The sequence below is a fragment of the Kribbella sp. NPDC059898 genome, from assembly GCF_042730855.1.
In the GTDB taxonomy this organism is placed as follows: domain Bacteria; phylum Actinomycetota; class Actinomycetes; order Propionibacteriales; family Kribbellaceae; genus Kribbella.
Genome location: NZ_JBHWKR010000029.1, coordinates 1 through 49,517, shown reverse-complemented (window position 1 = coordinate 49,517; position 49,517 = coordinate 1). Strand labels below are relative to the sequence as shown.

The following is a 49,517-nucleotide window of genomic DNA, read 5'->3' as shown; positions in this document are numbered from 1 at the left end:
TCATCGGTCACCACCAGCACAGCCTTCGGCCGACCCGTCCTCGCCATCCAGCAACCCTACAACTTAAAACACGAATTCCTGACTCAGGACACTAGTGTCGCGTAACGATGATCATCCAGGCGACACGACTTGTCATTGGCTCAGGCCTCGGGCTCGGCCGACGCAGCCGGCTCGTCTGGGGACGTCTCCATGGCGTTCGACTTGGTACGGCGGGGCACCCGGGCGCTGACGGCGCGTCCGATCCGACCGCCGCCGGCGCGGATGATCGCGGAACCTTCCCGCGACGCAACTCCACCCAACGCGCGGGCCACTTGAGCAGCCTCGACCGTCCGGGTCAGCGCCGCATCTCGTGCGTCTGCGAGGGTTGGGTCACCGATCGCTGTCAGTTCTTTCGGCGGTGTCGACCTGGTGGCTGACGCGAATTCGCGTATCAATCCGTGGAAAATGGTTACCTGCTTGTCAAGGCCGTTCTTGCTGAGGACCCGATGGATTTCCAGCGGGTCGATTCCACGACCCCGCTCGACCGCGGCCACCAGTGCCTCAACCAGTTCCTCATCGAGAACATGCTGAGCAACCAAAGACGCGCGCGCGTCGGCGAGCGCTGAGCTGATGTGCTCGGGTTCCCGTTGCCGAACCTGCTGCAAGCGTAGGTACTCGTAGAGATGCACTGACTGTTCCGCGACCAGGATCAACTCGAGCAGGTCGCGAACGTTCCCCGTCTCATCGTTGAACTGCCGGAATCTCGCCCCGCGGTCCGGGACGTTCAGCTCGCGGGTAACCTCCCCCACCTTCGTCCTGACGAACGCGCGCAACGTGTCGAGGTCTCGAGCAGTCAAGGCGCGCGTCCCCGAGACACTGTCCCAATCGGCGTCCAGCAAGTGACCCCTGTCCCTTGTTGCAGCCACGACGGCTGCGAGATGTCGGTAGGTCCCGATGATGTCGCCACGCAGCCGGCTATCCAGGTGACGGTTGATCTTGTCGACCTTGCCTTCAACGCGCTCAACGGCCTTCTGCACGTTCGCGATCGCGGAGCGCAGAGCCAGGGACAGAGCTGCAGTTTGCAGAGCCAAAGCCTGCTCAGCCACCAAGGACACCGGTTCGAAGGTAAGTTGGCCGGCGAACTTCCCACCGTCGAGCACATATCCGCGCAGCGCACCCGACCCGTCGAATTGCGCGCCGAGCGTCTTGACCTTCGTCAGGCTGTCCGCTGTGAGCCGGAGGTACTCGCCGGAGGTGGCAGCCAGCGCGGCGCCAGTGGCGCCTACCGCCGCCAGATCGGACAAGGACAGACGCATTCGCGATGCCGGCGCGACGTCGGCCTCGCCCAGCAACCGGTCTATCGCGAGCTCCACCACGTCCTGCTGTCCCTGGACGAAGATCCCGAATTCGTCGATGTTCACGAAGATGGCGTCATCCTCTTCGGGCTGCGCTCCAGGCGACAACTCGGTCATGCGGTTCTGCCTCTCTGAACTCCACCAGGTCGTGCGCGCTGCTGTCGTAGCGCACCAGTCGTGTCTATTGCGGCCCTCGGCGGTCAGTCAATGACCTCGACTATGTCCGCCTCCTGGGTGCCTGATGCCGTGTCGTAACGAATGCTGTCGCCGAGTTGGGCATGCTCGAGCGCCTTGCTGAGTTCTGTCATCGGACTCAGAGGTGTTGCGCCGACGGGGATCCAGGCGCCGTGCCGAAGCGCAGAGACGATCAACCGCTCGATGTCCGACTCACCGCGGTAGCGAAGTCCAATGATGCAGCCCGGCGTCACCCACCGACTGCCTTGGTTCAGCTGCTCCACAACCGACTGCGCCAGCACCCAGCCGAGATAGTCCAGACGGTCTTCCAGTTCTTCACGGTGCTGCTCCTGCCTTGCCAGTTCGACGGCATGAGACCGCGAGTCGACTGCGTGGACCGATGGTGGATCGACCAGCCATTGACTGACCGCCTCGGCCTCCTGCCGTATTCGGTCCCGCGCAGTAGCGGACAACAGCATCTTCCCGTTGCGGAATCGCTGCTCCCCGGGCATCACCGGTTCTTCGACAACCAATCCTGCCGACGCAGACGTCTCGGGCACAGCTGCGGTCGGCGCATCGGAACGCGGGGAGTCGAGGTCCAGATCGAGTGGAACTGCCAGCGCTGCGACTTCCGTGACTGAGTCGGTCTCGGCAGCCGGGTCGTACACCAAGGGCCGGATGTCGAGCGCTTCGAGTAGTTGCCACAGCGGCTCGAGTGCCTGCTCCGGATCACGGAAGAAGGTACTGCCGCGAACGCGCCAGAACGTCCAGCCGACCCGTTCGAGGTCTCGCTGCCGAGCAGCGTCGCTGTCCGCGGTTTCGACATCGTGGAACGCATCGCCGTCGCACTCCACCGCAAGGCGCTTCGTCCCACCCTCGACGACCAGGTCGATCCGGTAGCCACCGACCTTGACCTGCGGCCGGACACGAAACCCACGTTCGCGCAGAGCAATGAACACTCGCTGTTCGAAGAGACTGTCGAACGCCGCGTGACGGCGGTCCGGCCCGACCTCGCCGAGGTCGAGGGCATCCTGCTCGAGCGGTGGTTTGAGGAGATATTGCAGGTAGCGCTGCCGCAGGTCCTTTCCGGACAGATCGCCGGGCTGCACACTGTGGAAGAGCCAGACCTGGTCCCGCGCCCGCGACGCTGCCACGTTGAGCCGCTGCTGATCCGACTCCTTGCTGAGGGCACCGATCCGGACAGGCCCAGCAGTGGACTGCAGACTCGACACCATCGACATGAAGATGACATCTCGCTCGTCGCCCTGGAAAGCTTCCGCGTTGCCGGCACGCAGCTTGCGTTCCTCGACTACTCGGACGCCGAGCACATCCACGAGCCGCTGGATGATCAGCCGGTCCTGGCTATGCCCCAGTAGGGTGATGACGCCCATCGTCTTACCGTCGTACGCCGGATCTGCACAGCACTTCTCGATCTGGCTGACAATCTCGTCAGCCTCACGCTCGTTGACATAGTCACGCGACCCCGACACCACTGCACCGTTGACGTATGTCGTCCGCAGCGGAGCCAACCGCTCGGCGCCGTACTGCCGCAACGGCACGAGCTCCCCGCGATAGCACAGCTCATTCGAGAAGCCGATAATTTCCGGCATACAGCGGAAGTGTTCCCGCAGCATGATCCGTGAGCCGGACATGCCGACCGCCTGATCGAAGAAGCTGCTTCGCGGCCCGAACAGCGATCGATGCTCCAGCGGACCGAGGTAGTTGTCCAGCAGCGTGAACACGGCTTCGAGGTCCAGGCCGACGTTCGACGGGCTGACCTGCTTGTCGTCGCCGACAACCACCATGCGGGGAGCGAGCCAGGACAACAGGAGCCCCTCAGGGCCGGACTGGCTGGCTTCGTCGACGATGACGACGTCGAAAATGTTCGGCCGGTCGACCGGGACCGTATCGAAGACCCGATGCATCGGCATGATCCAGGCAGGAACCGCGCTCTGACACTCCTGAAGGTGTTTGCGAGCATCCTCACGATACCTGTTCGTGTATTTGCCGGTGGCCTTCCCGATCTTGCGCACCGCCTGGGAGTACATCTTCAGGTGAGTCGACTCCCGTGAGGTCATCCTTTGCAGCGCATATACCCAGCCGCGGTTGGTCGCGAGCCGCTTGAGTGCGACCTGTATGTCGTCCGTCGCCACGTCGAGGCGGTCCCGCCACCTCTTCTCCGCCTCGGGGTCGTTCTTGTCACGCAGCCGCTTGTCCCAGACCGACCACGCCCACGCCTCCATCAGCTTGGGGAGCCGCTCGTCCCAGATCGGGGCGGATGCTGTTTCCTCGATCTTCACCGCGAGGATCGGGGCAGCGTGCGCTACCCGGAGACGCGCCCGATCGAGCTGCTCGAGAACCGCATTCGCCGCGTGCGCGGTCTCGAACGCGTGGAATGCGGCACGGTAGTCAGCCGCGTCCCAACACCTGAGCGCCTCGGCTCCTTGACTCGCCGCCGATACGGCACCGGCCGATGTCTCGAGGTCGGCCAGCAATTCCTTGGTGCGCTCCGTCCTGGCCTGCACATCGTCCTGCAAGGACTGCAGTTCCACCGCGTCCAGTGCTCTCTGCAAACGAACTAGCCCGTCTCCGCGCAGGTCGATCGGCGGCATCGTCGCGACCGATTTCAGTCGTTGGTCGAGTGCCGATGCCGCGTCTGCAAACGTCAACACCTGCCCCAGGACGACGTTCTCATCGATCAGGACGGCAATCCGCTGTTCCTGCGGCCCGAACGGCGTGTGGCGGTATCCCCAGAGATCCTCCAACCGGGAGAGCTCGACCTCGGCCATCACGCGACCCCGCGCCGGTTGCAGCTGATCTAGATCCTCAATCGACCGACCGTTGACTCGGACGCACTCGAGGAGCAGCGCTGCGGCCTTTGCGGCCTTGGAGCGCCCGAGCAGACCCTTGATCTTTCCGCCGCCGGCGAGGTGTTGTTCCAGCGCGGTGACCTGCCCGACCGCATCAGCGAGCTCAAGACGGTCAAGTCCGGTGACGAGCGATCCACCGACAGCCTGCAACCAAGACTGTGCGCCAGCGATACCAGCCGTGGTCGCCTCCGACCGCTGCCGCCATGAGCGCTCGCGTCCGCCTGTCACATCTCGAACGGCGTCTGCTAACCAAGGCTCAGGCCGACGGCCGAGATCCTGGCGCCGGCGGGCCAAGTCCGCGACACCGAAGCGGATCTGGGCACGTTCTGCTGCATTACATCTCATCAGGGCGGCGAACTCGTCAGTACGGCGTGCGTCCGCCAGCTCCTGCGCCCGTGCGCTCAACTCGGCACGACGCTCTACTAGGTGCTGGAAGTCGGCAGGCTGAACGATCTCGCTCAGGTCAGGTACGCGTCCACAGAGCGCACGCAGCTCCGGCGTTGCCCGACGGAGAAGTTGCAAGTAGCCCACAACGTCCGCAACGGTCAGGGAAAGCATCTCGTCGGGGTCCTTGTCGAACCATCCCAGAGTGTCCTGTTCGCCAGCAAGCCGCTCCGCGATCTGCTGCAGCGTTCCCGAGTAGTCGCCGATCTCCGGGGCGTACACGTACGTCTCCCGCTCGCGGATGCTGCGGAGCTCGGTCATTGCCTCCTGCTCGCGCGCCCGAGCGTCGGCGAGCTGCCCGCGGAGCCGTGATTCCTCACGTTCCGATGCCTTAGGGTTCGCTCGGTCGGCCTCGGCGAGGATGGTGGTAACAGACCGCTCGAGATCGGCTTGCCCTTTGCCCGCGTCGTCGGTCACGCTGACGCAGAGGTCTCGAATCTCGTCCGGTTGTTGCTCCTTCAGCACGGTGAGCGCCCGAGTCGTCGTGCTGGTGACCAGTACACGTTGCCCATGGGCCAGTAGGTCGCTGATCAGATTGGCGATCGTGTGCGTCTTTCCGGTTCCCGGAGGACCCTGGACCACGACTGTCTGATGGTCAGCCAGACGCTGCCGGATCTGCCGTTGCTCGTCGTTCGCCGGCTTCGGGAAGTACACCTCGGTATCGGCGTACGCCGACTCCCACGGAACCTGATCCACCTCCGAGACACGGCCGTCGGTGATTTGCGCGAACTGCTTGACGCCGGACGGCACCTCTGCACCCGCTCGCAGCTGCGCGATGATCTGCTCGCACGCGGCGACCAACGATCTCTTCGTGCGTTCCCGAAGGATCAGGGCTGGCGCGAAAGTGACCGCCGGCTGCCCGTCGGCGCCATGCTTGCCTCCGGACGGTGGCTGCATTCCGGGATCGAACGCAGCGTCCGGGCCGGCCCCGTTGACCCAGGTCCGCAGCACGCCTGCGATTCCATCCGGCTCGGCTGCCCAGGGGTCGTCCAGGCTGTTGAGACCGGCGCGGATCGCCTGGCGCACCTCGTCCGAGGCCGTGTCGGCGGGGGCAAGCATGTCTTCCTCCAGCACCGGTGCCCGTCCGTCCGGGGACGAAAGTACCGTCAATCTCCCCGAATCGAGATCGAGCTCGATCGAGGCAGGCATGGTGACCAGATGACGCTTCACGTCCTGACCGCCCGACCTCGACACCAGACATCCGAATCCGACAACGACCTCGTACGTCTCTGCGAGCGCTTTCGCGTCCTGGTAGACCTCGTAGAGGTGGTGATATGCCTCCCCTACGGCGGCACGCGGACGGTCGTCCGCTGCCCATGCCTGCCATTCCGGAGCCCACTCGTGCAGCGCAGACTCGATTCCGGGATGATCCTCGAGCAGCAGCTCCTCGGCCCGTGTCTCGTGGTCGTCCTCCGGCGTGACAACCTGGATCGCCTGCACCGCCCGGCTGCTCAACGTCGGCACCGTCTGGGACGAGTCACGAAGCGATCGCTCGGTGAGCCATGGCCTGAGTACATCCGGCGGGACCGGCGGCGCCATCCGCTCGACCCGGTCGATCGCGAGCCAGCTACCAGGCTCCTCGGTTTCAGCGCCGGATCGGAGCGCGTCGGTCGTCGGCAGCTCGCCCAGCCACATGACCGCGCGGTAGGCATCCACCGAACGCACGACACGCGTCCGGAGCTGCTGCAATCTGACCAGAAACTCGAAGATCCGAGCTGCACGATCGTTCAACGACCCGTCAGCTACGGCCGCCAGCGACGCGCCGATATCCAATGACCCCATAGTTTCCCCCAGGAGAACAGCTCTGCTCCCCGCATCGTCACCGCTGTAAGAAGCCCCGCCGACACTGTCGGCGCGACCGCCCCCACCGACCACCTAACCCGGCACCCCCTTGTTGATCGCGATCGGGTCCAGACCGTTACATCAGCCCAGACATCGTCGGCGAGTCTGGAGGACAGAACCGTCGGGCAACAAGCGTCCGCGGCAGCCAAGGGTCGCCTCCTTGAGACGAGTTGCACGGGCATGCTCTGCCGGACGGGCAACTACCCGACGATGTTCCATCAGGAGTTGAGCAGGACTGGCGTATTCCGCAGGAGACCGGCTCCGTCCCTCCCCGAAGCCGGCCTCCTCGCCATGCACGTCAGTTCGACAACTTGCCCTCGAAGTGGTTGCCCTCGTAATCCCAACCAGGCGCGACTTCGAGCTGGAGCGTCGAACTCACGTGAGCCTTCGGAATCGCGAAGCCGTACCGGGCGGTCTTCTTCTTGCCCGGCAGGATCGAGCCCTCGAACCCGCCACCCAAGTTCTGTTCGGAGTCGAAGACCGAATCGGCCTGATCGCCGTTGGGTCCACTGGCGAGCTTGACGTCGACGAGACCGGTGTCGAAGGTGTCCGACGACCCGTTCTGGAGCGTGACCGTGACAATGACTCCCACGTCGCCCGGCTTGCCGCCGGCGGCGTACTGGCCGATCCGGAACCGCTTGAGGCTGGTGATCTGGACCTTCATTCCGTCGCTGTAGTCGAACCACTGCGTGGCACCAACCTTCGCGACACGGTCTTCCTCGGTCGGCGTCGCGGTCGGTTCGGCGCTGGCCGGCGGCTCGCTCGCCGGTTCGGTCGGTCGGGTCGCCGACGACGTGACGACCGGTGCTCCAACCTTGGTGGCCGTGCTGTCCTTCGCGGCGTCGTTCACTCCGTTCGCCAGGACGGCGACGCAGCCGCCTGCGAGGACGACAAAGCCGACGGACAGCGCGATCATCGTGTTGCGCAGGACGTGGCGCCTCTTAACCGGCTGCGGCGGCAGACCGGGCTGATACTGCGGATTCTGCTGATGCTGCGACATTTCGTGATTCCCCCACCGGGTTTAGCTGAATGGACTGGTTGTGAGTTGTCAGGCGGCGCCGGACGCGACGCCGGTCAACGGAGCGGGCGCGGCAGAAGATCCGGCGAGAGCGATCAGAGCCTCGTCCAGCAGCCGGCGGATGGACGCGTTCAGGCCGGTGCACTCGCTGTCGATGGTTCCGGCGTTCTTCTGGATCCCGTTCGCGAGCTTCTTGACCTTCGCGATCCTGTCCAGCTGCGCGAGTGCTTCGCCGATCTTCTCCTCGGCCGTCGCGACTTCGCTGGTGCCGGTCCGCGAGGTCGCCGCGAGTGCGACCGTGCGGATCAGCAGTACGACGGTGCGCAGCAGCTCGGGGTCATCGCCGTTCGGGTCGAACGCCAGGACGATGCGCCGCGGCCCGAGGACGCGGATCGACTGCCCGTCGTTCTGCTCGGGCGAACGGACGATGCCGATGGCCGCGACTGCGCCACGGTTCCGCTCAGCCTCGTCGAAGTACTCTCCCCAGCCGGTCCGCGGCGAGTCGGTCATCTCGAGGACGACATGAGCGCTGCCGGCCGCTGTGAGGACACCATCGCCCTTCTTGCTCCGCGGTACGTGACCAACCTTTGCGGTTGTGTCGACGTACTCGTCGCCGAGTGCCGCCGCCATGCCGCGGAGCAGGTCGTGGATCTGCGCCTCGAACGAATCGCCCTTGATCGGGGTGACGTTGACGAGCTTCGTCTTCGCCTGCTGGACCTTGAGCATGGTCGTCAGCTCGTCCACCTTTGCCGCAAGCTCTCCGTGGTTCTTCTCGAGCTGCTGAGTTACCTTCTCCTGCTGAGCCGTCAGGCTGGCGGCGTGCTTGGCCATCGGCGAGGACGGGTCGGTCGGGTCAAACTGCTTCGCGGCCCGTTCGAGGAGCTCGCGTGTGCTCGTCCGGACCTGTGTCTCGAGGCCTGAGCCGAACTTGTCCAGTACTGGCTGGAGGCGTTCGAGGAGCTCAGGGTTGTCGCCACCGACGAGTCGCCTGATCTCGACGCTCAAATCGTTCTTGGCACCCTGAACGGCTGCGGTGAACTCCTTGCGACTCTGCTGATCGGCTTCGGTGATGGCCTTCTTCGCGTCGTTGGCGACCTTCACCACGGCCGTCGAGGCGTCCTTGACGGCAAGTTCGGTCAATGCGGCCGCTTTCGAGCTCGCGGCTTCCGTCTTCTCGCCGACCTCCTTGAGCATCTGCTCCAGCAGGCGCGCCTCAGAGGTCTGCGCCGTGGCAGCCAGCGCCCGCGCGCCGAGGAGGACCGCCTCGGTGGCGAAGGCCGACAGGTCGGCGCCGGCCAACTGCTTCGGGTCCTCGACGACCGGGCCCCGGCGGCCGGTGGTCCAGTGCTGTGCTTCGCGTACGACATCGGGTCCGGCGATGGTCATCGACTCGATGACGATCCCTGTCAGAGCGGCGTCGAAGTGCGCCGCGTTCTCACCTCTGGTCATGGGAAGGCTGTGCTCCTCAGTTCGGCGCCGTCCCGACGACGGCGATGAGAGCAGCATGGAAGCAACCCGCGTGTGCAGCAATGCGGACAGCTGATAAGCGGGCTTATCAGCTGTTTGTCCCGATTTGTGAAACGCCTGCCGTAATATCGGGCCATCAACGACCGAGGGAGGTGCGGGATGGAGCAACGGCCGACGCTGACGCTGACCAATGTGGCGCTTCTCGCCCGCGTCAGCCGGCCCGTGGTCTCGATGTGGCGCCGCCGCCCGCGGGCCCGGGGACAGTTCGTCCCGTTCCCCTCGGCGGTTGCTACCGTCGGCGGTATCGACCGATTCGATCGCGACGAGGTGGTCGGCTGGCTCGAGCAGACGGGCCGTGGCAACAACCCCGAGGCACGGGAGGACGCGCCCGCTCTGTCGATTCCTGAATCCGCGGACGCGGATGACGTCGTAACGCTGCTCTGTCTGCACGCCATGAGCGGGACAGAGCTGGCCGAGCTCGACACGGCCGAACTTCACGCACTCGCGGAGCAGATCGACCCTGCCGATGAAATCCTGCAGCGGGAGGTTTACCAGCTTCGCGCCGACACCGACCTGTTCGGGTACGTGGACGACTTGGTCGGGGCGTCGTACGGCGTGTCCGACGCCCTGGCGCGATTCGAATCTGGACGTCTGCAGAGGCAGGCGGGCGAGCGGGGGCTTGCCGAGGGGGTGGTGGAGTTGCTGTGCAAGGCCGGCGATGCCGCGCGGGCGCACCTCGGCGGCGAATCGATCGCCCTTGTGCCGCCGTCCGACCACCGACTCGCGAGCCGACTGGCCGAGCGGTTCCCCGCGATTCTGGCCGGTCCCTCCGCGTCGGGGCGCGAGCTGCGGCGCCTCGCCGTGATCGGCGGCTTCGAGGTGATCGGGGAGGCGCGCGGCACGGTGCGAGTCGTATCTGTGGTGGGAGAGTCCGAAGCGGTCGCGCTCGACGCCCTGGACGACCTGGTCGTCTCGCTGAGGCCGACCGACATCGGCATCGCCCTGGGTTCGGCCGCCGTACTCTGCGACGAACTGACCGGCAGCGGTGAGCAACGGCGAGCACAGACTCTCCGTGCGGGGAACCTCGCGATGGCGATCCGGCTGCCTCGTGGGCTCTGGAAGACCGCGCATCGGCAGAGCCTCGCGGTGTGGATCGTTCAGGGAGGGCGGCGTACCCGGTCACTCCGGATGGCCGACCTGACCTCGGAGAGTTTTGACCTGACGGACCTCGCGTCCGACATTTCGGCCGCCCTCAAGCTCACCGAAGCACGCGCCTACCGATATGCACGCGCCGGCGAGCTGGCTCCGGTACTGGCAGGCGGGCCGGTGGTGCCTCGCGGCATTCGGGCGGTCCGGCTCGGAACCGCAAGTTCCACCAGCCACCTCGACGAGATCCACACCGCGACCCTGACGACGAATGAACCGGTTCCCGGGTACGACGTCACAGCTGCACCCGCGCCCGGGCAGGTCCTGCTGAAGCAGCGGTCCCTCGGAGAGCTCGTCGCAGCGGGCCACCTTGCGATGAAGCGCGGCAGCCGTATTGATGTCACAGGGCAGGACCGCGAAGGGACCGTCCGGCTGCTGACTGCCGACGCGAGCGTCGAGGACGCCCGGCTTGACCCGTTGGACGCCGTACAGCTGTATCCCCGGGCGACGCGAACCGAGCCGGGCGACGTCATCTTCCGGCCGCGGCCGCGGCCGCTGGCCCGCGTCGACCTCGAGGGCGGTGCCTTGGTCGCGTCACCCAGCCGGATCCTCCGGCTCCGACCCGGCGCGACCATCGGTCCGCAGGCACTGGCGGCGATCATCAACCTGCTGGCCCCGCCCGGAACCGACTGGCAGACCTGGAGCGTTCCCGACCTCCACGCGCGTGAAGCCGAGGCGCTCGACGCCACGCTGGCGGGCGCCGCCCAGTACCTGGCGAATCTCCGGCGACACATACAAGCCACCCACGACCTCACCACCAGCCTCATTCGCGGCGTCGCGAGTGGTGCGGTCTCCATCGATCCCATCAACATCGAGAGAGCAGGCTGACGTGCCACCACGTAAGAAACAACCAGAGGCTCCTTCCACCATGAAGGAACTGAAAGACACGCTCTGGAAGGCGGCCGACAAACTCCGCGGCTCGCTCTCGGCCAGTCAGTACAAAGACGTCATCCTCGGCCTGGTCTTCCTCAAGTACGTCTCGGATGCGTACGACGAACGTCGCGAGGCGATCCGCGCCGACCTGGCCCGCGAGGGGTACGACGAGGAGCAGATCGCCGACCTCATCGACGACCCGGAGGAGTACCAGGGATACGGCGTGTTCGTCGTACCACCCGAAGCTCGGTGGTCCTACCTCGCCGAGAACGCCAAAGGGAAGCTGGCGGTGGGTGATCAACCGGAGCGGACGATCGGGTACCTCATCGACCGCGCGATGGAAGCGATCATGAAGGAGAACGAGAGCCTTAACGGAACGCTGCCGCGTCTCTATAACCGTGACAACATCGACCAGCGTCGACTCGGTGAATTGATCGACCTCTTCAACAGCGCCCGATTCAGTCGGCAAGGCGAGCATCGGGCGCGGGACCTGATGGGCGAGGTCTACGAGTACTTCCTCGGCAGCTTCGCCCGTGCGGAGGGCAAGCGGGGTGGCGAGTTCTTCACGCCGCCCAGCGTGGTGAAGGTGATCGTCGAGGTCCTGGAGCCGCACAGTGGTCGCGTCTACGACCCGTGCTGTGGGTCGGGCGGCATGTTCGTCCAGACTGAGAAGTTCATTTACGAACACGACGGCGATCCGAAGGACGTGTCGATCTTCGGCCAGGAAGCGAACGAAGAGACCTGGCGGATGGCGAAGATGAACCTCGCCATCCACGGCATCGACAACAAGGGCCTGGGCGCGCGCTGGGGCGACACGTTCGCCCGCGACCAGCACGCGGATCACCAGATGGACTTCGTGATGGCGAACCCGCCGTTCAACATCAAGGACTGGGCCCGCAACGTCGAGGACCCGCGCTGGAAGTACGGCGTACCACCTGCCAACAACGCCAACTACGCCTGGATCCAGCACATCCTCTCGAAGCTCGCTCCTGGCGGCCGAGCCGGCGTCGTCATGGCCAACGGCTCCATGTCCTCGAACTCCAACGGAGAAGGCGACATCCGAGCCCAGCTCGTCGAAGCCGACCTGGTCTCCTGCATGATCGCCCTCCCCACCCAACTCTTCCGCAGCACCGGCATCCCCGTCTGCCTCTGGTTCTTCGCCAAAGACAAGACCGCCGGCAGACAAGGCTCCACCGACCGCACCGGCCAGGTACTCTTCATCGACGCCCGAAACCTCGGCTACATGATCGACCGAGCCGAACGCGACCTAACCACCGAAGAGATCGTCCGGATCGGCGACACCTACCACGCCTGGCGCGGCTCACTGTCCGCGGCGACCAAGAGCCTCACATACAAAGACATCCCAGGCTTCTGCAAGTCAGCCACGCTTGTAGAAATCAAGGAAGCGAACTATGCACTAACCCCGGGCCGATACGTCGGATCTCCGGAGGCCGAGGACGATGGCGAACCACTTGACGCGAAAATCAAGCGACTGACAGACGATCTAGTCAAGGCATTCGAGGAGTCCACGCGCCTAGAGAAGGTCGTGCGTCGAGCACTGGGGGGTCTTGATGGCTGACGAAGTTCCATTTGAGACGCTTTTTTCCGAGCCTCTGCGAAACGGAGTGAGCTACCCGTCCAAGCAGCGTGGATTCGGATTTCCGATGATTAACATGCGAGAGATCTTCGCCTACGATAAGATTGGAGATCAAGAATGCGAGCTTGTTCCACTCACGAATACTGAGAGCGCGCAATTCATTCTCGAGGACGGCGACCTTCTGTTCGCTCGCCAATCATTGACATATGAGGGTGCCGGCAAGTGTTCACTAGTCTTGCCGAGCGTCGCGAGGCGAACCTGGGATAGTCACATAATGCGGGCTCGCCTTGATCACGAAAAGGCTGTGCCAGCCTACTATTACTACTACTTCAGATCACCGGAAGGTCGTCGCAACATCGAAACGATCGTCCAGCAGGTGGCCGCCGCTGGAATCCGAGGCTCTGACCTGAGGCGACTACTCGTTCCAGTACCGTCCACGGCTGAACAGTCGGCGATTGCGCAGGTGCTAAGTGCGCTCGACGACAAGATCGCCGCCAACCACACGCTCTGTCGGCTTGTCGATCAGCTTCTCATGGCGAAGTTTGGACGGCTGGCGGCTGAGCGTGACCAGGCGATGTTCGGCGAGATCGGAGCGGTTAACAGTACATCTGTCAAACCTCGGCCCGGGGGCGTGCTGCGCTACATCGACATCGCCTCGGTTGCTCAGGGTGAGTACGAATTTCCGAGCGAATCGTCGTGGGACGACGCACCTGGGCGCGCCCGCCGGGGGGTGAAGCGCGGAGATACGGTCTGGTCGACCGTTCGCCCTAATCGCCGGTCGCATGCTCTCGTACTCGACGATGATCCGCTTCTGGTTGCCTCGACCGGTTTAGCTGTATTGACGCCGCGAGAGGGACGCACGGCCGGTCTCTATGAGGCGACTCGAACTGATCAATTCGTGGGCTACTTGGAGAGCGTGGCTGAGGGCAGCGCATATCCCGCAGTACGCGCCGACAAGTTCGGTACGGCGCCGATTCCCGCGCTGTCTGCTGAGGAATGGGATCACTTCGAGGAGATCGCACTTCCTCACCGCCAACGAGCGCACGCAGCCAGCGTGGAGAACAGGGCTCTCGCCGCATTGAGGGATGCATTGCTACCCCTGCTGATGTTGGGGAAGGTGCGGGTTCGGGAAGCGGAGAAGTTTGTGAAGGGGGTTGTGTGATGGTCAGTGAGGCGGAGTGGGAGAGGGTTGCGCTGGATCAGCTCTTCGAGCACGGGTGGGAGCCGCTGCATGGGGTGGAGGTTGCGCCTGGAACTGAAGGTGGGCGGGTCTCGTGGGATGACATCGTGTTGCGGGGGCGGTTGCTGGAGGCTATGCGGCGGCTGAATCCGATGGTGCCCGCGGAGTACGTCGAGCAGGCGCTCGCGGAGATCGTGGCGCCGAAGTCGCAGGATGCGTTGGCGGAGAACTATCGGCTGCACGACATTCTGGTTCACGGGTACCGCGGGATCAGTTACATCGACTCCGACGGGATCGAGCAGAACCCGACGATCCGGCTCGCCAGTCATGTTGTCGAAGACAACGAGTTTCTCGCGGTCAACCAAGTGACGGTCCGGTCCTCGGAGTATGAGCGGCGCTTCGACGTTGTTCTGTACCTGAACGGCATGCCGGTCGTGGTCGTCGAGCTCAAGAAGGCCGGCTCCGAGCACGCGGATATCGCAGCGGCTCACGCCCAGTTGGCGACGTACCTGCGTGAGTTCCCGCTTGCCTTCCGATTCTGCGTGCTGTCCATCATCAGCGACGGCATCACGGCCCGGTATGGCACGCCGTTCACTCCGCTCAACCACTACTCGCCGTGGAACGTCGACGACGATGGCGAGCCGCTCAAGCTCGGGGAAGTCCAGTCCGATGAGGGGCTGGGCGTCGAGTTGGAGTATCTGCTGAACGGGGTCTGCAACCAGGAACGGTTCCTGCAGTTGCTGCGCAACTTCGTCGCCTTCGACGCGGGCGCCGACGGATACGCGAAACGGATCGCCAAGCCGCACCAGTACTTCGCCGTCACCAAAGCCGTCGGAACGACGGTGGACGCGGTCGAGAGCGACGGCAAGGCCGGAGTGGTCTGGCACACGCAGGGCTCCGGCAAGTCGATGGAGATGGAGCTCTATGCGCACGCGGTCAGCACGCAACCCAAGTTGAAGAACCCAACGATCGTCGTCGTCACCGACCGCAACGAACTGGACAGCCAGCTCTTCGAAACCTTCAACCGGTCGCGTCTCCTAGCCGAGACCCCGGTCAAGGTCACGACCCGTTCACAGCTCAGAGCCGAACTGTCTAACCGCACCACCGGAGGCATCTACTTCACGACTCTGCAGAAGTTCGGCCTGACAGAAAGGGAACGGCACGCCGGCCTCGATCATCCGCTGCTGACCGACCGACGCAACATCATCGTGATCGTCGACGAGGCGCACCGCAGCCACTACGACGACCTCGACGGGTTCGCCCGGCACATCCGCGACGCACTGCCGAAGGCCGCGTTCATCGCGTTCACCGGTACGCCGATCTCGTTCGCGGACCGGAACACGCAAGAGGTGTTCGGCTCCGTCATCGACACCTACGACCTGACGCGCGCCGTCGACGACGGCGCCACCGTGCAGGTGTACTTCGAACCCCGCATCATCGGCGTCAAGCTCGCCGGCGAGGTGAGCGAGGACCAGCTCGACGAGGCAGCCGACGAGGCCACAGTCGGCCTCGACGACGTCGAACGCGAGCGGATCGAGCAGTCCGTTGCCGTCATCAACGCTGTCTACGGCGCGCCGGCCCGCCTCGAGGCGCTGGCGGCTGACATCCTCAACCACTGGCAGAAGCGGTCCGAGGCGATGCTGCCGTTCATCACCTCCCCCGGCAAGGCCTTCATCGTCGGCGGGACGCGCGAGATCTGCGCCAACCTGTACGAGGAGATCATCAAGCTTCGTCCCGACTGGCACGACGACGCCGTCGACAAAGGCCTGATCAAGGTCGTGTACTCCGGTAACGCCACAGACACCGACCTGATTGCCAAACACGTACGACGCGACGGCCTGAACAAGGTCATCCAGAAGCGCCTGAAGGACGCCGAGGACCCACTACAGCTCGTCATCGTCAAGGACATGATGCTGACGGGCTTCGACGCGCCGCCGCTGCACACTCTGTATCTCGACCGGCCGCTCAAGGGCGCACTGCTGATGCAGACGCTGGCCCGCGTGAATCGCACCTTCCGAGGCAAGCCTGACGGCCTCCTGGTCGCGTACGCACCCCTGGCCGACAACCTGAACCAGGCCTTGGCCGAGTACACCAAGACCGACCGTGACAAGAAGCCGGTCGGCAAGAATGTCGGCGAGGCCGCCGACCTCGCTCGCACGCTGCTTGCCACCCTGGACCAGCTGTGCGCAGGGTACGACTGGCGCAGCAAGATCGAGCCGAGCACCACAAGCTGGATCAAGACGACCCTCGGGCTCACGAACTACCTCCGCTCGCCAGCGACTCCGGGCAATCAGTCGGTCGAGGGCGAGGAGACCCTCAACCAGCGCTTCCGGAAACTCGCGAACCAGCTCGCCCGCGCCTGGGCGCTGGCGTGCGGTGGCGACAACCTCGCCGACGTGCGGACCGCGGCGAAGTTCTACGAGGAAGTCCGCGTCTGGATGGCGAAGTTCGACGCCCAGGAACGGCAGTCATCCGGCCGGCCAGTGCCCGAGGAAGTTCAGCGGCTGCTGTCGAAGCTGGTCGCCTCCTCGACCGCGACCGGCGAGATCGTCGATATCTACGAAGCCGCCGGCCTGCCCAAGCCGTCACTGTCCGACCTCGGACCCGACTTCCAGGTCAAGGCACAGCAGGCCGAGAACGCCCACCTCGCGATCGAGGCGCTGCGAGACCTGCTGACCGAGGAGTCCGGCAAGGTGACTCGCAACAACCTCGTCCGCCAGCGAGCGTTCTCCGAGCGCATCCGCGAGCTGATGAACAAGTACACCAACCAGCAACTCACCTCAGCCGAGGTCATCGCCGAACTGATCGAGATGGCCAAGGAAGTCGCCGCCGAAGCCAATCGCGGCAAGCACTTCAGCCCGCCTCTGTCCGAGGACGAGCTCGCGTTCTACGACGCCGTCAGCACCAACGAGTCGGCCGTCGAGGTCCAGGGCGAGGACGTCCTAGCGCAGATCGCCAGGGACCTCGTCGAGGTCATGCGCCGCGACATCAAGACCGACTGGACGGTCCGCGACGACGTACGCGCCAAACTCCGGTCGTCCATCAAGCGGCTCCTGGTCAAGTACAAGTATCCGCCGGACAAGCAGCCCGGTGCCATCAAGCTGGTCATCGAGCAGATGGAGGCCATGGCACCCCGCTACTCAGCTTGAGGTGTAGACCCCTCGATCCTCTGTCCGATCACGAAACGCCTACCGTCGAGACGGCCGCGGAGAGCCATGGCCTTCCGCGGCAGGCGCTTGACCGACCTCGCTCCGGTTCAGAGCTCCTGGCTGGACGCCGTTCCGGCGATCGGTCATCCATACCCACCGTGAGAAGCGCAGTCGTTGACGATCCAGGGCATTCCGCAGCTCAGCCATCCAGCCACCACTCCGCGCCAGCCGTGTCGTATCTCGATCACGAGCCAGTTGACGGTTGCTCGACCTCGCCGGCGTGCTACGTGAGCTCCTGCTCCGCACGCTTGGCCGCTCGGCGTGCGCGTGACTCCTCGACCCTCACCCGTTCCCTCTCGTCGACCTCGTCCAAGGTTGCGGCGTCGATCGGGAACGGGGGCTGAGCGAGGCGTTCGGTGATGCCGAGATACGGACTCGAGGCAGCGAGGAGCTCGATCGATCCGTGGCCGGGATAGATCTCGCCGCCGCGCTCGAACACCTGCACCATCGGCTCATACGGATCCTCGAACTCAGGAAACCGCTCCTTCGGGCGATCGCCCAAAGAAGCCCACCGGAACATGTCGGTGAGCACCTGTTCCGTCCGGGTCCCGAGCCCGCGCCCGACCTTGGCCTCGAGGCGCAGTAGCCAGCCGGCGTTAGTCTCGACCGATGGATCGAACACCACCGCCAACTCGAAGAACGGCCACTGCCTCGGCACACCAAGCGCATCGGCCCAGATCGCCATCCGCCGCAAATACTCAAGCGCCAGCAAGCCCCGCGACGCTGAGTGCCGTTCCTCGGCCTCATGGTTGTCCCAGCTCGCCGCCGCCAGACGCATCAAGAGCCGCTCGCACGCTCCTGTATCCATCACATTCCCAGCCTCTCCTTCGCCACGCTTACCACTTCGGCCAGACTCGACAGGCAGTCCGCGACCCACAAGTCTCCTGAGGCCGACGCCACGGCACCGGTGAGTTTGCGAGATGAACAACTCCTCCAGATAGAGCCAGTCAGTCCGACGGCTGGCCAGAGGAACGGGTACACGGCGAGGCCCTGAGCAGTGTCACCATCGAACGCGAGCCTGGCGTGGGCGGCCGGGAAGTCGCTAACAGCGCCTTCTCCTGCGCACTGATGGCGCCGCAGCTCAGGCAGGTCGGGCTTGGTCGCGCCCGACCAGGTCGGTCACGGATCTAGCCATCTGTTCGGGCGGTGCCACCTGTCGATCTGCACGCAGACCAACTGAGCGGTCGAGCAGCACTCCCAAGTCGATCACGAGTCAGGCTGCGGCTCGCCCAATCGGCGCATTACTCGGCGGGTTTCGCAGCTCTACGGGCGCGTGACTGCTCGGCCCGAATGCGTTCCTCCTCGTCGATCTCGTCAAGGCTCATGGCGTCGATCTCGAACGGCGCCTGGGTCAGCCGCTCAGCAATACCGCGGAACGGCAAGGAGCCGCCATAGAACTCGATCTCCCGGTGACCGGGCCAGATCTCGCCACCTCGTTCGAACAGTTGCACCATCGGCTCGTACGGATCCTCAAACGTCGGAAAACGTTCCTTCGTCCGGTCGCCTAGAGACGCCCAGCGGAACATGTCCGTGACCACCTTTGTCGACATCGTGCCCAGCCGATGCCCGATGCCGGCCTCAAGCCGCTGCATCCAGGCTGGATCAATCTCTACCGCCGGCTCGAACGTCACAGCCAGGTCGAAGAATGGCCACTTTTCCGGCACGGCCAGGGCGTCGGCCCAGACTGCCATTCGGCGCAGGTACTCAGCCGCTAACAGCCCGCGTGACGCAGCGCGCCGCAACGCGGCGGCATCATCGCCCCAGTTCGCCGCCACCAAGCGCGACAACAGCCTCTCGCACGCCGAAGTATCCGTCACAAGCCGAGCCCCTTCTTCGCTACACGTACCACTTCGTCCAGATTCGACAGATCCTCTGCCACCCGAAGATCACCTCTCGGCAAACCCAATGGATCATCCCAGAGTCTCAGCAGATTCTTCGGTCTTGATTGTGCGCTCAGCGGAGCGATGTTATGGGCCGACGGGTAGTCCATTGAAACCCTCGTCATCCCTGCAACGGTCCAGGCCTCTGGATCCGCTGACTTATACGGCACCCCAGCCTGCATCAGCTTCGACTCGACGTACTCGTGCGCCAGCAGCGATCGAAACTCCTGACGCTGTCCGTCAGTCAGCTCGTTGCCTGACGCCACACGCTCCCACAGGTCCCCGAACTCCGCGTACGGCGTGAAGTAGCCATGCCTGACCTCGCCCGGGCCGATGGCCACATCGTGCTGGCGCTGGAACAAGTGTTGCTTCGCTTCGTCGATGACCTCGCGCGGCAAACCGCTGTTCTCTGCAAGAGCGTCCAGATCGTCGGCTTCCCGGATACGGCGATACTGCTCCATTTCCACCGTAGTCGCGTCTTCCACGAACTCATGGCCGGCCTCAACCCGCCCGTCCACGTAGGCGATCTGCTCCCGAACAGAGTCGGTGCCAACAGCAACATCGTCTGCGTCTGGGGTGACGGGCGGCCCGACCGGATCGTCACGGAGGTCCCGCTCGCGATCCGTCGCCTCGACATACTCGACGGCGTTTGGCGGATCATCGCGGCGAAGCCGGTCAGCAGTAACGGGAACGGCCGCCTCGTTGGGTAGCTCCGCGGTTGTTGAGCTGCGGTCGTCAGCCGCCGACCCGGCACCTTCTGTTTCGCCGCGCTGGTCAGCCTCGGACTTCTGCGTGTCGCGATCGCCCAACTCGACGTCCGTCGGAGAATCTCCCCGTTCGGACGTCGACTCCGCCTGGGCGTCTGGCGGGCTGAGGTACTGGAGACGCGCCAGTGTGTCGTCGTGAAGCATGTGGGCCCGAAGCTCTGGCGAGTAGGAAGCGAACCGGTCCTCCGGCTCGGGTCGATCATCGACCGGCGTCGCCGCCGGGTCCGAGGGAGGATCGACCGGTCGTCGCTCGGCCGACTCGTCATCGCCCCGCTCGGCTGACGACCACTTGGAGTACCCCGGCCAGTACATCTCATCGAGACGTTGCTCAAGCTTTTCGCGAGCAGTCAGCGGCGGCGAGGATCGACGGTCCGCGGTCCCGTCTTCGTCAATTGAGTCAGCCTCGGATGCCTGCTCCTCCCTCAGCCGAGGGGCATCGGACGCCCGCGAGTTCTCCTGCGTGCTCTCCGGAGCCTGGTCCGCAACATCGGCGGAATGCCGGCCGGTTGACTCATCACCTTGCTCAGCTGATTCCTCGCGCGCATTGCGCGGCCAATAGACGTCATCGAGGCGCTGCTCGGACTTCTCGCTCGCAGTAGACGGACGCGGCGTCTCATAACGTGTAGCGACGTGGCGATCCGGCATCGGAGCATCTCTACGGCTTGCCGGCTGATCACGCACATCGCCGTCGGACTGCCGAGACGTCTCGTTCTCACGATGCCCGGTTTCGCCAGCCTGATCCCCTGGCGTGTTGCCCTTGCTCGGGTCGTCGCCGCCGCGACGACCTCTCAGCTCGGACACAACCGTCCCCTATCGTCGCGAACGCAAACCTGAAGTAGCAGAACCATCACGAACAGTATCCGCCGCGAAGCCCACACCGGGCAGTGATCGCCGGTGCGTGTCAGAGCATTCGGGCCCAGGCCATTCGTCTGCGCGACGGCCTTGATCAACCCGACTCGCTCGGTGCCGTGAGTTCGTCAGCGATCGCACAGGCGACTGCGTCCGCGATACCAGGAAGCCACGCCCACTGGCCGTTTGCATTGATCTCCAGGAAGTACCACCGGCCGTCAGGTGCAACTACAAAGTCGAGTACGCCGAAGACCAGGTCGAGGCGAGCCATCAGCTGGTCGACGCCAGCACGTATCTCGTCGGGCACCTGAGCAGGCCTGTACGTCAGGGCGTCATAGTCAGTACGCCAGTCCAATGCGGCCTGCGGGCTGTTCGCCTGGATCTCGACTGCGAACATCTGCGATCCGACCACAACGAGCCGAATGTCGTGGCGCTTGGGCACGAACTCCTGGAAGAGGTGTGCGGTCAGCCGCACGGAGTCGTCGATCTCGTCCGGCGCCACGAAGCGGACCGTCGGTGTGCTGACGGGACCGTTGGCGAAGTCGCGTCCGATGCCCTTGTAGATCACCTGTCCGACCTGTTCGGAGGCGAACGTCCGAGCTGCCGTCGGATCATTCGTAATGATCGACCGAGGCGAAGCGAGGCCGGAGGCGTGGGCATGTCTGAGCTGATACGGCTTGTACGACGCTATGCGTTCGGCAGCAGGGTGGTTGATCCAGCGGCAGGGCAACGCCATGAGCACTCCGGTGAAGCCCGCCTGAGCCTCTGTGGAGGAGAACTCACGCTCCTCGTCTGTCATGTCGGCCGGCAGCCTAAACTGCGTCGGTCTGCGACAGTAGATGCCCCGAATGCCGGCCAGGTCGACCTCGCGGCCACCATGTTTGATGACCCCGGTCCACCGGCCTTCGTAGTGAGCCTCCAGGGCGATATCCGTCGGGAAATCGGCCAGGTCACAACGAAGGACCGGGGTCTTGGACTCGTGGAGCTTCTGAACAACAAGGTCGGCCGTCACGTCATTCGGGTTGGTGAGTACCAGGACAGCCGACTCGTCGCTCATCGGCGCAGCAGATCAGGCGAGCAGGCTGTTGGCGTCGTCGTTGCCGTCGCCTGGCCGGCAGTGCTCGGCTGCGAGCACTCCAGGCTGTGCGACCCAAGGCTGGCCGTCGGAGTTCATGCTGATCTGCGTTTCGGGGTCGTACTGTGCCTCGTCCGGCACCGTCTGCTCGACGGTGGAACGTACGAGGTGGGACATACCGAACGGACGGTTGCTCATGATCGGGGCCTTTCTTCGAGAGGCGAGGCGGACTTGCTGTCGTGCAAGGGGAGGACGTCGATGTCCTCAACGGGCCAGTGCGGGTACGTCTGCGTGGTGCCGACCTTCTTCCACCCCCAGCGCTGATACATCGCATGAGCCTGCGCACCCGGGCGGGAAATGAGACTCGCGAAGGCTTCCGGTCGGTCGGCGAGGAGCGCATCGACGAGCTCGCGAGAGAAGCCGCGGCCACGGAAGTCCGTGTGTACGCCGAGCTCGATCACCGCGAAGAGAGGGCCCGAAGCGATGTCGGCCGGAGGCAGGTCAGTCTTGACGCCGGTCCACCATCGTCCAGGAGGGAAGGTGAATCCGTACGAGAACCCCACGAGTTGCCCGTCGGTCTCTCCAGCGATCAGGACGAAGCCATCAAGGCCTGCGTGCTTCGTGATGCGGATCTCGAATTGCTCGATGTCCTCGTCCGACATCTCGTAAGGAGGTTCGGAGTAGGCGTTCGCGTAGAGCGGCTTGAGCTTAGGGATGAGATCGAGCGTCTCGGTCCCCGTATGGCGCGTGAGGGTGAGGGTCATGCTGTCTCCGAGTCGAGTCCGGCTTGACATGTCTGGTCGGCGAAACGGACGCCTCGCGAGGTCCTCGATGCGCGTGCTGCTCTGGCCACCGCCCGGATGTGATGACGAGCGCGTCGGGAACCAGTTGCGGCCACGGACGCGAGGTGTGGAGTAAGGACCTCGGCCGCGCCGACAACGTCGCCAGAGCTGACCATCGACCTAGCCAGCAGCGTCGTGTAGAGGAGTCGATTCCGCTGGAGGTGCAACGGGATGCGGTCGATCATGTCCCGGTAGAGCGACTGGGAGCGGGCCGCATCGCCGAGTAGTCCGTAGGACAGCGCTCGAAGCCCGTCATACTCCGCTCGGTCATAGAAGTTCAGCCACTCCGGGTCGTCGTCGGCTGGCCTGTCCGGGAGCAGATTGGCCGCCTGGCGCTGCAATCGATCGAACTGCGCTGGCTCGTGACGAGCTGCCCAGGCCGCGGCCTCACGAATAAGCAGCAGGGACCTGAGTCTCGGCGATGCCCAACCACTCGCAACTGCAGTCGCTCGTTGCGCAAGAAGCAGACCCTCAGGAGCGCGGCTCAGGCTGAACGTTGCTTGGTTCGAGAGGCTGCTGAGCGCAAAGACCTCCGTCTCGAGGTCGTTCGCCAGCTGTGCTTGGAAGAGCGCGTGCTGCCAGTGAATGCGGGCCACAGTTTGGTCGCCGCCATCCAGGTGGAGCCAGCCAGCCATCATCGAGAACTGCCCCGCAAGGGATTGCGCCTGCTGGGTCAGTTCGTACGACGCCAGCCGCGACTGGACCACCTCGTCAGCTCGCCCGGCCAGCCTGACGGCGAGCGTACACAGCGCATCCGTCCCGCCGTACTCGTCACTCAGTTGCTGGAGCCGCGGAACGGCCGAGTGAAGCGTGTCGAGTTCCCTCTCGGCATCGGCCGAGCGCATTCTGTCCGGACGCTCGCCAAACGCACTCCACACGGAAGCGGCGGCAGACGCGCCGACACCACTGAGGAATCTTCGTCGGTCCGTAGCGTCCTCCTTGCTCCGTGCCCGAGCCGGACCAGCTTTGGCTGCAAGGCCGGCAAGACCGCGTGGAATCCCTAGACCATCGCAGAGCGACCGGATCGTCTGAATCGTCGGGGTCGGGACCCTGCCGTTCATCAACCGGGAGATCGTGGACTGAGTCAGGCCAGTGGCCTCGCTCATCCTCATCTGGGTGACTCCGTCGGCGGCGCTGATCGCTCGCAACGCCGCCGACCAATTCCAATCGCGCAGAGCAGCGACGACGTCCTCGTGAACCAGTACGTCGGCCGGCCCCTTGAACGTCGTACTCGAGGGCAGGTCACGACGGGCGACTGCACACGCTCCACAGACCGAGCCAGGATTATGCTGGCTCAGTGCTGCCTCACAGTGTTCGCATCGTCGCACGGAAGTAATTGTCCCGAGCCCTCTCCGTTGGCGCTATGCAAGCCTGCATAATGCGGCCGCACACTCATGCAGATAGGCATCGTGATCACGGTAGCCACGTCTGCACTCTCTGTAGTGTGACTGATCGTCCCAAGCAAAGCCACCACGTCATCGCGGCGCCGCCTACACCGTGCGACCGCCCGCGGACATCCGTCCTCGACGTGGAGTCCTCCGACGATCCTGACTACCGGGTCTGCGTATGGCTCGATGCTCACCTGATCGCTGAGTGGACCGGACCGAGCTCGAAAGCCGAGGACTACATGGCACTCCTCTCCAGCCAGTTCCCCAGCCTCCGCCTAAGCCGTGAACCTGTGCTCGAACCTGCGGAGGTCCGCTGATGCGTCGATTCGAGCTACTGAGCAAACGCGACCCATCCGGTGGCATCGGAACGGGGATTGTTGCCATTGGCGTCGAGTTCCCGTTCGACGAGCAGCGCAATGCCTGGGTTGTCCTCAAGTGGCTCGGCGCGTATCCGGGCATCGCATTTTGGCCGAGCGTTGACGATCTTCTCGAGGTTCATGGTCACCTCGGGGCGGCCGAGGTTCTCTGGCTCGACCCCGAGGATGCAGACCAAGACGAAGAGTCCAACGCCGAAACCGCCCAATGCCACCAACCCCGCGGGGCGTTCATGGACGCCGGCAGGCATCACACCTAGACAGCGCGGCCGGCGTGCTGGCAGCTCCCCAGAGCCCGCGCCGGTCGCGCCCACCAACAACCACGACGGCGATCCACATCAAGGAGGAATTCGTGAGGCAGATATCTGTCGATGCGGGTCGGTGGGCCATGATGGTTCCCACTGGAGGTGTCATTGATGGTCCGCAGGACAAACAGGCTACTCATGGCGGCACGCGCGTACATCGAGCGTGGAATCGCAGTCATGCCAGCGTCGCCCATGGTGCCCGACTCCGCTGGAACCAGTTGGCGCACCACGTGGATGTGCAGTTGCGGCGACCGGTACTGCGAAACTCCCGGCGCACACCCGCTAGAAACAGAACCATTGACTCAGCTGAGCCAAGTGTCGGCCACCTACGACGTATCCGCCCCTCCGAACCTCCTGATCGCGTCGGGCCCGCAGGTCGCCATCTGGCGCGTGCCACTCGCGCCTGGCTCGTATGCAATGCGCCGACTCGAACAGCAACGCCTCACGATCTGGCCACCAGTCATGCGGCTACCGGACCAGGGCTGGATCTTCTGCACGGCACCGACCAGGCAGCCCACTGGGCTAGCCGACATCGAGTTGATCAGCCAGGACGCTCCGGTCCTGGCGCCACCGTCGCGAGGACCAAGCGGCAGCAAGCTCTGCTGGCTCTGGAGCCCACGGTTCCCTGCGGTCCCGTTGCCGGACGCAGAGCCAGTCCTCGCCGCCCTTGCCGTCGGCTCGCTGGACGAGCTCCGCGTAGCTGGGGCGGCCGATGAGCACCCCGACGCGGCTTCCGGACTTTCCGAGCAGACCCGCACCGGCCGTTGACGCTCGGCACGATCGCTTCCCTCCGCCGACCGTCGGCGGCTGGTGCGACGACGCCCGCGACGACCCGATCACGGGCCTGGTTGCGTGGCCAGGCTTCTTCGCCCGTCTGCCTGCTCTGATCGCCGACGCCATCGGCCAAGGCGACAGCGTCGGCCTGGCGATCGGCGACGTCGACCATCTCAAGGACTACGTCGAAGGCGCCAAGGCCGTCGACGCCCAGTCCTTTGGTCACCTGGCAGGAAACGCCTTCATGGGCCGCCTCGGCACCCTGGCCCGCAACTGGCTCTGGCGCTCAAGCCTCGAACGCAGCTGCCTAGCCACCTTCGGAGGCGACGAGATCGTTCTTATCACGGCGACCGTGGCTGAGCAGGAATTCCTCACCATCGTCGAAGGCTTGCGCGACCAATTGTGCGCTGGCCTACCGCGGACGGTCTCCGTCGGCACAGGCGTGATATCGCCGGCCGATCTACCCACGACCGTGGTCGGAGACCACTGGTGGCGCGAATTCATCGTCCACACGATCGGAGCGATCGAACACAGCCTCTTCGACCACAAACACGCACGCAACACAGGAGCGCAGATAGCGCAGGGCTTCATCGCGCATGCATCCGTCGGCGCAATCCGCTGACATCTTGCGCGCCGACGGCGTCGGCGCTGGAGGGCATCCGCCGGGGTGTCTTGGACGTCGGCCGCGCTGACTGGTTCGGCTCGGTAATCAGGCGCCGTGGCGGACGTTTGCGGTCATCGCCCAGCGTGGCAGAAGTTACTTCCGAGTCGCCATTGCATCGTTGTAACGGCCTCGCCAGAATGGGCTTTCAACGTTGCATGGCCCGGTTGCCGAGTAGCGGTCGACCGCCCTTCTCCCCGCCCAGAGAGGAACTGTCAACGATGCTGAACCAGTGGAGACGTGTCGCGAGGCCGGTGGTCTGGACGCTGTCGGTCGTCATCCTCGCTGCCGCTGCCTGCATGGCTGCCGACGCGCCGACGGCTTCTGGGATACCTGTCGCGTCCGACGAGCCGGCCGTGGCCTCGGTCGCGCCGGCGGCCGTCGGGGACGGCGCGGGCGGTACCTTGCTTCGCGACGGAGCGGGGCTGTATCCCCGGGTGATCCGGCTGCAGCACAGTGGCGCCGCCAATGGTCGGATCCTGGCCAATATGGTGACGTTCGTCGGGAACGGCGACGGGCTCGGCGCGATCTACGAAAGCACCGACGACGGTGCCAGATTCCGTCAGGTCGGCGCGGTCGCCGACCCAGAGTCCGCGGACGGTCAGGGACTGTGCTGCGCCACCTTGTACGAGCTGCCGCGGGCCGTCGGCCACCTGTCGGCTGGGACGCTGTTGTGGTCCGCGTCGGTCGGAGCCTCCCACCGACCGATGTCCCTGCGGATCTGGCGCAGCAACGACCTCGGCCGGACGTGGTCCTACCTGTCCAGTTGTGCGGACGCGGCGAACACGCGCGGCTTATGGGAGCCCGAGTTCTCCATCGCGGCCGACGGTCAGCTCGTCTGCCACTACTCCGACGAGACCGATCCGGCCCAGAACCAGAAGCTGATGGAGGTCCGCTCCGTCGACGGTGTGCACTGGACCGACCGGCGGGCAACAGTCACCAGCGACGACTCGCGGCACCGCCCGGGGATGCCAATCGTCCGCAAGCTGCCGAACGGCACCTATTTCATGACGTACGAGATCTGCGCCCTCGGTGGACAGTACGACTGCGCGGCGTTCTATCGAACGTCGCGCGACGGGTGGAACTGGGGCGACCCGAAAGATCGGGGGATCCAACCTCGGACCGCCGACGGAAAGTACTTCACCCACACGCCCACCATCGCCTGGAGCGCCAACGAAGGCGACCGCAATGGCAAGCTGCTGCTGATCGGACAGATCCTCAACAACGCCGACGGCTCCGTTGCTGATGGCAACGGCCGGACCATCTTCGTGAACACCGAGAACGGCACCGGCCCCTGGTACGAGGTCGCGGCGCCTGTCGAGGTGCCGAACCCGTACAACAACTTCTGCCCCAACTACAGCTCGCCGCTATTGCCCTCAGAGGACGGCCGGAAGGTCCTGGAGATCGCCAGTGCCTGGGCTCCCGACGGCGAGTGCAAGGCGTACTTCGACAGCGGCTCGAGCGTCGGCACCGGCGACGACGCCGGCGTCCGCGACGGAGCCACCTCACCAATAACCAGCGCCGCCACCGCACTCTGCCTCAGCACCACGGCCGGCACCGACCACGCCGGCCAGGAAAGTTGCGACGCGACAGCGGTACAGCACTGGCAGATCAGCAAGCTGGGTCAGGGGTCGTACGCCGTCCGTGCCGCCGACAACTCATGCCTGAAGACCGACGGCCGCCTGGAGCCCTGCGACAGCGGCGCGGGCGCGACCTGGAATCTCGTCAACGTCGGCGTCGGCTACTACCGGCTCAAGGCCGGTGGCCGCTGTCTCACCGCCCACGGGTCCGCCACCCACCCGGGCCCAATCACCGTCCAGGCCTGCGACAACAACCAACACCAAATCTGGAAGGCGTCCCTGAGCTGAACTCGGCGATCTGCCGTGTCTCATCCCACCGAGCCTCTTCGCTGGGATGAGACACGGTTGTTGCCCTGGGCATCAGCGCAGGTCGACCTGGCAACTGCGGAACTCCGGGTCAACCGACTTAACGCCAGCCGCGAACGCACTGGACTTCGTCTGGACTGTTCCGGCGCCAAGCCGCCGCCATGGTGTGACTGGACGAATGGACCAACTGTTTCGTCGGCTCAACAGTCGCGATTGGCGTGACTCCGCAGAGGCCGTGGACCTGCGCGATCAGATCGAGATCTTCAACTCCGAGACGGTCTCGCGGCTGGGACTACCGAGCACTTGACGGCTGGGCGTCATCCCAAGCGGCGAGGAGTTCAGCCTCCCGTTCATGGCGCGTCCCAAGCTGGCGTTGCCGTGGATGTTCGATGAGCCCGTCGCGGTCAAGCGCCTCTTTGAAGTCGTGCAGAGTGTCGCGGAGTGGTCTGCAGACGACTCCCGCCTCAGCCGCGCGCCTGCCGTCCACTTGCCAGGTAACTTCAGGGATTCGCCATAGCGGGATCTCCGTCCACTGCCGGATGCCCTGCTCCGCCAGCCATCTGGGGTCCACCCACACCGGTTGAGCACGGTGTCCGGTCAGTGCCAAGCACGCGTCGATCATCGAGCCGCACGTCGAGTGGCCGATCGGGACGACCAGGTTCACGACGCCGTCCCGTTTTGCCTCGACGGAGTCGAGGAGGAACGTTGACACGTCGCGTACGTCGACTGGCTGGATGGGCTGCTCAGGTGGCGCAGGGAGCAGCCAGCGACCACCACGTGCAGCTCGCGCCAGCAACTTGAGTCCGCGGCCGACGTACTCACCTGGCCCCAGGATGACTCCCGGCCGCACGATCAAGGTGCGCACAACTCCCTCCATCGTCGCAGTCTCGCAGCCCGCCTTTAGCGTGCCGTACTGACCGCCGATCGTGAGGTCGGCTAGTTCGGGGCAATTTTCGGTGAAGGTCGGCGACGATGGCCAGAGCGCCGACTCCTCGCTGACAGCGACAGCTGGCCAATCGAGATAGGCACTCACGGTCGAGATGAGCAGGTACTGCTCAATCTGCTTTCCGAGCGCTTCCATCACCCGAGTGACGTCGACGGGTTCATACGCGCTGGTGTCGATGAGCGCGTCCCATGGGCCAGAGTCGGCCAAGCGCTGAAGGTCTGTGTCGTTCCGGCGATCGCCGAGAACATGTGTCGCGCCGGCTGGCGGCTGACCACTCTTGCCACGGGAGAGAGAGCCGTGACCTTCCAGCCCCGGGCCAAGGCATCAGCGATCAGCGTTCGCCCCAGAAACCAGCTGCCACCGAGGATAAGGAGTCGCATGAGGCAATCTTGACCTCTCACGGGTGTGCCGCGCCGACTCCACCGAGTTGCACCACCTGATCAAGTCATCTGATATGTCCGACACGGCTGGCCGTGATCAGACGACGCTGATCGAGCAACACGCGCTGTCCCTCGTCGCCACCACCTTGATCTACGGCCAAACACGCCCAACCAGTCGAGGTCCGCGCCGCACGCTCGTGCCCTTCGCCATCCTCGCCTGCTTAAGGTCCACGCTGGGCATCCAACCCATGCCCATCAGTGCGCTGACGCGCGAAGCCGTACCAGCCGTCGACCGCCGCTCATACTTCCCAGGGCCGCAGTGAGTCGTCAGCTCTCTACGAGTGAATGAATGCGGTGACTCCAGGCGCAGCAGCGGTGCCGTGAGTCGACGAGCGTCGCTGGTCATGAAACGACAGCCTCAATCCGAGCAAACATCTTGCATGCGAGGCGCGACTCCGCACGAGCCGGAGCGATGAGCACGTCGACCGCTCAGCCGTTGAGCTTGCATGACCGAGCTGACGAACCCACGCAGCCGCCATATTTCGGGCGGGCAGCTGTGCTGAGCATTCACCGCATGAACGCCGGAGAGGGCTACCTGTACCTGCTTCGCCATGTCGCTGCTGGCGATGTCGATCGGCGAATGGCTACGCCGTTGACCGCGTACTACACCGCGTCGGGATACCCGCCAGGCCGCTGGATGGGACAGGGCCTCAGCTGGCCAGCTTGGTCCCCAGGGACTGTCGCAGCCGGTTCGCTTCCAGCTGAGTCAACGGCTCCGCCATCGTCGATCTTCCTGTTCTGCCGGCGTGCGGCATCTTGTGTTCCGTCAGGGCGCGCTGCATTGACTGGGTGTTGAGTCGCCGAGGTGTAGTCGATCCTTTGCCCCAATTGGCGAAGTTGCTCGTCAACGGCCTGGCTGACGATGTCTTCGAACTGGGGCGCGAGTGCGCGGAGGAGCTTCTCCCGCAGCTCAGGGGCCGCCAACTCCAGAAGCCCGGTGTCAGGTCGGAAGCCAGCTGCCTTCAGGAGCGCCGCCAGCATGGCGTTGCCGTCCGGAGATCCGAACCGCTCGGCCGCCGGCTCGAGCGCCTGTACGAGGGAACCGGACGTGACGTCGGTGGTGGCGACTGCATCGCGGACCACTGCGGCGAGGTGATCGAAGTCGGTACCGCCGGTAGCCAGGTCGTTGACGGTGCGCGCGACGGAAGTCACCGGCAGCCCATCGACCCACGCGACATCTCCGTCCGGTAGGCCGCGCTTGCGATACCGGATGTCCGGCTGCGTGGTCTGCCGACGTACCGCGGCAGTGAACTCGTACTTGGAAGCCAGCACATCGCCGAGTCCGTACACGGCTGCCGCAGACTCACCAGACACCACGGCCAGCGGCTGATTGCCCGCCGGCTGGCTGCCGGTGGCCAACCAGGCTGCACGCAGACCCTGCAATGGTCCGGTGTCGGCGGAGGGAAGAGCGTAGACACCATGACGAACACGCTGCACAGTTCCGCGGTCAGCAAGGCGGGACAGATGCATCTTGGACACGCCCGCCCCGTAGGCCTGGGCCGTCGTCACCAGTCCCCACTGGCTGGAACCAACCAGTTCCAGCGACTCCAAAACGTCAACCGCACGCATCACCCTCACCTCCCAACGCTCTAATAGTATCACCTTATCGTTACTTTCAGAGGTACATCGCGACAGGTTCGTCACTTTGCAAGTATCCCGATCATCGAGGAGGGCACCCGCCGAGTGGCGGCTCGCGTCTACGTGCCAACTCAGTTCCTCCCACCAGGCCAGCCAGAAGTGACAGGGCGAAACGAGGCCCACCTACCGTGGTCTCGGTAGGGTCTGAGGTGCGGCGTCGCCGACCCCACGCCCGACTGACCAAGCTGCTCACCAGATCGGCGCAGCTCAGGTCGCCCGACGACTGGTGAATTGAATGGCTCTGCCCGAACTGGATGTCGAACGCGTGCAGCGGTGGTGCACCGCACGGGTTCCCGAGCAGGCTCGCGATCAGCTGCGTATCGAGTGCGACGTCGCTCCACGCCTAGCGCCGACTCGCACCGTCGCGACGCATCGACGACGTCCTGACCGAGATCGATCGCGACCCCACCAACGTGTTCTGGGGCTAACAGGAAATCGTTCTTAGCAGCACGAAAGTGGACGATATGGCTCGACGCATACCGATCGCATCCGCGGCGGCCAACTGCCAAGCCTCTGCCATCGCGGCTGTCTACCGCCGGTGGCTGCGGAGATCGAGATGCGCCGGCAGATCTGCCCTGGAACGCCTGCGGTCTACTGACCGCCATTGGCACGATGGCGCCTGCGTGAACTGGCCGGGACGCTGGCCAGGCTGGAATGGCATACTCCGCCGGGTGAGCTATGACTTCGCGATCTGGGAGAGCGACGCATCCACCGGCGAGCACGATGCGGCAGCAACTTTCGAGGAGCTGTTTGCCCGGTACCTCGAGGCCGACCTGGTTGCACCGACCGCGAAGATCCAGACGTACTCCGATGCCTTGGCCGCCCGGTTCCCGGACGACGAGAGCGAGGACACTCCCTGGGCAGCGGGCGGCCCGAGCAGCAATTGTTCGGGCCCGATCCTGTACGTCGCGGTCAGATACAGCCGGGCTGACGAGGTCGGAGTAGTCGCAGAGCGACTCGCACAAGAACACGACCTGGTCTTCTTCGACCCTCAGAAGGCGCCGAGGACACCTGCCAACGGCGGTGAGGTGACCATCACCACCTCGCGGGGGACGGTAGCTCTACCCGACCGCTGGGTGTCCTTCCTGTCGCAGGAACTGCGCAACTTCGGCGGCTACGTAGTTGTGGACAGGGGCCGGGACCATGTCTTCGCCCAAGCACGCAACGACAACGGGACCCTGACTCTCGAGTACCGCGACGGCTCACCACGGCAGCACTACCAGGTCCAGGGTGTCGATCTCGGCGATGTCGCGGAAGCGCTGTCCCAGTGGGCCGAGAATCACCGCCACTTCATCGACAAACACACCTGGCAGCGCCTGACCCTCTGGGACTGATCACCCCGGAGGTCCCTGTTTACTCGGTGCAAGGGAACTGTCGTTCATCCGGGATCGCTGGCCGTTGAGCCACACGGTCGTAGGAGCCAGATGCCGGCTGCCGACACTCCAACAGGCAAGGCATGCGGTAGGGATCTCACCAGAGGTCGAGATCCGCGAACCCCTGGTCCAGGGCGGTTGCTGCGGAGGGGTTGTGGATTCGGCGGCCCATGTAGACGTCTTGGGTTATGGAGACTTGGGCTTGGCCTAGGTGGTCGGCTATTTGGCGGGCGGATTGGCCTCGGCGGTCTAGGGCTGTGGCGGTGGTTTTGCGGAAGGTGTGGGAGCGGATCCAGGTGAGGGCGTCTGAGGGTGAGGGTTGGGCTGCTGGTCGACTTGGGCGCTGAGGGTGGGTGATTTGTCGAGGTTTATGCGGTAGGTCTTGACGAGAGTGGCTACGAGTTCGCGGTCGAGCTTGATGCGGCCGGTCTCGATGAGTTCGAGTCTGGTCTTTGGCCAGCCGAGTTTCGTGGCGATCTGTTTGCGGGTGAGGCCGGCTTGGAGGCGGGCGGATCGGAGGGTCTCGCCTAGGTCGCGGCGGGCGGTGCTGGCTACGGGGGACAGTGCGCGGCGGAGGGCGCGGCGGACGTTGGACGGGTCGCGGAAGCCTCCGAGGGAGTCGGCGAAGATGGGTTCGTCGGGGTGGACGCCGGCTGCGTGGCGGCGGCGGAGCATGGTGACGGCCCCGTCGGGCAGGGGCAGGGCACGTACGCCTGCCCTGGACTTCGGGGCCTTGCGGATCAGGCCTTGGCCTGGGACGCGAACAACGGTGTGAGTGATTTGCACCGCGCCGGCTTCTAGGTCGACCTGCGACCACAGAACCGCGAGAGACTCGCCGATTCGGACGCCTGTTCCGAGCATGAAGACGACGAGGTCCGGTAGGTCGGCGTGCCGGGCGGCTTCATCGGTGGTCAACTGTTGGCGCAGGAGGGCGATCTCTTCGGTGGTCAGCGCTCGGGGCGGGTCCTTTGGGCGGGCCTCGACTGCTTCGACCTCGCGGACCGGGTTGACAGTCAGGGCGCCGTACCGGACGGCGAGTTGCATCATCCCGGAGATGACCGCGCGGCAAGTCTTCGCGGTGGGGCGGCCGGCGTTGCGCTTGATGGTTCCGATGACTCTGTCGATGCGGGGCGTGGTTGCCTCACCGATCAGGAGTTCACCGAGGGCAGGACGCACGTAGTTCTTGATGGCTGTGCGGTACGTCGTCAGCGTCGTCGGTGATCGCCGGCCGTCTTCGATGCGTTCCTCCAACTTCTCGATCCAGAGGTCGATGAGGTCGTTGATCTTGTCCGTCGGGCTCAGCTCGCCGTACTGCGAGACCTTTGCCCGGTCTCGCAGCTTCGTTAACAGGCGGTGCTCGGCGCCAGGAGACCACCTTGCCCTCGGTGTCCTTCCTCTCTGCACGGGATCGGACGTGCCCCCACGTTCCGATCGGAAGGTGCGGTCTGCTCATGTCGGCCCTCCACAGTCCAGCTGCGTGTGGAAGCTCAACGGCTGGGCGGGCCGGAGATCGGGCGAAACGAGAGCAGTGCGACGCGATGCGAAACGTCGCTCAGCAACGCGCAGCCAGCTGGCTGCGCGGAGCCGCCGACCCCTCTCAGACGGGCATGTACCGGCCACTCGGAGTATTGGCAGAGTTTGCGCAGACCCAACTTTCCAGGCCGAGGCGCCGAACTGCGTCTGACCTGCGGAAACTTGTAGGCCCCGTGGGACTCGAACCCACAACCCGCGGATTAAAAGTCCGCTGCTCTGCCAGTTGAGCTAGAGGCCCTCAGTTGGTGAGGGGAACAGTGTGTCAGGTTTGGTGGGGGATTGCTTGGTGGGGGGCGGGGGTGAGGGGTTGTGGGGGTGGGGTGGATGGTGGTACAGATCGGAATTCGCTCGGGTTGGCCGGGTGCTGGCATTCCTGCCGCGGGGGGAACCGACGGTGGGGTGGGGGGAGATTGTGGTGTGGGTTCGTGGTGCCGTGGGGGCGGCTTTGGTGGTTGTTGTCGGGGTGGTCGGGGGTTGTGGGTCGGGGGACTCGGGGGTGGGTGAGCCGGCGGTGCCGGCGAGTGTGCAGGGGACGGAGTCGCCGAGCCCGACCGTGGCTGGGTCGGTCACGCCGAGTCCGGTGGCGCCTAGTCCGGCGGTGGTGGCGACGTCGAGCCCTCGGGCGGTGGTACCACCGCTGCCGACGGTTGTGCGGACGACCAAGGAGGTTGTGGAGGAGCAGGTTATTCCGTTCAAGAAGCGGACCGTGACGGACGACTCGGTGCCGAAGGGGGAGAAGTCGGTGCGGACGGTCGGTGTGGACGGGGTACGGCGGTTGACGTATCGCGTGACGTTCGTGAACGGCGTACAGGCGGACAAGCGGCTGATCCGGGAGGAGGTCGCCAAGGAGCCTCGGACGCAGGTGACGGTGGTGGGGACGAAGGTGGACGAGCCGACTCAGTCCGGTGGGTGTGATCCGAACTACAGCGGCTGTGTTCCGATCGCGAGTGACGTCGACTGTGCGGGCGGCAGCGGTAACGGGCCGGAGTACGTGCAGGGGCCGATTCGGGTGATCGGGACCGATATCTACCGGTTGGACGCCGACCATGACGGGATCGCCTGCGAGTAGCGGGTGGCGGTCAGGTGGGCTTCGTCGGCCGTCCGGGTCAGTACGAACGGGACCGTCATTTCCGGGTACGCCGCCGTGCCGAAGAAGTCGAGAACCTGTTCAGGAAGCAGCACTGTCAGCCGATCACGCCGGTCGTGATGCGGCGGGGGGTGATGTCGAACATCGAGTCCTCGGGAGGATTCGCCAGGTACGCCGCCCGCGCCTCGGGTGGGAGGTACTTCGTGACCATCGCCTGCAGGAGCGCCGGGTCGAGCGGGAGGAACCGCGCGACGCCCTGCACGTTGACGTAGCGGGCGGTCGGGCCGTCGGCGGTCTGGATCGAGAGGGAGAGCTCGCCCGTGCCGGTGCGGTGCAGGCGGGTCTTCTTCGACTTGGCCGGCGTCATCACCTGGAAGCGATTGCCGTCCGGCAGGTGATGGAACCAGACCGGTGTCACGTGCGGCGACCAGCCCGGGTCGTCGATCGCGAACACCGCGACCAGCGGCTGCGCCAGGAACTCGGCCATTTCCTTGTCGTCCATCGTTCGAAACCCCATGGACGTACCCTCCCATCCGCCACCGACATACTTGTCCCGTGCTCACGTACGTCCTGAACTCGCAGGACCTCGCCGACGTACGGTTCGCGGTCTCGCCGGTTGCGGAGATGGTGCTGTCGTTGCGGGCGCTGCGGGAGCCCGGGCGGTTCCCGTTGCAGCTCGGCTGGGTGCGGGCGGTGCAGCCGCGGGTGACCGAGCTCGACTGGGACGTACTGCGGTGGCTGGTCAACGACATCATGGGCAGCCCAGACTTCCTCACGCCGCGCCCCTCGTCACCGCTGACGCAGCTGGCCGACGAACTGGACCTGATCGCCGCCGTGGACCAGGACACGTTCAAGAAGCAGCTCATAGCCGTGAACGGCGAGCTGCCGGAAGCCCTGACCGTCGACAGGGTGGTCGACGCGCTCAGCGAGTACTGGCAGGCCATGATGGCGCCGTACTGGAACCGAATGCGGACCCTGCTCTCCGCCGACATCAGCTACCGCGGCCACGTCCTCACGCAGCACGGCACCGGCGTAATGCTCAACGGGCTAGGCCCCGCCATCAGCTACGCGGACGGTCTGCTCAAGGTCGACAGGGTCGCCGCACTGAGCCGTCAAGAGGACATCAACGGTCGCGGTCTCGTACTCCAGCCGACCCTCTTCGGCCCGCACGCTGTCATCCCGTTCGAACCGGGCGCCGATCCGCTCCTCGGCTACCCGCCACGCGGCCAGGCGAACCTGTGGTCCGTCGTTGAGCCCCCGTCCCATCAAGACCTGGCCCAACTGATCGGTACGCCGCGGGCGCGCATCCTCGACCTGCTGACGCATCCCCGCACCACGACCGACCTGGCCGGCGAGCTCCAGGTCACCCCGTCCGCGGTCAGCCAGCACCTCCAACTGCTCCGCCGTACCGGGCTGGTCGAGCCGCAGCGCACCGGCAAGCAGGTCCTCTACCGCCCTACCGAACTCGCCGCGTTGCTCACCGGTAGCGAACCGTTGACACCGCCGTAACGACCGGTAATAGTTCTGCGAAAGAGATTTCGCACCAACGTCGTGGCAGCCGACGTCCCACAAAACCGCCCTGAAACAGGAGTCGGCATGAGACGTACTGTTGCGCTCGTTCTCGGAGTTCTCCTCCTCGGCATCGGCACCATCACCCCGGCCCACGCCGCGACCCTCGCCCTCACCCCGATCACCGTCGGCAACGTGTTCACCGACGGCCAGCCGGTCAAGGTCGGCCTGAGTACGGACGCGTCATCCGTGACCTGGTCGGCCGCCGACGTCAACGGCACCCTCGTCGCGAGCGGCAGCCAGGCCGCCGCGAGTACCTTGCAGGTCGCGGTGACCACCCGCGGCTGGTACGAACTCACCGTCCAAGCGGGTACGGCGACCGCCAAGACGACCTTCGCCATCCTCAGCCCGGTCAGTACGGCGCCGGTCGCCGGCCTCACCACCAACCGGGTCGGTGACTTCGAGAGCACGGCCGAAGGCTGGACGTTCTACCCGGGCAGCGAGTTCCCCGGCGCTACCGGGAGCTTCGCGCTCGACACTACCGACAACCACTCCGGTACGAGTTCCGGCAAGCTGTCCGGCGACTTCAGCGCCGGCGGTGCGTACGTCAGCGTCAACCGCACACTCCCGTCGGTGGCGGCGACCAGCGTGAGCTTCTGGGCGAAGACCTCGAACCTGTCGTTCCTCACGTTCCGCGTCACCGACTCGACCGGCCAGGTGCACCAGCAGCGCCTGACGTTGTCAGGGGCAACCGATTGGCAGCCCCTCACGGTCGCCCGCTTCGACGGCGGCAAGCAGTACAGCCACTTCGGCGGCGCTAACGACGGCGTGTGGCACGGCCCTGCCAAGCAGGTCGAGATCATCCTCGACAAGGGCGCGATCAGCGGCGCCACGAGCAGCAGCGTCAACCTCGACGATCTGACGCTCAACGCGCCGGCCGCGGCACCTACTACTCCGCTGGGCGACTACGAGAGTGCTGCGGAGGGTTGGTCGTTCTACCCGGGCAGCGAGTTCCCGGGCGCGACCGGCAGCCTCAGCTACGACACCGCGTCGCCGCAGTCCGGCGCGCAGTCCGCCAAGCTCAGCGGCGACTTCACCGGCGGCGGCAACTACGTCGCGCTCCAACGCACCTTCGTCCCGATCGACCTCAAAGCCCTTGATCTATGGGTGAAATCGAGCCAGGTATCCTCGATCGGTCTGCGGCTCACGGACGCGACCGGCCAGGTCCACCAGCAGCGCCTGGCGGTGTCCGGGTCCGCCTGGCAGCACCTCAGCGTCACCCAGTTCGACCACGGCACCGGGTACCTGCACTTCGGCGGCGCCGACGACGGCATCTGGCACGGCCCGGCGAAGGCGATCATGCTGACGCTGGACAAGAGCGCGATCCTCAACAGCGGTACGTCGGCAGCAGTCAACGTCGACGCGGTCGCCGCGACCACGGCCCCGACGTACCAGGGAGCCGGCACGCACTTCGGAGCTACGTGGAACCAGGACGTGATGCCGCTGCTCGCACAGTCCGGGGCGCGGACCGCGCGCGACGAGGCGAAATGGGCGGACATCGAGACCACCGTCGGCAGCTACACGTTCCCGGCGAAGTTCACGTCGTACCAGCAGGCCTTCCAGTCCAACGGGATCGACCCGCTGCTGATCGCGGACTACGGCAACGCCAAGTACGACGACGTCGCGGGCGACCCCTTCGACGCGCCGTTCACCGACGCAGGCAGGGCCGGGTTCGCGAACTACGCGGACGCGCTCGCGAGCCAGTACCCGCAGGTGAAGAACCTGGCGATCTGGAACGAGTGGGACGTGAACGCCGCCGGGCCGTCCAACTTCACCCCGGACAGTTACCTGGCGTTGCTCAAGGCAACGTATCCGAAGCTGAAGGCGAACCACCCGGGGCTGACGATCGTCGGCGGTGGGGACACCGACGTCACGCAGCAGGCGTGGATCCAGCAGTTCTGTCAGCTCGGTGGGCTGAAGTACCTCGACGTGGTGTCGGTACACCCGTACAACTACCTGAACGCGCCCGAGAGCCTCGGCACCTTCCTCGACCAGGTGCGGGCGACGATCCGGCAGTACAACGGCGGTGTCGACAAACCGATCTGGATCACCGAGGCCGGCTGGTACACCGGTGCCGGCAGCGCCGCGCCGGTCAGCGAGCCCACGCAGGCGATGTACGTCGCCCGCGAGATGCTCAACGTCCCCGGGCACGACGTCGACCGGTTCTACCTGTACGACTTCAAGAACGACGGCATCAACCCCGCCGACCAGGAGAACAACTTCGGGCTGGTGCACAACGAGGCGGACGCGCTCGGCGCCTACACGCCGAAACCGTCGTACGTCGCCTACGCGACAGCCGCTCGTCAGCTCCGCGGCGCGACGTTCCTCGGCAAGGAGTACCCGGGCAACGGGCTGATCGACCAGGTGTACGCGGCCAATGACGGCACGCCGTTCCGCGCGATCTGGGCCGCCTCCGGCGCGAACACGACCGTCACGGTCAACGCGACCGGCCCGGTGCAGGTCACCAGCCTGTACGGCCTCCCGTACACCCTGACCCCGAACGCGAACGGTCAGGTCACGGTCACCGTCGGCACCTGGCCGACGTACATCTCCGGCTCGGCCGTAACCTCCGTGACGGCACCGTAGCGTCCACGCCACCCTCCCGATCCTGAAACGGTCGGGAGGGTGAGCTACAGTCGAGATGTCCGCGGGAGCTTGCAGGGAGTGGGCTGAGAGGGTGGCTGCCGTCACCGACCGCTGAACCTGAATCGGGTAATTCCGGCGTAGGGAGGAGCGGGATGGAATCCGTCTGGGTGAACGGTACGGCGGTCGACGGGCCGGCCGGGAAGTCGGTGGCCGAACTGGTCGCGGAGTTCTCCGACCGGAGCACCGGGATCGCGGTCGCGGTGAATCAGAACGTGCTGACCAGGGCCGAGTGGGCGCAGACCACGGTCCGCCCGGGCGACCGGGTCGAGATCGTCAGCGCGACGCAGGGAGGCTGAGATGGACGATCCCCTCGAGCTCGGCGGGCGGACGTACGCCTCCCGGCTGATCATGGGTACCGGCGGTGCCGCCAACCTGGAGGTGCTGGAGGAGGCATTGGTTGCCTCCGGCACCCAACTCACCACGGTCGCGATGCGCCGGCTCGGCACCGGCCACGAAGGCTCGGTGCTCGACGTACTGAAGAAGCACGGCATCGACGTCCTGCCGAACACGGCCGGCTGCCACACCGCCGCCGAGGCCGTCCTGACCGCGAAGCTCGCCCGCGAGGCGCTGGAGACCGACCTGATCAAGGTCGAGGTGGTCGCCGACGACCACCTGCTGCTGCCGGACCCGATCGAGCTGCTGGATGCCGTGGAGGCCTTGGTGGCGGACGGTTTCACGGTCCTCCCCTACACCAACGACGACCCGATCCTGGCCCGCCGCCTGGAGCAGGCGGGGTGCGCGGCGGTCATGCCGTTGGCCGCACCCATCGGTTCGGCGCTCGGCATCCGGAACCCGCACAACCTCGCGCTGATCGCCGAGGCCGCGAACGTCCCGGTGGTGGTCGACGCCGGCATCGGTACGGCGAGTGACGCCGCGCTCGCGATGGAGCTCGGCTGCGACGCGGTGATGCTGGCGACCCCGGTGACCCGCGCCGAGAAGCCCGCGCTGATGGCCGCCGCGATGCGCGACGCCGTCTCCGCCGGCCGGAACGCCCGCCTCGCCGGACGCGTCCCGCGCCGCTGGCAGTCCGCGCTCGCGTCGTCGCCTACAACTGGTCTGCCAGCCTTTTAGCGTCCGCCGCCTCCAGCGACCGATCCAGGAGTACTGCGGTCAACGACAACGTCAGCTCCTGGTTCGGTTGCAGCACCAACGGCTCGTCCCACGCCAGCGCTGGGCACACGCCGACGTACTCCGAGACCCGCAGGAACCACGGCCGTACGTGCTCGGGCTGGACCAGCAGCAGGCTCACATCGCCCTGCACGAAGGCGATCCACGGACTCGTCGACCCGAACGCCGCCTCCGCCCCTTCACCGTCGGCGCTCAGAACGACGGTTTCCGACAACGGCAGCCGCCAGAAGATCCCGCCGTACGCCGCGCCGTCGCGGCCGGTCGTCGCCGGACTGTCGATCCGGACCGAGCCGTACCGGGCGGTCAGCACGCTCCGCCAGTCGAGGCGCCAGCCGCCGAACGCCAGGTCGCCCGTGAGGCTCCGGCGTTCCACCAACTGCGGGCGGCCCTGTTCGTCGTACCAGGTGATGTCGTCGATGAGTTCGCGATCGTTGACGGTGACGCCGCGGCTGCGTTGCTGGCCGTGGTTCGTCAGCAGGGTCGGTCCTTGGCCGCGGACGTAGGTACGCGCGCCCCAGTGCGACGTACCGTTCACCTGCGCGACCGCGAGCGAGACGCCGTAGTGGTGCCGGTGGTCGACCGGGCTGACCTGCGTCAACGGGTGCCCGCCGAGCGTCCGGACCGGATGCAGGTACGGGCGTGGCGCGTGCACCTGCGGCATCCGCCGGCCGAACTCGTACCGCGCGAGCAGCCCCGCGGAACTCCCCAGCTCGAAGATGTCGCCCTGCTGCTGCCATCCGATCCGGTCGTCCGACGCCGCCGGCCGCGGGTCCTGCGGCACCGGACCGGTGCTCGCCCGCACCGCCAGCCGCAACTCCGGTACGCCGTCCGCCGCGTCCGCGGGTCCCCCGATCGACGCGAGCAACCGCCGCCACGCCAGCTCCCCCAGGTCCTTCTGCGGGACCCGCACGGTCGTCAGCGACGGTACGGCGAACCGCGCCAGCCCGATGTCGTCCATCCCGGTCACGGACAGATCCGCCGGTACGGCGACCCCGACCTCGTTGAGCCGCGCCAGCAGCCCGAACGCGACCAGATCGTTGAACGCGACCACCGCCGTCGCCTGCGACTCGAGGACCCGTTCCATCGCGGCGTACCCGTCCTCGATCGACCAGCCGCACTCCAGCCGGACCAGGTCCAGCCCCGGGATCTCCCGCGCGGCGACCTCGAGTGCCCGCAGGCGCAGCATGTTCGAGGCGGACGCGGGCGGGCCGGACAGGAACGCGAGCCGGCGGTGTCCGAGGCCGACCAGGTAGTCGACCACGATCCGGACGGCGCGGCCGTAGTCGACCACCACCGACGAGACCTCCGCCGGGCCTTGACGGTTGACGAGGATGACCGGTTGCACCTGCGGCAGCAGCTCGACCAGGCGCTGCTGGTCCATCCGCGGCGAGACCATGATCAGCGCGTCGCAGCGCCGCCGGGCCTCGATCGCGATCGCCGCCTCGGCCTCCGGGTCCTCGTCGGTCTCGGCGACCAGCACCTTGTACCCGGCCGCGGCCGACGCGTTCGTGATGCCCCGGAGGATCTGCTGGAACAGCGGGTTGCCGAGGTCCGGGACGACCAGCGCGACCATGTTCGTCCGGCCCAGCGACAGGCTCCGGGCCAGGTCGCTCGGGCGGTAGTTCAGCTGCTCCGCGGCGGCCCGTACCCGGGCGACGATCTCGGGTGCGACACTGAGCCGGCCGTTCATCACCCGCGACACGGTCGCCCGCGACACCTCGGCCACGCGTGCGACGTCGGTGATCGTGATGGTGTCCTTCGGTGTCCGGCCCACCTCCGTATCCTCTCCCGATGGAAACCGGTTTCTCAACCCCCGGTGTGATCGGATGGGGACCTACACCGAACGGAGGAACAGGTGACTGAACTGGAGTATCCGCAGGTCCAGGGCGTTGCCCCCGGCAACGGCTACAGCCACGTGGTGGCCGGAACCGGCCAGTGGGTGGCGGTCTCCGGGCAAGTGGCACTGGACCCGGACGGCGCGTTCGTCGGGGTCGGCGACCCCGGCGCGCAGGCCGAGCAGGTGTTCGCGAACCTCGAGCGCTGCCTGGCGACGGTCGGTGCGACGTTCGGCAACGTGGTCAAAATGACGTTCTTCGTCACCGACATGGCGTACATGCCGGCGATCCGGGCGGTCCGCGACAGGTACATCCCCGGCCCGAAGCCCGCGGCCTCGGCGGTGCAGGTGGCGGCCTTGTTCAGCCCGGACGTACTGCTCGAGATCGAGGCCTTCGCGATCGTCTAACGCAGTACGTCGACGGCGAGGCGGGCGGCTTCGCCGATGGCGGTGTCGACGCGGGGCTGGCGGATGTCGCCGCGGGCGGCGAGGGTGAAGACGGCGATCGCGTACGCCGACCCGCCGGGCAGGGTGACCACGCCGACCTCGTGGCGGAGCGCGCCGAACGTACCGGTCTTCCCCGCGACGCGGACGCCGTCGTGCGGAAAGCCGGACGCCAGGCGGTGCAGGAAGATCTGCCGGTGCATGGTCGCCTTCACGAACGCGGTCTGGCCGGGCGACAGCAGTTCGCCTGCCCAGAGGCGGCGGAGCAGGAAGGTCATGTCGCGCGCCGTACTGGCGGAGGCGTTCGCGGCCTCGTAGACGCCGGCCGGGTCGGTCTGGTCGTTGTCCGCGAGTACGGCGAGCGCGGCGTCCGGGTCGTTCGTTCCGGTACGCCGTTGGAGGTCGCGGAGGTGGCCGGCGGTGCCGCGGCGTACCCATGTTCTGTGCAGGCCGAAGTCGGTGAGCATCGCGGCCAGGCGGGGCAGGCCGACGAGGTCGAGCAGGGCGTCGGCGGAAGCGTTGTCGGAGAGCGTCATCATCGACAGCGCGAGGTCCCGGAGCGAGGCCGTCACTGGGTCGGCGAAGGTGGAGAGTCCGGTCGGGCCGCTGGTTCTGGTGGTCGGGTCGAGGGTGAGTTGCCGGCGTGGGTCGAGTTCGCCGAGGTCGACGAGTCGGCAGAAGCCGGCGAGCAGCGGAAGTTTGTAGACCGAGGCCAGCGGCACGATCCCGTCGGCGTCGACCTCGACTGTGGCGGCCGGGTCGTCCAGCGCGACGGCGTGCAGCCAGCCGCGGACGCCGGCGTCGTCGAACACTCCTCGGATCCGGGCGTTCACGAGGCGAGCGCTTCCGTGAACTGTGCCATCACGTCGTCCGGGCGGAGGAACGGCGTCCGCGTGCGGGACCACACGAGCCGGAGACGCAGCGGGAGGGGGTCATCGGCCAGTCGATACCGCCGTACGCCGGGCGCGGCCAGCGTCGGGTCGGCCGTCACCACGATCACCTGCCCTGCCGCCACCATCGCCAGCCCGGCCCGCTCGTCCGTCACCACGACGGTCCCACCGTCCGGCCGATGCAACCCCAACGTATCCACGAACAAGTCCCGCGCCGCCGGCGCCTCCACCCGAGGCCGCACCGCGACCGGCAACCCCTTCAACTCCCGCAAACCCACCACACCCTCAGTCGCAGAACGGCTGTCCGGTACGAGGGCCCAGGTGGGGAGGAGGACCACGCGGCCGGCATCGAGGCCGTCCAGGACGGTGGGGTGTTGTACGGCGGCCAGGGTGAGTCGGCCGGTGGTTACCTGGTTGACCAGGGTGGAGGTGGGGGACGTGACGACCGTGACTCGGCTGCCGGGGATGGAGGCGGCGCAGGCGGCGGCGAGGGCGGCGCCCGCGGCGGGTGGGACTTCCGGAGTGAGGCCCAGGCGGATCTCCGGGCCTTCGGGGTCGCGGGAGATGGCTGCTTGGTGCAGCTCCTCCAGTGAGGTGAGGGCGCGGCGGGCGTACGGGAGCAGGGCGGCTCCCGCCGGGGTGAGCTCCACGCCGCCGGCACCGCGTTCGAAGAGTTTGGCGCCGACGAGGGACTCGAGGCGACGGAGGCCCTGGGAGAGCGGCGGCTGGGTGATGCCGACGACGCGCGCCGCGTCGCCGAAGTGCTGCTCCTCGGCGAGCGCGACAAAGATCTGCAGATGACGTTCAGTCAGCACGAGGACCCCGCTGACCTGCGGTGATATCTCCAGACAATCGACGCATGCCCGAGAGCATATTCGACGGGCCGGTCGGCGCTCGCCTTGACTGCGGTGACAGGACGAGCGGAGGAGGCAGCGTGAAGGTAAGTCGGAGGGGCATGCTCACGGGCGCGGCGGCGGCCGGAGCCGCGGGTGTGGTCGGGGCGATCGGCCTCGAGAACCAGAGCGACGCAGCGCCTGCCGCCACCGCGCAGGCGGGGCAGGCAGGCCGCGCCGCGCAGGTCGGGCGGGAGTCCGTGGAGTTGACCTGGTACGGGACCCATGCGTGGGAGATTCGGTGCGGAAAGTCCGTCGTACTGACGGATCCGTGGTTGACGCGGTTCAAGACCGGGACGTTCACGCCGGAAGGCGCCGACCCCAAGACCAAACTGGTGATCAAGCCCGAGGTGATCGACCAGCACCTCAGCACCGCGGACGCGATCCTCGTGCACCACGGGCACTACGACCACATGGCCGACGTGCCGTACGTCGCGAAGCGGACCCAAGCGACCGTCCTCTGCACCGAGACGCACGCGAATCTGCTCCGCGCGATGAAGACCCCGAACGACCTACTCTCCCCCGTCCGCGGCGGCGAGTACCTCCCGTTCGACGGCTTCTCGATCGAGGTGTTCCCGTCACTCCACTCCTGCAGCGGCGAGCGTCACACGTACGCGTACCCGGGCTACCGGTACGCCGTCCCGCCGCGCCCGCGGGCGATCGAGGACCTGGTCGAGGGTGGCACGCTGGCGTTCGTGATCACGATCGGCGGCCTCCGGATCCTCAGCCTGAGTACGGCGAACTTCGACCCGAACGCGCTCCGCAACCTCCAGGTCGACGTCGTACTCGCGGCCCCCGGCGGCGAACCGGGCATCACCGACCGGCTGTTCGAGACGATCAAGCCGGTCCGCAAGGTGATCGCGACACACTGGGACGACTTCGACAAGCCGCTCGACGAACCCGGCGTACCGTGGACCGACCTGACCCCGCTGCGTACGTCGGTGCAGCAGACAGGCGCCGAGTTCGTCGTCCTCGATCACCTGCAGAAGGTCACGCTTTGACGCGGTAGTGGTACCGCGACACCGCCTGGAAGCCGAGGCGGTCGTAGAGGGTGCGGGCGGCGGTGTTGGCTTCAAGGACGCTCAGCCAGACCCACCTGGTTGTGGTTGCCGCCTGCAACAAGCCGTGGATGATCGCCTGAGCAAGCCCTTGGCGGCGGTGTGCCGGGTCGACGGCGAGGCAGTACAGGCCGGCCCAGTCGTCGACCAGGGCGAGCCGGCCGATCGCCTTCACCGGTTGGCCGGACGGGATCACGCCGTACAGCGCCCGCCCCCGGTTCAGGATCTGCCGGGCGGCGGCCTGGGCGGCGGATCCGCCGCGGCCGTCGACGGACCACCAGAAGTCCATCCAGGAGTCGTCGGGCACCGCGGATATATTCACTGATTCCGTCGGCTCGCCGAGGTTCGCGAGGACGTCGGCGACCTCGGCGCCCATCACCAGCGTCGGGTTCCGGACCTCGTACCCGCGGGCCGCGAGCCGGTCGTCGAGGTCGCCGGGCTGGGCGGCCGGGCCGACCTGGAAGGACGGCGCGATGTCGTGCGCGGCATACAGGTTCTCCACGTACTCCAAGGCTTTGCCGAGGTCGAACGGGGCACCCGTGGGGAGGACGGAGTTCGCGCGCAGGGTGACGCCGGCGGTGCGGCGGACCACCCAGCCGTCGAGCTCGGTGCTGTCGGCGGCGGGCCAGCCCTGGTTCATCAAGGTGTCGATATGCGCTGCGGCGATCACTCCACCAAGCGTAGAACCGACCGGATCGAATTGCAAGGAGTTGGATAGTTATTCATAGGGAGCGGATCGCGTCGGCGAGCAGGCCGACGCCCTCGACGACCTCGCTCCGGTTCAGCGACCCGTACCCGAAGACCAGCCCGGCCGGTCCCTCCCCCGCCAGCCAGTACGGCGCCAGCCCGTACACCCCGAGCCCCCGCTCCAGCGCCGCGTCCTGCAATGCCGTCTCGCCGAGCCCCGGCGGCAACCAGGTCAGCACGTGCAGCCCGGCCGACACCCCGACCGGCTCCAGCTCCGGCACCTGCGCCGCCAGCCGCTCGACCAGCGTGTCCCGCAGCTCCCGGTACCGAGGCCGCATCCGGCGCAGATGTCGGTCGAACTCGCCGCGCGCCACGAAGTCCGCGAACGCCAACTGGTCCAGCACCGGCGACCCGCGATCGTCCATCAGCTTCGCCCGCGCCATCGGCTCCACCAACCAGGACGGCAGGATCAGCCAGCCCAGCCGCAACCCCGGCGCCAGCGTCTTCGAGGCGGTCCCGGCGTACGCGACCCGATCCGGCGCGAGGCCCTGCAGCGCACCGATCGGTTCCCGGTCGTAGCGGTACTCCGCGTCGTAGTCGTCCTCGATCACCAGCCCGCCCCACGCGACCAACGCGGCCCGCGTCTCCGCCGACGCCACCGCCCCGGTCGGGAACTGGTGCGCGGCCGTCACCAGTACGACGTCCGCGCCCGACCGCGCCAGCGCCGCCACGTCGATGCCGGTCTCCAGCATCGGTACGCCGACCACGTCGATCCCGGCCGCCACCGCGACCTCGCGCAGGTCGTTGTCGGACGGGTTCTCGACCGCGAGCCGTTTGTAGCCTTGGGCAACCAGCACCTGGAGCAACAGCCGCGAGCCCTGCGCGAACCCGTTGCAGATCATCATGTTCTCCGGGCGCGCCGCCGTACCACGGACCCGGTTGAGGTAGTCGGACAGTGCCGTCCGGAGCTCGTTCGTGCCGCGGCCGTCGATGTACGCGAGGCTTCGGTTCGGCGTCTCGTTCAGCACCCGGCGGACCGACCGGAGCCAGGCGGCGCGCGGGAACTGCGACACGTCCGGGCGGCTGTAGCGGAAGTCGATCCGCGGCGGACCGGTCCTGGTCCTCGGCGCGGCCGACGGCGACACCACGGCGATGTCCGCGACCAGCGTGTACCCGCCGCCCCGGCTGATCAGGTACCCCTCGGCGACCAGCTGCTGGTACGCCTCGACGACCACGCCGCGGGACAGGCCGAGGTCCTGGGCGAGCGCCCGGGTGGACGGCATCACGGTCTCGGCGCGCAGCAGTCCGGCCCGGATCCGGGTACGGATCGCGCTCTCGAGCTGCTGGTGCAGCGGTACGCCGTTGTCCCGGTGCAGCTCGACCAGAAGTTCGCCGGCTCCGGAACTGGTCCTCATTCGGCTCACAGAACTGGACCTTATCGGCGTACCGCCGCGCTGTCAGGGTGGTGGACAGCACCGATTCACCAGGGGAGATGAGAGCGATGACCGAGATGCTGCACAGCGGGGACGCCGGGTACGACGAGGCGCGGACCGTGTGGAACGCGATGATCGACCGGCGGCCGGCGGTCGTCGCCCGCTGCTCGAGCACCGCCGAGGTGGCCGAGGCGGTCCGGTACGGCCGGGCGAACAACCTGGAGATCGCGGTCCGCTGCGGCGGGCACAACATCGCCGGGCTCGCGGTCCCGGACGGCGGGCTGATGATCGACCTGACGCCGATGGGCGCGGTCCGGGTGGATCCGGACGCCAAGCGGGCGTGGGTCCAGGGCGGTGCGCTGCTGGGCGAGCTGGACCGGGCGGCGCAGGAGTACGGACTGGCGACCACGGCCGGCAATGTCTCGCACACGGGAGTCGGCGGGCTGACGCTCGGCGGCGGGATGGGCTGGCTGGCGCGGCGGTTCGGGCTGGCGTGCGACAACGTGGTCTCGTACGAGGTCGTCACCGCGGAGGGGGCCGTGGTCAGCGCCAGCGCGGACGAGAACCCCGAGCTGCTCTGGGGCCTGCGGGGCGGCGGCGGGAACTTCGGGATCGTGACGTCGTTCGAGTTCCGGCTGCACGAGATCGGCACGCGGGCGCTGATCGTCGAGTTCACGTACCCGACGGCGGCCGGTGTCGACGTACTGCGGGGATGGCGGGAGCTGAACGACACCGCGCCGCGGGAGGCGACGTTCACCGCGAGCATCTCGGCGGACTCCGTGACGGTCGGGTACGTGTGGGTCGGCGAGGGCGGGGAGGAGTTGCTGCCGGCGTTCCGGGCGCTCGGGCCGGTCACGGACGAGCTGGCCGAGGAGACGACGTACCTGAAGTTGCAGACGCGGGACGACAACGTGCAGGGCCACCGGTTCCGCCGGTACTGGAAGGGGCACTACTTCACGTCGCTGCCCGACGACGCGATCCGCGCGCTGGTGGCGAACCCGGGCGTCGGGGCGAGCCTGCAGGCGTACGGCGGGGCCATCGCCGAGGTGCCGGACGGGGACGCGGCGTTCAGCCACCGGGACACGCTGTTCGAGTTCGTCACCGCGACCCGCTGGGAGGACCCGGCCGAAGACGAGACCAAGATCGGGATGCTGCGCGCGTACGCCGCGACGCTGGCGCCGTACGCGAGCGGGACGTACGTGAACACGCTCAACGAGGACCCGATCCAGCGGGCCTTCCCGCCCGCGAAGCTGGAGCGGCTGGTCGCGCTGAAGACGGCGTACGACCCGGAGAACGTGTTCCACCTGAACCAGAACATCCGTCCCGCACGCGGCATGATGGTGGTGTGACAACTGAACTCACTCCGGAACTCGCCGCGACGATCCAGGAAGGGTTCGCGCGGCGGGACCGGGCGAACATGGGGCCGACGATCGCGTTCTTCGAGAAGCTGCTCGGCGAGCACCCGGACAACCCGTACGTGCTGTACGAGGTCGGCGGGTCGTACGACACCGCCGGGCAGGAGGAGGCCGCGGTCGGGTACTACGAGCGCGCGCTGCCCGGGCTGAGCGGGGAGACCCGCCGCAAGTGCCTGCTGCAGTACGGCAGCACGCTGCGGAACCTCGGCCGGTACGACGAGTCGCTGGACCTGTTCAAGAAGGCGTGCGCGGAGTATCCGGAATCGGACTCGCTGCGGGTGTTCAAGGCGCTGACGCTGCACGCCGCCGGGCTCCACGACAAGGCGCTCGCCACGCTGCTGCTCGTCATCGCCGACAAGGTCGACTCCCCCGAGATCAAGCGCTACGAGGCCGCCATCCGCGGCAACGCGGACTACCTGGCCGGTCGTTAGGGGGTGCCTCCCGGCCCCACGCCGCCGAGTGCCGCGCAGTAGGCGTGGGGCCGGGAG

At 66.4% G+C, this 49,517-nt stretch carries 38 protein-coding genes, 1 tRNA gene and 1 riboswitch; of the genes, 17 read left to right on the top strand and 22 right to left on the bottom strand.

The window, feature by feature from the left end:
* Positions 1 to 140 precede the first annotated feature (140 nt).
* The 4 genes from ACFV9C_RS43760 to ACFV9C_RS43745 all read right to left on the bottom strand — a co-directional run bounded on the left by ACFV9C_RS43760 (position 141) and on the right by ACFV9C_RS43745 (position 9,131).
* The gene (locus tag ACFV9C_RS43760) at positions 141 to 1,451 is read right to left on the bottom strand and encodes a hypothetical protein (protein ID WP_380203875.1); all 1,311 of its coding nucleotides are present in this window, start codon (positions 1,449 to 1,451) and stop codon (positions 141 to 143) included.
* An 83-nt stretch (positions 1,452 to 1,534) separates the two neighbouring features.
* Positions 1,535 to 6,595: an AAA domain-containing protein gene (locus ACFV9C_RS43755; RefSeq protein WP_380203873.1), complete on the bottom strand. Its 5,061-nt coding sequence runs from the start codon at positions 6,593 to 6,595 to the stop codon at positions 1,535 to 1,537.
* A 367-nt stretch (positions 6,596 to 6,962) separates the two neighbouring features.
* Complete coding sequence (locus ACFV9C_RS43750; protein WP_380203871.1) at positions 6,963 to 7,664, bottom strand: DUF4352 domain-containing protein; 702 nt, start codon at positions 7,662 to 7,664, stop codon at positions 6,963 to 6,965.
* Between the two features lie 48 nt (positions 7,665 to 7,712).
* On the bottom strand, positions 7,713 to 9,131 hold the full coding sequence (locus ACFV9C_RS43745; protein ID WP_380203869.1) for a Fis family transcriptional regulator: 1,419 nt from the start codon (positions 9,129 to 9,131) through the stop codon (positions 7,713 to 7,715).
* Positions 9,132 to 9,308: 177 nt separating this feature from the next.
* Here ACFV9C_RS43745 and ACFV9C_RS43740 point away from each other — a divergent pair, with 177 nt between their 5' ends.
* Genes ACFV9C_RS43740 through ACFV9C_RS43725 form a run of 4 tightly spaced genes read left to right on the top strand, consistent with a single transcriptional unit; the run spans position 9,309 to position 17,154 of the window.
* A complete protein-coding gene (locus tag ACFV9C_RS43740; protein WP_380203867.1) occupies positions 9,309 to 11,183 on the top strand; it encodes a hypothetical protein in 1,875 nt (624 codons plus the stop codon).
* 1 nt (position 11,184) lies between these two features.
* On the top strand, positions 11,185 to 12,807 hold the full coding sequence (locus ACFV9C_RS43735; protein ID WP_380203865.1) for a type I restriction-modification system subunit M: 1,623 nt from the start codon (positions 11,185 to 11,187) through the stop codon (positions 12,805 to 12,807).
* A complete protein-coding gene (locus ACFV9C_RS43730) occupies positions 12,800 to 13,987 on the top strand; it encodes a restriction endonuclease subunit S (protein WP_380203863.1) in 1,188 nt (395 codons plus the stop codon). The genes ACFV9C_RS43735 and ACFV9C_RS43730 overlap by 8 nt, the downstream gene beginning before the upstream one ends.
* Entirely contained in the window at positions 13,987 to 17,154 is a 3,168-nt protein-coding gene (locus ACFV9C_RS43725) for a type I restriction endonuclease subunit R (protein ID WP_380203861.1), read from the top strand. Before ACFV9C_RS43730 ends, ACFV9C_RS43725 begins: the two co-directional genes overlap by 1 nt.
* A 283-nt stretch (positions 17,155 to 17,437) precedes the next feature.
* On the opposite strand, the gene ACFV9C_RS43720 is transcribed toward ACFV9C_RS43725, so the two are convergent.
* The 7 genes from ACFV9C_RS43720 to ACFV9C_RS43690 form a co-directional block, all read right to left on the bottom strand.
* Positions 17,438 to 18,022: a hypothetical protein gene (locus ACFV9C_RS43720; protein ID WP_380203859.1), complete on the bottom strand. Its 585-nt coding sequence runs from the start codon at positions 18,020 to 18,022 to the stop codon at positions 17,438 to 17,440.
* 433 nt (positions 18,023 to 18,455) lie between these two features.
* The gene (locus tag ACFV9C_RS43715) at positions 18,456 to 19,031 is read right to left on the bottom strand and encodes a hypothetical protein (protein WP_380203857.1); all 576 of its coding nucleotides are present in this window, start codon (positions 19,029 to 19,031) and stop codon (positions 18,456 to 18,458) included.
* Positions 19,028 to 20,662 (bottom strand): hypothetical protein, encoded by a 1,635-nt coding sequence (locus ACFV9C_RS43710; RefSeq protein WP_380203855.1) that lies wholly within the window; start codon positions 20,660 to 20,662, stop codon positions 19,028 to 19,030. Before ACFV9C_RS43710 ends, ACFV9C_RS43715 begins: the two co-directional genes overlap by 4 nt.
* A 145-nt stretch (positions 20,663 to 20,807) precedes the next feature.
* Positions 20,808 to 21,767, bottom strand: a complete 960-nt coding sequence (gene tgmB / locus ACFV9C_RS43705) for an ATP-grasp ribosomal peptide maturase (protein ID WP_380203853.1) — start codon at positions 21,765 to 21,767, stop codon at positions 20,808 to 20,810.
* A gap of 12 nt (positions 21,768 to 21,779) precedes the next feature.
* Positions 21,780 to 21,983, bottom strand: coding sequence for a putative ATP-grasp-modified RiPP (gene tgmA, locus ACFV9C_RS43700; protein ID WP_380203851.1), 204 nt, complete (start codon positions 21,981 to 21,983; stop codon positions 21,780 to 21,782).
* Positions 21,980 to 22,549 carry a GNAT family N-acetyltransferase gene (locus ACFV9C_RS43695; protein WP_380203849.1) on the bottom strand — a complete coding sequence of 190 codons (570 nt, stop codon included), beginning with the start codon at positions 22,547 to 22,549 and terminating at the stop codon, positions 21,980 to 21,982. Before ACFV9C_RS43695 ends, tgmA begins: the two co-directional genes overlap by 4 nt.
* Positions 22,546 to 23,955, bottom strand: coding sequence for a helix-turn-helix domain-containing protein (locus tag ACFV9C_RS43690; RefSeq protein WP_380203847.1), 1,410 nt, complete (start codon positions 23,953 to 23,955; stop codon positions 22,546 to 22,548). Before ACFV9C_RS43690 ends, ACFV9C_RS43695 begins: the two co-directional genes overlap by 4 nt.
* A 376-nt stretch (positions 23,956 to 24,331) precedes the next feature.
* Between ACFV9C_RS43690 and ACFV9C_RS43685 the strand changes: the two genes are divergently transcribed.
* The 3 genes from ACFV9C_RS43685 (at position 24,332) to ACFV9C_RS43675 (ending at position 27,997) form a co-directional block, all read left to right on the top strand.
* Positions 24,332 to 24,649 carry a hypothetical protein gene (locus ACFV9C_RS43685; protein WP_380203845.1) on the top strand — a complete coding sequence of 106 codons (318 nt, stop codon included), beginning with the start codon at positions 24,332 to 24,334 and terminating at the stop codon, positions 24,647 to 24,649.
* A 757-nt stretch (positions 24,650 to 25,406) separates the two neighbouring features.
* A complete protein-coding gene (locus tag ACFV9C_RS43680) occupies positions 25,407 to 26,090 on the top strand; it encodes a diguanylate cyclase domain-containing protein (RefSeq protein ID WP_380203843.1) in 684 nt (227 codons plus the stop codon).
* A gap of 260 nt (positions 26,091 to 26,350) precedes the next feature.
* Positions 26,351 to 27,997, top strand: a complete 1,647-nt coding sequence (locus ACFV9C_RS43675) for a ricin-type beta-trefoil lectin domain protein (RefSeq protein ID WP_380203841.1) — start codon at positions 26,351 to 26,353, stop codon at positions 27,995 to 27,997.
* A 310-nt stretch (positions 27,998 to 28,307) separates the two neighbouring features.
* Here the strand turns inward: ACFV9C_RS43675 and ACFV9C_RS43670 are convergent, their stop codons facing one another.
* Together ACFV9C_RS43670 and ACFV9C_RS43665 are read right to left on the bottom strand one after the other, a co-directional pair.
* Complete coding sequence (locus ACFV9C_RS43670) at positions 28,308 to 29,168, bottom strand: hypothetical protein (RefSeq protein WP_380203839.1); 861 nt, start codon at positions 29,166 to 29,168, stop codon at positions 28,308 to 28,310.
* An 836-nt stretch (positions 29,169 to 30,004) separates the two neighbouring features.
* A complete protein-coding gene (locus ACFV9C_RS43665; RefSeq protein WP_380203837.1) occupies positions 30,005 to 30,970 on the bottom strand; it encodes a type IV toxin-antitoxin system AbiEi family antitoxin domain-containing protein in 966 nt (321 codons plus the stop codon).
* Between the two features lie 740 nt (positions 30,971 to 31,710).
* Between ACFV9C_RS43665 and ACFV9C_RS43660 the strand changes: the two genes are divergently transcribed.
* Positions 31,711 to 32,373 carry a hypothetical protein gene (locus ACFV9C_RS43660; RefSeq protein ID WP_380203835.1) on the top strand — a complete coding sequence of 221 codons (663 nt, stop codon included), beginning with the start codon at positions 31,711 to 31,713 and terminating at the stop codon, positions 32,371 to 32,373.
* A 288-nt stretch (positions 32,374 to 32,661) separates the two neighbouring features.
* Here the strand turns inward: ACFV9C_RS43660 and ACFV9C_RS43655 are convergent, their stop codons facing one another.
* Together ACFV9C_RS43655 and ACFV9C_RS43650 are read right to left on the bottom strand one after the other, a co-directional pair.
* On the bottom strand, positions 32,662 to 33,816 hold the full coding sequence (locus ACFV9C_RS43655) for a helix-turn-helix domain-containing protein (protein ID WP_380203833.1): 1,155 nt from the start codon (positions 33,814 to 33,816) through the stop codon (positions 32,662 to 32,664).
* A gap of 294 nt (positions 33,817 to 34,110) precedes the next feature.
* Positions 34,111 to 34,183 (bottom strand) — tRNA-Lys (locus ACFV9C_RS43650).
* A 432-nt stretch (positions 34,184 to 34,615) separates the two neighbouring features.
* Between ACFV9C_RS43650 and ACFV9C_RS43645 the strand changes: the two genes are divergently transcribed.
* Positions 34,616 to 35,014: a G5 domain-containing protein gene (locus tag ACFV9C_RS43645; protein ID WP_380203831.1), complete on the top strand. Its 399-nt coding sequence runs from the start codon at positions 34,616 to 34,618 to the stop codon at positions 35,012 to 35,014.
* Here ACFV9C_RS43645 and ACFV9C_RS43640 read toward each other — a convergent pair.
* Together ACFV9C_RS43640 and ACFV9C_RS43635 are read right to left on the bottom strand one after the other, a co-directional pair.
* Positions 34,972 to 35,127, bottom strand: a complete 156-nt coding sequence (locus ACFV9C_RS43640; protein ID WP_380203829.1) for a hypothetical protein — start codon at positions 35,125 to 35,127, stop codon at positions 34,972 to 34,974. The two genes, ACFV9C_RS43645 and ACFV9C_RS43640, sit on opposite strands and share 43 nt — an antisense overlap.
* 2 nt (positions 35,128 to 35,129) lie before the next feature.
* The gene (locus ACFV9C_RS43635; protein WP_380203827.1) at positions 35,130 to 35,534 is read right to left on the bottom strand and encodes a pyridoxamine 5'-phosphate oxidase family protein; all 405 of its coding nucleotides are present in this window, start codon (positions 35,532 to 35,534) and stop codon (positions 35,130 to 35,132) included.
* A 53-nt stretch (positions 35,535 to 35,587) separates the two neighbouring features.
* Between ACFV9C_RS43635 and ACFV9C_RS43630 the strand changes: the two genes are divergently transcribed.
* The 4 genes from ACFV9C_RS43630 (at position 35,588) to ACFV9C_RS43615 (ending at position 40,318) form a co-directional block, all read left to right on the top strand.
* Complete coding sequence (locus ACFV9C_RS43630; RefSeq protein ID WP_380203825.1) at positions 35,588 to 36,541, top strand: DUF5937 family protein; 954 nt, start codon at positions 35,588 to 35,590, stop codon at positions 36,539 to 36,541.
* Between the two features lie 87 nt (positions 36,542 to 36,628).
* Positions 36,629 to 39,187, top strand: a complete 2,559-nt coding sequence (locus ACFV9C_RS43625; RefSeq protein ID WP_380203823.1) for a glycosyl hydrolase — start codon at positions 36,629 to 36,631, stop codon at positions 39,185 to 39,187.
* Between the two features lie 51 nt (positions 39,188 to 39,238).
* Positions 39,239 to 39,348: riboswitch (TPP riboswitch) on the top strand.
* Complete coding sequence (thiS, locus tag ACFV9C_RS43620; protein WP_380203821.1) at positions 39,340 to 39,543, top strand: sulfur carrier protein ThiS; 204 nt, start codon at positions 39,340 to 39,342, stop codon at positions 39,541 to 39,543. (Overlaps the previous riboswitch by 9 nt.)
* 1 nt (position 39,544) lies before the next feature.
* Complete coding sequence (locus ACFV9C_RS43615) at positions 39,545 to 40,318, top strand: thiazole synthase (RefSeq protein ID WP_380203819.1); 774 nt, start codon at positions 39,545 to 39,547, stop codon at positions 40,316 to 40,318.
* Here ACFV9C_RS43615 and ACFV9C_RS43610 read toward each other — a convergent pair.
* Positions 40,293 to 42,149, bottom strand: coding sequence for a DUF6807 family protein (locus tag ACFV9C_RS43610; protein WP_380203817.1), 1,857 nt, complete (start codon positions 42,147 to 42,149; stop codon positions 40,293 to 40,295). The two genes, ACFV9C_RS43615 and ACFV9C_RS43610, sit on opposite strands and share 26 nt — an antisense overlap.
* Before the next feature lie 81 nt (positions 42,150 to 42,230).
* On the opposite strand from ACFV9C_RS43610, the gene ACFV9C_RS43605 reads away from it, so the two are divergent.
* On the top strand, positions 42,231 to 42,617 hold the full coding sequence (locus ACFV9C_RS43605; RefSeq protein ID WP_380203815.1) for a RidA family protein: 387 nt from the start codon (positions 42,231 to 42,233) through the stop codon (positions 42,615 to 42,617).
* Here the strand turns inward: ACFV9C_RS43605 and ACFV9C_RS43600 are convergent.
* Together ACFV9C_RS43600 and ACFV9C_RS43595 are read right to left on the bottom strand one after the other, a co-directional pair.
* Positions 42,614 to 43,486, bottom strand: a complete 873-nt coding sequence (locus ACFV9C_RS43600) for a serine hydrolase (protein WP_380203813.1) — start codon at positions 43,484 to 43,486, stop codon at positions 42,614 to 42,616. The genes ACFV9C_RS43605 and ACFV9C_RS43600 overlap by 4 nt on opposite strands.
* Positions 43,483 to 44,358 (bottom strand): LysR family transcriptional regulator, encoded by an 876-nt coding sequence (locus ACFV9C_RS43595; RefSeq protein ID WP_380203811.1) that lies wholly within the window; start codon positions 44,356 to 44,358, stop codon positions 43,483 to 43,485. Before ACFV9C_RS43595 ends, ACFV9C_RS43600 begins: the two co-directional genes overlap by 4 nt.
* A gap of 119 nt (positions 44,359 to 44,477) precedes the next feature.
* Here ACFV9C_RS43595 and ACFV9C_RS43590 point away from each other — a divergent pair, with 119 nt between their 5' ends.
* A complete protein-coding gene (locus ACFV9C_RS43590; RefSeq protein ID WP_380203809.1) occupies positions 44,478 to 45,437 on the top strand; it encodes an MBL fold metallo-hydrolase in 960 nt (319 codons plus the stop codon).
* Here ACFV9C_RS43590 and ACFV9C_RS43585 read toward each other — a convergent pair.
* Both ACFV9C_RS43585 and ACFV9C_RS43580 read right to left on the bottom strand, forming a co-directional pair.
* On the bottom strand, positions 45,427 to 46,164 hold the full coding sequence (locus ACFV9C_RS43585; RefSeq protein WP_380203807.1) for a GNAT family N-acetyltransferase: 738 nt from the start codon (positions 46,162 to 46,164) through the stop codon (positions 45,427 to 45,429). The two genes, ACFV9C_RS43590 and ACFV9C_RS43585, sit on opposite strands and share 11 nt — an antisense overlap.
* A 52-nt stretch (positions 46,165 to 46,216) precedes the next feature.
* The gene (locus ACFV9C_RS43580; protein ID WP_380203805.1) at positions 46,217 to 47,596 is read right to left on the bottom strand and encodes a PLP-dependent aminotransferase family protein; all 1,380 of its coding nucleotides are present in this window, start codon (positions 47,594 to 47,596) and stop codon (positions 46,217 to 46,219) included.
* 86 nt (positions 47,597 to 47,682) lie between these two features.
* Between ACFV9C_RS43580 and ACFV9C_RS43575 the strand changes: the two genes are divergently transcribed.
* Positions 47,683 to 48,963 carry an FAD-binding oxidoreductase gene (locus ACFV9C_RS43575; protein ID WP_380203803.1) on the top strand — a complete coding sequence of 427 codons (1,281 nt, stop codon included), beginning with the start codon at positions 47,683 to 47,685 and terminating at the stop codon, positions 48,961 to 48,963.
* Positions 48,960 to 49,460, top strand: a complete 501-nt coding sequence (locus tag ACFV9C_RS43570) for a tetratricopeptide repeat protein (RefSeq protein ID WP_380203801.1) — start codon at positions 48,960 to 48,962, stop codon at positions 49,458 to 49,460. Before ACFV9C_RS43575 ends, ACFV9C_RS43570 begins: the two co-directional genes overlap by 4 nt.
* Positions 49,461 to 49,517 lie beyond the last annotated feature (57 nt).

Coding starts and splice junctions, on each gene's coding strand:
- ACFV9C_RS43760 (WP_380203875.1), bottom strand. CDS start 1,451: ATGACCGAGTTGTCGCCTGGAGCGCAGCCCGAAGAGGATGACGCCATC.
- ACFV9C_RS43750 (WP_380203871.1), bottom strand. CDS start 7,664: ATGTCGCAGCATCAGCAGAATCCGCAGTATCAGCCCGGTCTGCCGCCG.
- ACFV9C_RS43745 (WP_380203869.1), bottom strand. CDS start 9,131: ATGACCAGAGGTGAGAACGCGGCGCACTTCGACGCCGCTCTGACAGGG.
- ACFV9C_RS43740 (WP_380203867.1), top strand. CDS start 9,309: ATGGAGCAACGGCCGACGCTGACGCTGACCAATGTGGCGCTTCTCGCC.
- ACFV9C_RS43730 (WP_380203863.1), top strand. CDS start 12,800: ATGGCTGACGAAGTTCCATTTGAGACGCTTTTTTCCGAGCCTCTGCGA.
- ACFV9C_RS43725 (WP_380203861.1), top strand. CDS start 13,987: ATGGTCAGTGAGGCGGAGTGGGAGAGGGTTGCGCTGGATCAGCTCTTC.
- ACFV9C_RS43720 (WP_380203859.1), bottom strand. CDS start 18,022: ATGGATACAGGAGCGTGCGAGCGGCTCTTGATGCGTCTGGCGGCGGCG.
- tgmB (WP_380203853.1), bottom strand. CDS start 21,767: ATGAGCGACGAGTCGGCTGTCCTGGTACTCACCAACCCGAATGACGTG.
- tgmA (WP_380203851.1), bottom strand. CDS start 21,983: ATGAGCAACCGTCCGTTCGGTATGTCCCACCTCGTACGTTCCACCGTC.
- ACFV9C_RS43695 (WP_380203849.1), bottom strand. CDS start 22,549: ATGACCCTCACCCTCACGCGCCATACGGGGACCGAGACGCTCGATCTC.
- ACFV9C_RS43685 (WP_380203845.1), top strand. CDS start 24,332: ATGCGTCGATTCGAGCTACTGAGCAAACGCGACCCATCCGGTGGCATC.
- ACFV9C_RS43680 (WP_380203843.1), top strand. CDS start 25,407: ATGAGCACCCCGACGCGGCTTCCGGACTTTCCGAGCAGACCCGCACCG.
- ACFV9C_RS43675 (WP_380203841.1), top strand. CDS start 26,351: ATGCTGAACCAGTGGAGACGTGTCGCGAGGCCGGTGGTCTGGACGCTG.
- ACFV9C_RS43665 (WP_380203837.1), bottom strand. CDS start 30,970: ATGCGTGCGGTTGACGTTTTGGAGTCGCTGGAACTGGTTGGTTCCAGC.
- ACFV9C_RS43635 (WP_380203827.1), bottom strand. CDS start 35,534: ATGGACGACAAGGAAATGGCCGAGTTCCTGGCGCAGCCGCTGGTCGCG.
- ACFV9C_RS43625 (WP_380203823.1), top strand. CDS start 36,629: ATGAGACGTACTGTTGCGCTCGTTCTCGGAGTTCTCCTCCTCGGCATC.
- thiS (WP_380203821.1), top strand. CDS start 39,340: ATGGAATCCGTCTGGGTGAACGGTACGGCGGTCGACGGGCCGGCCGGG.
- ACFV9C_RS43615 (WP_380203819.1), top strand. CDS start 39,545: ATGGACGATCCCCTCGAGCTCGGCGGGCGGACGTACGCCTCCCGGCTG.
- ACFV9C_RS43580 (WP_380203805.1), bottom strand. CDS start 47,596: ATGAGGACCAGTTCCGGAGCCGGCGAACTTCTGGTCGAGCTGCACCGG.
- ACFV9C_RS43575 (WP_380203803.1), top strand. CDS start 47,683: ATGACCGAGATGCTGCACAGCGGGGACGCCGGGTACGACGAGGCGCGG.